General features: G+C 60.9%; 41 protein-coding genes, 1 pseudogene and 1 riboswitch (1 of these 43 running past the window's edge). Of the genes and pseudogenes, 26 read left to right on the forward strand and 16 right to left on the reverse strand.

What is annotated here, in order from left to right:
* Both EXW71_RS29500 and EXW71_RS29505 read right to left on the reverse strand, forming a co-directional pair.
* Window positions 1-780: methyl-accepting chemotaxis protein (locus tag EXW71_RS29500; RefSeq protein ID WP_372241346.1), on the reverse strand; the 780-nt coding region annotated here is incomplete at its 3' end.
* Window positions 781-810: 30 nt separating this feature from the next.
* Window positions 811-1,533, reverse strand: a pseudogene (locus EXW71_RS29505) (MCP four helix bundle domain-containing protein); the annotation flags it as partial.
* Between the two features lie 276 nt (window positions 1,534-1,809).
* Here EXW71_RS29505 and EXW71_RS26140 point away from each other — a divergent pair.
* Window positions 1,810-2,040 (forward strand): hypothetical protein, encoded by a 231-nt coding sequence (locus EXW71_RS26140; RefSeq protein ID WP_123716174.1) that lies wholly within the window; start codon window positions 1,810-1,812, stop codon window positions 2,038-2,040.
* Window positions 2,037-2,327 (forward strand): cell division protein ZapA, encoded by a 291-nt coding sequence (locus tag EXW71_RS26145; RefSeq protein ID WP_134661050.1) that lies wholly within the window; start codon window positions 2,037-2,039, stop codon window positions 2,325-2,327. The genes EXW71_RS26140 and EXW71_RS26145 overlap by 4 nt, the downstream gene beginning before the upstream one ends.
* Here the strand turns inward: EXW71_RS26145 and EXW71_RS26150 are convergent.
* Together EXW71_RS26150 and putA are read right to left on the reverse strand one after the other, a co-directional pair.
* Window positions 2,324-4,126, reverse strand: coding sequence for an acyl-CoA dehydrogenase (locus EXW71_RS26150; RefSeq protein WP_134661049.1), 1,803 nt, complete (start codon window positions 4,124-4,126; stop codon window positions 2,324-2,326). The two genes, EXW71_RS26145 and EXW71_RS26150, sit on opposite strands and share 4 nt — an antisense overlap.
* Window positions 4,127-4,290: 164 nt before the next feature.
* Window positions 4,291-8,244: a trifunctional transcriptional regulator/proline dehydrogenase/L-glutamate gamma-semialdehyde dehydrogenase gene (gene putA / locus EXW71_RS26155; protein ID WP_134661048.1), complete on the reverse strand. Its 3,954-nt coding sequence runs from the start codon at window positions 8,242-8,244 to the stop codon at window positions 4,291-4,293.
* A gap of 29 nt (window positions 8,245-8,273) precedes the next feature.
* On the opposite strand from putA, the gene EXW71_RS26160 reads away from it, so the two are divergent.
* The 4 genes from EXW71_RS26160 to EXW71_RS26175 all read left to right on the forward strand — a co-directional run bounded on the left by EXW71_RS26160 (window position 8,274) and on the right by EXW71_RS26175 (window position 13,160).
* Entirely contained in the window at window positions 8,274-8,612 is a 339-nt protein-coding gene (locus EXW71_RS26160) for a hypothetical protein (RefSeq protein WP_167659667.1), read from the forward strand.
* 93 nt (window positions 8,613-8,705) lie between these two features.
* A complete protein-coding gene (gene putP, locus EXW71_RS26165) occupies window positions 8,706-10,190 on the forward strand; it encodes a sodium/proline symporter PutP (protein WP_134661046.1) in 1,485 nt (494 codons plus the stop codon).
* 205 nt (window positions 10,191-10,395) lie between these two features.
* Window positions 10,396-12,408, forward strand: a complete 2,013-nt coding sequence (locus tag EXW71_RS26170; RefSeq protein WP_134661045.1) for a type VI secretion system tip protein VgrG — start codon at window positions 10,396-10,398, stop codon at window positions 12,406-12,408.
* A 26-nt stretch (window positions 12,409-12,434) separates the two neighbouring features.
* A complete protein-coding gene (locus EXW71_RS26175) occupies window positions 12,435-13,160 on the forward strand; it encodes a DUF4123 domain-containing protein (protein WP_134661044.1) in 726 nt (241 codons plus the stop codon).
* On the opposite strand, the gene EXW71_RS26180 is transcribed toward EXW71_RS26175, so the two are convergent.
* On the reverse strand, window positions 13,146-14,423 hold the full coding sequence (locus EXW71_RS26180) for an O-acetylhomoserine aminocarboxypropyltransferase/cysteine synthase family protein (RefSeq protein WP_134661043.1): 1,278 nt from the start codon (window positions 14,421-14,423) through the stop codon (window positions 13,146-13,148). The two genes, EXW71_RS26175 and EXW71_RS26180, sit on opposite strands and share 15 nt — an antisense overlap.
* Window positions 14,424-14,596: 173 nt before the next feature.
* On the opposite strand from EXW71_RS26180, the gene EXW71_RS26185 reads away from it, so the two are divergent.
* Entirely contained in the window at window positions 14,597-15,433 is an 837-nt protein-coding gene (locus tag EXW71_RS26185; protein ID WP_123716165.1) for a 23S rRNA (adenine(2030)-N(6))-methyltransferase RlmJ, read from the forward strand.
* Window positions 15,434-15,614: 181 nt separating this feature from the next.
* Here EXW71_RS26185 and msrA read toward each other — a convergent pair whose 3' ends face one another.
* From msrA to aceE, 4 genes are all read right to left on the reverse strand, one after another.
* The gene (gene msrA, locus EXW71_RS26190) at window positions 15,615-16,262 is read right to left on the reverse strand and encodes a peptide-methionine (S)-S-oxide reductase MsrA (RefSeq protein WP_123716164.1); all 648 of its coding nucleotides are present in this window, start codon (window positions 16,260-16,262) and stop codon (window positions 15,615-15,617) included.
* Window positions 16,263-16,334: 72 nt separating this feature from the next.
* Window positions 16,335-19,028, reverse strand: coding sequence for a bifunctional diguanylate cyclase/phosphodiesterase (locus tag EXW71_RS26195; RefSeq protein ID WP_134661042.1), 2,694 nt, complete (start codon window positions 19,026-19,028; stop codon window positions 16,335-16,337).
* 305 nt (window positions 19,029-19,333) lie between these two features.
* Window positions 19,334-20,980 (reverse strand): dihydrolipoyllysine-residue acetyltransferase, encoded by a 1,647-nt coding sequence (gene aceF / locus EXW71_RS26200; RefSeq protein WP_134661041.1) that lies wholly within the window; start codon window positions 20,978-20,980, stop codon window positions 19,334-19,336.
* Window positions 20,981-20,991: 11 nt separating this feature from the next.
* Complete coding sequence (aceE, locus tag EXW71_RS26205) at window positions 20,992-23,637, reverse strand: pyruvate dehydrogenase (acetyl-transferring), homodimeric type (RefSeq protein WP_134661040.1); 2,646 nt, start codon at window positions 23,635-23,637, stop codon at window positions 20,992-20,994.
* Between the two features lie 382 nt (window positions 23,638-24,019).
* Between aceE and glnE the strand changes: the two genes are divergently transcribed.
* From glnE to EXW71_RS26245, 8 genes are all read left to right on the forward strand, one after another.
* A complete protein-coding gene (gene glnE, locus EXW71_RS26210; protein WP_134661039.1) occupies window positions 24,020-26,959 on the forward strand; it encodes a bifunctional [glutamate--ammonia ligase]-adenylyl-L-tyrosine phosphorylase/[glutamate--ammonia-ligase] adenylyltransferase in 2,940 nt (979 codons plus the stop codon).
* Window positions 26,960-27,147: 188 nt separating this feature from the next.
* Window positions 27,148-28,182, forward strand: a complete 1,035-nt coding sequence (gene waaF, locus EXW71_RS26215) for a lipopolysaccharide heptosyltransferase II (RefSeq protein WP_123716160.1) — start codon at window positions 27,148-27,150, stop codon at window positions 28,180-28,182.
* A gap of 1 nt (window position 28,183) precedes the next feature.
* Window positions 28,184-29,245 (forward strand): lipopolysaccharide heptosyltransferase I, encoded by a 1,062-nt coding sequence (waaC, locus tag EXW71_RS26220; RefSeq protein ID WP_134661038.1) that lies wholly within the window; start codon window positions 28,184-28,186, stop codon window positions 29,243-29,245.
* On the forward strand, window positions 29,245-30,369 hold the full coding sequence (locus EXW71_RS26225) for a glycosyltransferase family 4 protein (protein ID WP_134661037.1): 1,125 nt from the start codon (window positions 29,245-29,247) through the stop codon (window positions 30,367-30,369). The genes waaC and EXW71_RS26225 overlap by 1 nt, the downstream gene beginning before the upstream one ends.
* On the forward strand, window positions 30,366-31,172 hold the full coding sequence (rfaP, locus tag EXW71_RS26230) for a lipopolysaccharide core heptose(I) kinase RfaP (protein ID WP_134661036.1): 807 nt from the start codon (window positions 30,366-30,368) through the stop codon (window positions 31,170-31,172). Before EXW71_RS26225 ends, rfaP begins: the two co-directional genes overlap by 4 nt.
* Window positions 31,172-31,906: a lipopolysaccharide kinase InaA family protein gene (locus EXW71_RS26235; RefSeq protein ID WP_123716156.1), complete on the forward strand. Its 735-nt coding sequence runs from the start codon at window positions 31,172-31,174 to the stop codon at window positions 31,904-31,906. Before rfaP ends, EXW71_RS26235 begins: the two co-directional genes overlap by 1 nt.
* Complete coding sequence (locus tag EXW71_RS26240) at window positions 31,903-32,655, forward strand: lipopolysaccharide kinase InaA family protein (protein ID WP_134661035.1); 753 nt, start codon at window positions 31,903-31,905, stop codon at window positions 32,653-32,655. Before EXW71_RS26235 ends, EXW71_RS26240 begins: the two co-directional genes overlap by 4 nt.
* Window positions 32,655-34,094, forward strand: coding sequence for a lipopolysaccharide kinase InaA family protein (locus EXW71_RS26245; RefSeq protein WP_134661034.1), 1,440 nt, complete (start codon window positions 32,655-32,657; stop codon window positions 34,092-34,094). Before EXW71_RS26240 ends, EXW71_RS26245 begins: the two co-directional genes overlap by 1 nt.
* Window positions 34,095-34,340: 246 nt before the next feature.
* Here EXW71_RS26245 and EXW71_RS26255 read toward each other — a convergent pair whose 3' ends face one another.
* A complete protein-coding gene (locus tag EXW71_RS26255; RefSeq protein WP_134661032.1) occupies window positions 34,341-36,422 on the reverse strand; it encodes a TonB-dependent receptor in 2,082 nt (693 codons plus the stop codon).
* A 173-nt stretch (window positions 36,423-36,595) separates the two neighbouring features.
* Between EXW71_RS26255 and EXW71_RS26260 the strand changes: the two genes are divergently transcribed.
* The 6 genes from EXW71_RS26260 to EXW71_RS26285 all read left to right on the forward strand — a co-directional run bounded on the left by EXW71_RS26260 (window position 36,596) and on the right by EXW71_RS26285 (window position 43,230).
* Window positions 36,596-36,916 (forward strand): YceK/YidQ family lipoprotein, encoded by a 321-nt coding sequence (locus tag EXW71_RS26260; protein WP_134661031.1) that lies wholly within the window; start codon window positions 36,596-36,598, stop codon window positions 36,914-36,916.
* Window positions 36,917-37,060: 144 nt separating this feature from the next.
* Window positions 37,061-38,818 carry a carbamoyltransferase gene (locus tag EXW71_RS26265; RefSeq protein ID WP_134661030.1) on the forward strand — a complete coding sequence of 586 codons (1,758 nt, stop codon included), beginning with the start codon at window positions 37,061-37,063 and terminating at the stop codon, window positions 38,816-38,818.
* Complete coding sequence (locus EXW71_RS26270) at window positions 38,819-39,715, forward strand: GNAT family N-acetyltransferase (RefSeq protein WP_134661029.1); 897 nt, start codon at window positions 38,819-38,821, stop codon at window positions 39,713-39,715.
* Complete coding sequence (locus tag EXW71_RS26275) at window positions 39,712-41,118, forward strand: PIG-L deacetylase family protein (protein ID WP_134661028.1); 1,407 nt, start codon at window positions 39,712-39,714, stop codon at window positions 41,116-41,118. The genes EXW71_RS26270 and EXW71_RS26275 overlap by 4 nt, the downstream gene beginning before the upstream one ends.
* 85 nt (window positions 41,119-41,203) lie before the next feature.
* On the forward strand, window positions 41,204-42,352 hold the full coding sequence (locus EXW71_RS26280) for a glycosyltransferase (RefSeq protein ID WP_134661027.1): 1,149 nt from the start codon (window positions 41,204-41,206) through the stop codon (window positions 42,350-42,352).
* Entirely contained in the window at window positions 42,349-43,230 is an 882-nt protein-coding gene (locus tag EXW71_RS26285; RefSeq protein WP_134661026.1) for a glycosyltransferase, read from the forward strand. The genes EXW71_RS26280 and EXW71_RS26285 overlap by 4 nt, the downstream gene beginning before the upstream one ends.
* A gap of 54 nt (window positions 43,231-43,284) precedes the next feature.
* On the opposite strand, the gene EXW71_RS26290 is transcribed toward EXW71_RS26285, so the two are convergent.
* Window positions 43,285-45,141 (reverse strand): bifunctional O-antigen ligase/aminoglycoside phosphotransferase family protein, encoded by a 1,857-nt coding sequence (locus EXW71_RS26290; RefSeq protein ID WP_134661025.1) that lies wholly within the window; start codon window positions 45,139-45,141, stop codon window positions 43,285-43,287.
* 158 nt (window positions 45,142-45,299) lie between these two features.
* Here EXW71_RS26290 and msbA point away from each other — a divergent pair, with 158 nt between their 5' ends.
* Both msbA and hldE read left to right on the forward strand, forming a co-directional pair.
* Entirely contained in the window at window positions 45,300-47,105 is a 1,806-nt protein-coding gene (msbA, locus tag EXW71_RS26295; protein WP_134661024.1) for a lipid A export permease/ATP-binding protein MsbA, read from the forward strand.
* Window positions 47,106-47,233: 128 nt separating this feature from the next.
* Window positions 47,234-48,658, forward strand: coding sequence for a bifunctional D-glycero-beta-D-manno-heptose-7-phosphate kinase/D-glycero-beta-D-manno-heptose 1-phosphate adenylyltransferase HldE (hldE, locus tag EXW71_RS26300; RefSeq protein WP_134661023.1), 1,425 nt, complete (start codon window positions 47,234-47,236; stop codon window positions 48,656-48,658).
* 34 nt (window positions 48,659-48,692) lie between these two features.
* Here the strand turns inward: hldE and EXW71_RS26305 are convergent, their stop codons facing one another.
* The 4 genes from EXW71_RS26305 to EXW71_RS26320 all read right to left on the reverse strand — a co-directional run bounded on the left by EXW71_RS26305 (window position 48,693) and on the right by EXW71_RS26320 (window position 52,139).
* Window positions 48,693-49,658: a metal ABC transporter ATPase gene (locus EXW71_RS26305; RefSeq protein ID WP_123716146.1), complete on the reverse strand. Its 966-nt coding sequence runs from the start codon at window positions 49,656-49,658 to the stop codon at window positions 48,693-48,695.
* A 41-nt stretch (window positions 49,659-49,699) separates the two neighbouring features.
* Window positions 49,700-50,512 (reverse strand): aldo/keto reductase, encoded by an 813-nt coding sequence (locus tag EXW71_RS26310; RefSeq protein ID WP_123716145.1) that lies wholly within the window; start codon window positions 50,510-50,512, stop codon window positions 49,700-49,702.
* Window positions 50,509-51,678, reverse strand: coding sequence for an FAD-binding oxidoreductase (locus EXW71_RS26315; protein WP_134661022.1), 1,170 nt, complete (start codon window positions 51,676-51,678; stop codon window positions 50,509-50,511). Before EXW71_RS26315 ends, EXW71_RS26310 begins: the two co-directional genes overlap by 4 nt.
* 125 nt (window positions 51,679-51,803) lie before the next feature.
* Window positions 51,804-52,139, reverse strand: a complete 336-nt coding sequence (locus tag EXW71_RS26320; RefSeq protein ID WP_123716143.1) for a multidrug efflux SMR transporter — start codon at window positions 52,137-52,139, stop codon at window positions 51,804-51,806.
* Between the two features lie 103 nt (window positions 52,140-52,242).
* On the opposite strand from EXW71_RS26320, the gene EXW71_RS26325 reads away from it, so the two are divergent.
* Together EXW71_RS26325 and waaA are read left to right on the forward strand one after the other, a co-directional pair.
* Complete coding sequence (locus EXW71_RS26325; protein ID WP_134661021.1) at window positions 52,243-53,133, forward strand: LysR family transcriptional regulator; 891 nt, start codon at window positions 52,243-52,245, stop codon at window positions 53,131-53,133.
* A 23-nt stretch (window positions 53,134-53,156) separates the two neighbouring features.
* Entirely contained in the window at window positions 53,157-54,437 is a 1,281-nt protein-coding gene (waaA, locus tag EXW71_RS26330; protein WP_134661020.1) for a lipid IV(A) 3-deoxy-D-manno-octulosonic acid transferase, read from the forward strand.
* Between the two features lie 111 nt (window positions 54,438-54,548).
* On the opposite strand, the gene EXW71_RS26335 is transcribed toward waaA, so the two are convergent.
* Window positions 54,549-55,988, reverse strand: coding sequence for a TolC family outer membrane protein (locus EXW71_RS26335; protein ID WP_134661019.1), 1,440 nt, complete (start codon window positions 55,986-55,988; stop codon window positions 54,549-54,551).
* Window positions 55,989-56,184: 196 nt separating this feature from the next.
* Window positions 56,185-56,290, forward strand: a riboswitch (TPP riboswitch).
* A 146-nt stretch (window positions 56,291-56,436) separates the two neighbouring features.
* Here EXW71_RS26335 and thiC point away from each other — a divergent pair.
* A protein-coding gene (gene thiC / locus EXW71_RS26340; protein ID WP_123716140.1) for a phosphomethylpyrimidine synthase ThiC crosses the window boundary here: on the forward strand, window positions 56,437-57,671 show its 5' portion. 670 nt of this gene lie beyond the right edge of the window; only the first 1,235 of its 1,905 coding nucleotides appear in the window; it begins with the start codon at window positions 56,437-56,439; its stop codon lies off the right edge, out of view.

The following is a 57,671-nucleotide window of genomic DNA, read 5'->3' on the forward strand; positions in this document are numbered from 1 at the left end:
CGACTGCACCGACAGATCACGAATATTCACCAGGTTACGGTCCACTTCACGTGCCACCTGGGCCTGTTCTTCCGCTGCGCTGGCGATCACCAGGTTGCGCTCGTTGATCTCGATGATCGCCGTGTTGATGGTGTCCAGGGACATTCCTGCACCCTTGGCGATATTCAATGTGGATTCGGCGCGTTCGGTACTGTTGCGCATCGAGTCCACGGCATGTTCGGTACCGGTCTGAATGCTGCCGATCATGCGTTCGATCTCACTGGTCGATTGCTGGGTGCGATGGGCCAGCGCCCGCACTTCGTCGGCGACTACGGCGAAGCCACGACCGGCTTCACCGGCACGCGCCGCTTCAATCGCCGCGTTCAAGGCCAGCAGGTTGGTCTGGTCGGCCAGGCCGCGGATCACGTCCAGCACCTTGCCGATGTCACGCGATTCGTTGGCCAACTCACCAATCAGTGTGGCGGTGGCTTGCACGTCGCCGCTCATGCGTTCGATGGCACTGACGGTTTCCTGCACCAGATCACGGCCGTCGCCGGCCGACGTGGTGGCGGCGCGCGAGGCTTCGGAGGTGCTGACCGCGTTGCGTGCGACTTCTTCGACGGCGCTGGTCATCTCGTTGACGGCGGTGGCGGCTTGTTCGATTTCGTTGTTCTGCTGGGTCAGGCCGCGAGCGCTCTCGTCGGTGACGGCGTTCAGCTCTTCGGCAGCGGACGCCAGTTGGGTGGCGGAACCGGCAATGCGTTGCAGGGTGTCGCGCAACTTGTCCTGCATCTTGGCCATGGCGGCCAGCAGGCGGCCGGCTTCGTCGTGGCCGTCGACCTTGATAGGGCGCGTCAGGTTACCTTCAGCCACTTCTTCAGCCGCTTCCAGAGCCTGGGAAATCGGCACGGTGATGCTGCGGGTCAGCAACCAGGCGAAGAGCAATGTCAGCCCGGTGGCGATGACCAGCAGGCCCACTACCAGGTCAAAGGCCATGTCGTATTGGTCCTTGGCTTGCTGGTTGGCGGCATTGGCGTCGTTGTTATTGATGTCCAGCAGGCGGGTCAACACGGCATTGACCTGCTCGGAGTTGTTCAGCAATTCCGTGTTCAGCAGGTCGCGCAACGCTTCGATTTGATTGGCGCGAGACAGGCTCTTCATGCGCTCTTCAATCTGGTGGTACTGGCCCAGCAGGCGAACGTACTCGTCGTAGGCATTACGTTCTTCAGTGCTGCTGATCAGTTTTTCGTAGATGGCCTGGGCTGCGCGGATCTGCTGGTTGCGCACTTCGAAGGCATCCAGGGTCTTTTGTTGCACGTCCGGCTCGCGGTTGGTCAGCAGGCGGTACGACAGCACTCGCAGGCGCAGGGTCAGCTGGGTGAACTCGTCCAGTGCGCGGATGCTGGGCACGCTGCTCAGGGTAATGGCTTCGGTGGCTGCACGGATCTTGCTCATCTGATTCAAGGCGAACACACCGAGAAGCAACATCAGCGCGCCAATAAACGCGAAGCCGAGAAAAGCCCTCGGAGCGATATTCATATTACGAAGAGACATGCGGGAATCCTGGGGGAAGCGCGATCCATGCGGCCGTGAGACGGGGTATGTATTCGCTATCGGCCATGCGACTAAAGTCTTAAGGGCGTGCGCGCTTTTGTCGCATCGGACGAGGGGTTGAACGGATTCAGGAACCAGATGGGGGAATTGCAGTCACTAAGGCTCGAAAGTGCGGCCCGCCCCCTAAAAAACGGGCTGTGCGCCAGGGATAAGCCTGGCATCCGAGGTGAATTTTCTTTATCGTCACCGCCCTTTGAAAAAGCCCGAGAAATCAAAATGTTAGAAGCATCTCTCAGCCAATTGGAACAACTGGTCAGCGACCTGGTACAGCAGAACCAGGATCTGCTGGGCAGCAACGAATCCCTCAAGGCGGAACTGGCCCGCGCCAAGGACGAAAACGACAGCCTGCAACTGAGCCTGATGGAGCAGGAAGAAAAGCACGGTGCCACCGCGGCTCGCATCCAGGCGTTGGTTGAGCGTGTGAGCGCAGGGCCTGTCGGCGCATGAGTGAAGGGATAAAGGTCGTTTCGATTCTCGGAGAGGATTACTCGATCAAGGCTCCGGCCGGGGAAGATCAAACCCTGATGCACGCCTTGACCCTGCTCAAGGCATCCTTGGCCACCACCAAGAAAAAGTACCCGACCCTGATCGGTGACAAATTACTGGTGCTGGCTGCGCTGAACCTGTGCGCCGATCAGATCGAAATGCAACAGCGTCACCAGCAGGAGCTCGACCGTTACCAAGAGCAAGTCAGCGCCACGGTCGAAGTGATTTCCAAGGCAATCCAGCCTTAGAACCAATCATCCTGCATCCCCAGGCACGTATCGTCGCGTGCCTCCAGAATCGCCAGTTCATGATGGCAGCTCGGCACTTCCCAGGTCAGGAAGTACCGGGCGGCCTGGAGCTTGCCTTTATAGAAGGCGACATCGGCCGCATTCCCCTTGGCCAGTCCTTCCTGCGCACGTATTGCCTGCTCCAGCCAGCGCCAGCCGATCACCGTATGCCCGAACACTTTCAAGTACAGCGCCGAGTTCGCCAGGCTGCTGTTGACCTTGCCTTGGGCCAGATCCGTCAGCAGGCCGATCGTCACGCTTTGCAAGCGGTTGACCAGTTGTTCCAGTGGCTCACGCAATGCGGTCAGGGAGGGGTATTCCTGCGCCCGTGCGCCCGTCTCGGCGATCAGCCGGATCAACTGCTTGAGACCTGCACCGCCGTTCTGCGCCAATTTGCGCCCGAGCAAGTCCAGGGACTGAATGCCGTGAGTCCCTTCGTGGATCGGGTTCAGACGGTTGTCGCGGTAATACTGCTCAACCGGGTATTCACGGGTGTAGCCGTGGCCACCCAGAATCTGGATCGCCAGTTCATTGGCCTTCAGGCAAAACTCCGACGGCCAGGATTTGACGATGGGCGTGAGCAAGTCCAGCAGTTCGTGGGCTTGTTTGCGCTCGGTTTCGGTCTCCAGTGTGGTGGTGTCGTCGAACACGCGTGCGGCGTAGAGGCCGAGGTCGAAGGCGCCTTCCACGTAGGACTTCTGGGTCAGCAGCATGCGCTTGATGTCGGCGTGCTGGATGATCGATACGGGGGCAGTCGTGGGGTCTTTGCTGTCGGGCAAGCGACCTTGCGGACGCTCGCGCGCATAGTCCAGTGAATAAAGGTAACCGGCATACCCGAGCATCACGGCGCCCATGCCGACGCCGATGCGTGCCTCATTCATCATCTGAAACATGCAGCTCAGGCCCTGGTGCGGTTTGCCCACCAGATAGCCAACACAATTGCCGTTATCGCCGAAGTTAAGCGCAGTGGAGGTGGTGCCGCGCCAGCCCATCTTGTGAAACAACCCGGCCAGCAGCACATCGTTGCGCGCGCCCAGGCTGCCATCGTCGTTGACCAGGAACTTGGGCACGATGAACAGCGAAATGCCCTTCACCCCCGGCGGCGCATCCGGCAGCTTGGCCAGCACCATGTGCACGATGTTTTCCGACAGCGGGTGGTCGCCGCCGGAGATGAAGATCTTATTGCCCTTGAGTCGATAAGTACCGTCGGCTGCCGGTTCTGCACGTGTACGAATATCCGACAGTGACGAGCCTGCGTGGGGCTCGGTGAGGGCCATAGTGCCGAAGAACCGGCCGTCGATCATCGGTTGCAGAAAGCGCTGTTTCTGTTCCTCGGTGCCGAAGCTTTCGATCAGGTTGGCGGCGCCCATGGTCAGGAACGGGTAGGACGTCGATGCCGCGTTGGCCGCCTGGAAGTGCGCGAAACACGCCTGGGACAGCAGGGTGGGCAATTGCATGCCTCCGGCGTCGAAACTGCGGGCGGCGTTGAGAAAGCCGGCTTCGAGGAAGGCATCCACGGCGGGCTTCACTTCCGGAATCAGAATCGCCGCGCCGTCTTCATAACGCGGCTCGTTTTCGTCGTTCTTGCGGTTGTGGGGGGCAAAGTACTTTTCAGCGATGTTCCGCGCGGTGCTGATCGCAGCGTCGAACGTCTCGCGGTTATGTTCGGCAAATCGCTCGCGCTGGGTCAGGCCCTCGGCATCGAGGACTTCATACAGCTCGAAAGCCAGGTTGCGGGAACTGAGCAGCGACTCGGACATGGCGGCTTACCTTTGAAAAGTATGCCGCAGTCTAGGGTCGCTAATAAAAATGGGGAAGGAAGATAGATAGGGGTGATGGGGCGACACAAGTTGCAAGCTGCAAGCTGCAAGTGAAAGCACACCGCTCTTACTTGCAGCTTGAGGCTCGCAGCTTGCGCCTGCTGTTACCCGATAGTCATCAGGCTGGCGTTACCGCCCGCCGCAGCGGTGTTAACGCTCAACGCGCGTTCGATCACCAGACGCTCCAGGGCTATCGCGGTTTCGCCCTGGGACAAGCCCTGAACCCCGACAATCGCCCCGCCACGCTGGGCCACTTGCTGGCACACCGCGCGCAGTTGATCGGAATCGCCGTGGTGCAGAACCGCGTCGAATACCACCTCGTCCTTGGTCCAGTCCGCTACGCGCTTGATCTTGGCCTGGATCTCCCTTGGCAGGCGTGGGAACAAGGCCTTGGTCAGGTCAGTTTCCGGCCATACCGCCGAACCGCCTACCGCCAGTACAGCCGCCAGTTGAGTGAGCAGGTCGCCTTCTACTTCCGCCAGCGACAACACATGCTCGCGAGGCAGGATGGCGTAGCTGTTGCGCTCGCCGGTCGGACCGGCCAGTTGGCGGGTGATACCGCTTTGGGACTGCGCGGCGAATTGCGTGCACAGGGCGCTCAGTTCGCTGAACTTATTGCTGTCGGCCCAGGTTTTCAGGGCGGTCAGCGGTTGGCTCAAGGCATCGCGCAGGCGCACGTCCGGCGCAGCCAATGCATCGCCACGCACGAAGGATTGCTCGATGGCATCGGTAGGGCGAGTCGACAGCAGGCGGTACAGGTACAGCGGGCCACCGGCTTTCGGGCCGGTGCCTGACAGGCCTTCGCCGCCGAACGGTTGCACGCCGACCACGGCGCCGACGATGTTGCGGTTTACGTAGACGTTACCGGCATTGACGTTGTCGATCACCTTGGCGATGGTCTCGTCGATACGGGTGTGCACGCCCAGGGTCAGGCCGTAGCCCGAAGCGTTGATCTGGCCGATGAGCTGGTCGATTTCCTTGCGCTTGTAGCGCACCACATGCAGCACCGGGCCGAAGATCTCGCGTTGCAGTTCGTCGAAGCTTTCCAGCTCGATCAGGGTCGGCATCACGAAGGTGCCGCGCTTGATCTCTTCGCCGTCGGCGATGGCCACTTGGTATACGTTGCGGCCTTTGTCACGCATGGACTGGATGTGTTTCTCGATGCCGGCCTTGGCTTCGGCGTCGATCACCGGGCCAATGTCCACCGACAGGCGCTCCGGGTTGCCCAGGCGACATTCCGCCATGGCACCTTTGAGCATTTCGATGACGCGGTCTGCCGAATCTTCCTGCAGGCACAGTACGCGCAGGGCCGAGCAGCGTTGACCGGCGCTGTCGAAGGCCGAGGACACCACGTCGATGACCACTTGTTCGGTCAGTGCCGAGGAGTCGACGATCATCGCGTTCTGGCCACCGGTTTCGGCGATCAGCGGAATCGGGCGGCCCTGGGCGTCCAGGCGGCCGGCGACATTGCGCTGCAGCAGGCGCGCCACTTCGGTGGAGCCGGTGAACATCACGCCTTTGACGCGATCATCACCCACCAGGCGGGCACCCACGGTTTCGCCCTGGCCCGGCAGCAGTTGCAGCACACCTTCCGGAATGCCGGCTTCCAGCAGAATGCGTACGGCTTGTGCCGCCACCAGCGGGGTTTGCTCGGCAGGCTTGGCCAGTACCGGGTTACCGGCCGCCAGCGCAGCAGCAACCTGGCCACTGAAGATGGCCAATGGGAAGTTCCACGGGCTGATACACACCACCGGGCCCAGAGGGCGGTGGGCGTCGTTGGTGAAATCGTTGCGTGCCTGCACTGCGTAGTAGCGCAGGAAATCCACGGCTTCACGTACTTCGGCGATGGCGTTGGCGAACGTTTTGCCGGCTTCGCGGGCCAGCAGGCCCATCAGTGGCTGGATCTCGCCTTCCATCAGGTCGGCGGCACGCTCCAGGATAGCGGCACGTTCGGCGGGCGGGGTGGCCTGCCAGATCGGACCGGCGCTGATGGCGCACTGGATGGCGTTGTCCACGTCTGCGACGGTGGCGTCCTGTACCTGGCCGACCACGTCGCGCAGGTCGGACGGGTTCAGCACTGGCGTCGTCGCTTGCTCGCTGGGCGCGCAGCCGAGCATCGGCGCCGCTTTCCAGTCGTTGTGGGCCGTGGCCAGCAGGGCGCAGGACAGCGACGCCAGGCGATGTTCGTTGGCCAAGTCAATACCGGCGGAGTTGGCGCGGTCGCGGCCATACAGGTCACGTGGCAATGGAATGCGCGGGTGCGGCAGGCCGAAACCACCTTCCAGCGTGGCCATTTGTTCGATACTGGCCACCGGATCAGCCACCAGTTCCTGAATCGAGATGGACTGGTCGGCAATGCGGTTGACGAAGGAGGTGTTGGCGCCGTTTTCCAGCAGGCGACGTACCAGGTAAGCCAGCAGTGTTTCGTGGGTGCCGACCGGTGCGTACACGCGGCACGGACGGTTCAGTTTGCCATCGGCAACCTTGCCTACAACCTGCTCGTACAGCGGCTCACCCATGCCGTGCAGGCATTGGAACTCGTACTGACCGGGGTAATAGTTCTGACCGGCTATATGGTAAATGGCCGACAGCGTATGAGCATTGTGCGTGGCGAACTGCGGGTAGATGGCTTCCGGCACCGACAGCAGTTTGCGTGCACAGGCAATGTAGGACACGTCGGTGTAAACCTTGCGGGTGTACACCGGGTAGCCTTCCAGGCCTTCGACTTGGGCGCGCTTGATCTCGCTGTCCCAGTACGCGCCTTTCACCAGGCGGATCATCAGGCGATGGCGGCTGCGGCGCGCCAGGTCGATGACGTAGTCGATCACATACGGGCAACGCTTCTGGTAGGCCTGGATCACGAACCCGATGCCGTTCCAGCCGGTCAATTGTGGCTCGAAGCACAGGCGTTCCAGCAGGTCCAGCGACAGCTCCAGGCGGTCGGCTTCTTCGGCGTCGATATTCAGGCCGATGTCGTATTGCTTGGCCAGCAGGGTCAGGGACAGCAGGCGCGGGTACAGCTCGTCCATCACGCGTTCGTACTGGGCACGGCTGTAACGTGGGTGCAAGGCCGAAAGCTTGATGGAGATGCCTGGACCTTCATAAATCCCACGGCCGTGAGACGCCTTGCCGATGGAGTGAATGGCTTGTTCGTACGAGGCCAGGTACTTCTGGGCGTCGTGTTCGGTAAGTGCGGCTTCACCAAGCATGTCGTAGGAATAGCGGAAGCCCTTGGCTTCGAACTTGCTCGCATTGGCCAGCGCTTCAGCGATGGTCTCGCCGGTGACGAACTGCTCGCCCATCAGGCGCATGGCCATGTCGACGCCCTTGCGGATCATCGGTTCGCCGCTTTTGCCGATGATGCGGCTCAGGGACGAAGTCAGGCCGGCTTCGTTGTGGGTGGCGACCAGTTTACCGGTCAGCAGCAGGCCCCAGGTGGCGGCGTTGACGAACAGCGATGGGCTGTTGCCCAGGTGCGGCTGCCAGTTGCCGGTGCTGATCTTGTCGCGGATCAGGGCATCGCGAGTGCCCTTGTCCGGAATGCGCAACAGGGCTTCGGCCAGGCACATCAGCGCCACGCCTTCCTGGGACGAAAGGGAGAATTCTTGCAGCAGGCCTTGAACAATGCCGGCACGGCCGCCGGCGCTCTTCTGATTGCGCAGCTTCTCGGCAATCGAGGCGGCCAGCTTGTTGGTGGCTTCGGCCATCGGGGCCGGCAGGCGGGCCTGCTCGATCAGCATCGGCACCACTTCCGGCTCCGGGCGACGGTAAGCGGCGGTGATGGAGGCGCGCAATACCGACTGCGGCAAGATGCTTTCGGCGAACTCCAGGAAGCACTGGTGGGCATGGTCAGCCTGGACCTCGCCCGCGTCTTCAGCGTCCTTGCCGGCCAAGCCATTAAGCTCGGTCAGGGTTGCACCACCCTCCAGTTTCTCCAGGTAATTGAAAATCGCCTGCTTGATCAGCCAGTGCGGCGTGCGATCAATGGAGGTTGCGGCAGCCTTCAGGCGTTCGCGTGTCGGGTCGTCGAGTTTGACCCCAAGGGTGGTCGTTGCCATCTTTTTATCCTCATGGGTGCCACTACCGAGTGGCATCTGCAGGCGGCAAGATTAGCTTTGCCCATGAAGAGGTGCAACCGGGTGCAACCCTTTTGTTCAGGAATTTTTCGACGGTGTTCGCGAAAAAAATCGGCCCTCAGCGGAATCTGCTTTTTCTTGGTGCATTTACTTCTGGCTTCGGCTGTTCTTGCTCCGAAAAGGAGCAAAAACGCGGTGTTTTCTGTAAAACACTTCCGGGTGCAACTTATTCTCAGGAAACTGGTTGCACCTTATTTGCTTTGTTGAATAGCATTCGCGGCCAAGGTGCAACCACCTCATCGGGGTCGGTTCATCGGCTGGCGGCTTTCCTGGGGAAACGCCAGTCATAAATGCGCGGCACACCGTTTCGTCTACCCGTTCAGCAATGGGTGGCCGTCTGACAGGCCGTCGCTACATAAAAACAAAGCCAGGGCGTCACTCTTATGAGCGTTAGCAATCCAACCCTGATCACATTCGTGATCTACATCGCAGCAATGGTGCTGATCGGCTTCATGGCCTATCGCTCCACCAACAACCTTTCCGATTACATCCTTGGCGGTCGCAGCCTCGGCAGCGTGGTGACGGCTCTGTCGGCCGGTGCTTCCGATATGAGCGGCTGGTTGTTGATGGGCTTGCCGGGCGCGATCTACATGTCGGGCCTGTCGGAAAGCTGGATCGCCATCGGCCTGATCGTCGGCGCTTACCTCAACTGGCTGTTCGTGGCCGGTCGCCTGCGCGTACAAACCGAGCACAACGGCGACGCCCTGACTCTGCCGGATTATTTTTCCAGCCGTTTCGAAGATAAAAGCGGCTTGCTGCGGATCATCTCCGCCGTGGTGATCCTGGTGTTCTTCACCATCTACTGTGCGTCCGGCATTGTGGCCGGTGCCCGCCTGTTCGAAAGCACCTTTGGCATGTCCTACGAGACCGCGCTGTGGGCCGGTGCCGCGGCGACCATTGCCTACACTTTTGTCGGTGGGTTTCTGGCAGTCAGCTGGACCGACACCGTACAAGCCACACTGATGATTTTCGCGCTGATCCTGACGCCGATCATCGTGCTGCTGGCCACCGGCGGCGTCGACACCACTTTCCTGGCCATCGAGGCCAAGAATCCCGACAACTTCAATATGCTGAAAAACACCACCTTCATTGGCATCATTTCGCTGATGGGTTGGGGGCTGGGCTACTTCGGCCAACCGCATATCCTCGCGCGTTTCATGGCGGCTGATTCGGTGAAGTCGATCGCCAAGGCGCGCCGCATCTCCATGACCTGGATGATCCTGTGCCTGGGTGGCACCGTAGCAGTGGGCTTCTTCGGTATCGCGTACTTCTCGGCGCATCCGGAGGTTGCAGGTCCCGTTACCGAAAACCACGAGCGTGTGTTTATCGAACTGGCCAAGCTGCTGTTCAACCCATGGATTGCCGGTGTATTGCTGTCGGCTATCCTGGCGGCGGTGATGAGCACCCTGAGCTGCCAATTGCTGGTGTGCTCCAGCGCCCTGACCGAAGACTTCTACAAAACCTTCCTGCGTAAAAATGCTTCCCAGCTGGAGTTGGTATGGGTCGGCCGTGCCATGGTGCTGCTGGTGGCCCTGATCGCCATCGCCATGGCGGCCAACCCGGACAACCGTGTGCTGGGCCTGGTGAGCTACGCCTGGGCCGGTTTCGGCGCGGCATTCGGCCCTGTGGTACTGATCTCGGTGATCTGGAAAGGCATGACCCGTAACGGCGCGCTGGCCGGTATCCTGGTGGGTGCGATCACCGTCATCGTGTGGAAACACTTCAGCCTGCTGGGCCTGTACGAAATCATTCCGGGCTTCATCTTCGCCAGCCTTGCGATCTACTTCGTGAGCAAGCTGGGCGCACCGACGGCGGGTATGGTCGAGCGTTTTGATGCGGCGGAAAAAGATTACAACCTCAACAAGTAATTCTTCGGGTGTTGAACGTCCGCTGAGTTGAAAAAACAGGCCCGCTTCCTACGGATTGCGGGCCTTTTTTTGTGTGTGATTTTCGCCGGGCCGAAGAAGATTCTTGCTCACGCATGTAGGGCTTTACTGAATTATCCGGGGCGTGCTCAGCGGAAGGGAACAGTGGTGCAGAATCGGCCGCCTATTCCTCGCAGAGAAACACCGGATGTTCGCTCCTGCCAATCAAAGTGCTTTTACCCTCGCCATCGACGGGGAGCCCAGTGGGCTCAAGGTGTTGGAGTTCAAGGGAACTGAAACCATCAGCCAGCCCTACCGTTTCAACCTTGAACTGGTCAGCGAGCAGCCCGATCTCGACCTGGAAAGCCTACTGCATCGCCAGGCCTATCTCGGTTTTGATGATCAGGGGCATGGTATCCACGGTCTGGTTTACCGGGTGGCACAGGGCGACTCCGGGAGGCGCCTTACGCGTTATCAGATCAGTGTCGTTCCTCACCTGGCTTATTTGAAACACAGCAGCCACCAGCGCATTTTCCAGCACATGACGGTGCCGCAGATCGTTGCGCAAGTGCTGGCCGTGCAAGGAATCCAGAGCGATCGATTCAAGTTCCAGCTCAACAGTACCTACCTTGAACGCGAGTACTGCGTGCAGTTTGGTGAGACCGACCTGGCGTTCATTCAGCGGCTGTGTGCCGAGCAGGGCATTCATTATCACTTCCAGCATTCGGCCGAAGGGCACCTGCTTGTGTTCGGTGATGACCAGACGGTGTTTGCCCAGGCCGAGCGTTCCACGCCTTACACGCCAGGTTCCGGGATGGTGGCGGATACGCCGGTGATCCGGCGCTTCACCGTACGATTGGAAGCCCGCGCCACGGCGGTGAATCTGCGCGATTACGACTTCCGTAAGCCGCGTCTGACGTTGGAAAGTGAGGTTGCTGGCGAACAGCTTCCGCGCCTGGAAGAACACGATTATCCCGGCCATTTTTCCGACCGTGCCCATGGCAAGTATCTGGCACAGCATAGGTTGGAGCGCCATCGCAGCGATTATCAGGTTGCCCATGGCGAAGGTGACGAGCCGGCGTTGGTCAGCGGCCGTTTTCTCAAACTGAGCGGGCACTTGCGTGATGACTGGAACGACCTTTGGCTGGTGACGCGCATCACTCACGAAGGCAAGCAACCCCAGGTGCTTGAAGAAGCTGTGGTTGAGGTTGCAGGTGGGGATTTTCGCCAGGGTTATCGCAACGAATTCATGGCGGCACCGTGGGAGGTGATTTTCCGGCCGTCGCTGCCGGAGCCGCCGCGCCCGCGTATTTCCGGTTATCAACATGCCGTGGTCACCGGGCCCGAGGACAGTGAAGTCCATTGCGACGAATACGGCCGGGTAAAAGTGCAAATGGCCTGGGATCGCACGGGAGAACACAACGATCATTCCAGTTGCTGGCTGAGGGTGGTCAGTGCCTGGGCGCATGATCGGTATGGCTCGGTGCTGATCCCGCGTGTGGGCATGGAAGTGCTGGTGGGCTTCGTCAATGGCGACCTGGATATGCCGGTGGTCATGGGGTGCCTGCCCAACGCGGCGACACCGGTACCCCTCGAACTGCCCGCGGACAAGACCCGCAGTATCTTGCGCAGCCAAAGCAGTCCGGGTGGGGGTGGCTACAACGAACTGCGTATCGAAGACCGAAAGGGTGCCGAGGAGATCTACCTGCGTGCCCAACGCGACTGGACCCAACACGTATTGCACGATCAGCAACTGCAAGTGGACAACAGCCGGCGGGTTCGGGTGGGCGGCGGGTCGCACCATGAGTTGCAGGGCGAGGAACAGCGCATTACCCATGGCAACCGCCTGACTGAACTCAAGCAGGATGACCATCTGGTGGTCGGTGGTTCGCAGCATATGCGGGCCGGGCGGACCATTCAGATCGGCGCTGGGCAGAGTGTCGTGATCGATGCGGGTGCAAGCGTGACGATCCAGGCCGGTGGCCAGTCGATCACGGTTTCAGCAGGCGGCATATTCAGCAGTGTGCCGATCCAGCTTGGCGGTGCGCCGGTTCCCGCCGTTGCTCCGCTGGTACCAGGCATCAAGGAAAAGTTGCTGGCGGTAATTCCCGCTCCGTTGAGTCGCGCTCAGGTGACCAGCCTGAAACGCAGCGCGCCGTTTTGCGAAGAGTGCGAGCGCTGCAAGCACGGCCAGTGTGATCTTCCTCCACACAGTGGCTGAGTCCAACCTGCTAGGAATTGACCTTGATGAAGCAACAGCTGGCTCCCAATGCCTGGATCACCCAATACCCGCTACAGCCTGATGAACAGGTCTTCGCCGTCTTGAGCGGTGCCAGCGATGCCAGGCCCCTTGGCGCATGGCAAGCCAGGGCCGCCGGGATGCTGCCCCAGTCGATCTGGGCAGGCACGCCCTATGCCGAGTGGGAGGAGGTCATGCCCTATGCAAGTATCGTTGAACCGAGCAGTGCCTTTTTCGATTGGGTCGCAACCACTGACGCCACGGATTGGGGGTGGCTGGCGGTGTCCTCCCGCTCGCTGGAGGTTGTGATTGCACATCTGCAAAGCCTGACCAGGGTCTACCTGCCCGACGGTCAAGTGTCTTTTTTGCGTTTTTGGGATGGCGCTCAATTTCTGTCGATTGTGCAGGGCCTGGGGGATGACATGGCGAAGGTGTTGCCGGTGTTCCAGCGGTATCTGATCAATGGCCAGCCGCTGACGGTTGCGACTGGCCCGGTCACTGTCGCCAAGGTTGGCCCCTGGTGGCGAGTGCCTGCATCTCTATTGGAACATTTGGCAGAGCAATCCCCGCAAACCCTGATCGACAACCTGCTGCAATGGCTCGAAGAACAGCGTCCTGACCTGTACACCGCGTTTACGCCGGCGACCTTGCGGCACAAGGTCGCCTGCTTTGCGCGCCGGCCGGCTATCAGTCATGGAGCACTGGCCGACTACCTTGCCTCAGAGTTGAGTTGAGCCCAATGCCTGCTGCAGATCGTCGATCAGGTCTTCAATCGCCTCGATACCCACTGACAGACGGATCATCTCGGGCTTTACCCCCGCCTTGGCTTGCTCGTGTTCGTTCATCTGCCGATGGGTAGTGGATGCCGGATGACAGGCCAGGGACTTGGCATCGCCGATATTCACCAGGCGCTTGAAGATCTGCAGCGCGTCGTAGAAGCGCACACCGGCATCAAAGCCGCCCTTCAAGCCGAATGAGAGGATCGCCGAGGGTTTGCCCTGCAGGTACTTCTGCGCCAGCGCGTAATGTGGGTGGTCCGGCAGCCCGGCATAGCTGACCCATTCCACAGCGGCATGGCTCTGCAGGAACTGCGCGATCTTCAAAGCGTTCTCAGTGTGGCGCTCCATGCGCAGGGCCAGGGTTTCCAGGCCTTGCAGCAGCAGGAACGCGTTCATCGGCGCCAGCGCTGCGCCGGTGTTGCGCAGAGGTACGGTGCGAGCACGGGCGATGAAGGCGGCCGGCCCGAATTTTTCGGTGTAGACCACGCCGTGATAGGCCGGCTCAGGGTTGTTGAGCCCGGGGAATTTTTCGGGGTATTGGGTCCAGGGGAAGGTACCGCTGTCGACGATCACGCCGCCCAGGGAGTTGCCATGGCCGCCGATATATTTGGTCACCGAATGCACCACGATGTCGGCACCGAACCGGATCGGCTTGCACAGGATCGGTGTGGCTACAGTGTTATCCACCATCAGTGGAACGCCACGGGCGTGGGCGACCTCTGCAAGGGCTTCGAGGTCGACGATGTTGCCCGCCGGGTTGCCGATGCTTTCGCAGTAGACCAGCTTGGTGTTGGCGTCGATCAACTCGGCGATGGCTTCGGCGCTGTCGTCGTGGGCAAAGCGTACCTCGACACCAAAGCTCGGCAGCAAGTGGGCGAACAGGGTGTAGGTGCCGCCATAGAGCTGCGGAGTGGTGACGATATTGTCACCGGCGCGGGTCAGGGTCTGGATTGCATAGTGGATCGCTGCGCTGCCGGCGGACACCGCCAACGCCGCGATACCGCCTTCGAGGGCGGCGATCCGTTGCTCCAGTACATCGTTGGTGGGGTTCATGATGCGCGTGTAGATATTGCCGGGCACGTCGAGGTTGAAGAGGTCGGCACCGTGCTGGGCGTTGTCGAATTCGAAAGCGACATTCTGATAGATCGGCACGGCGACAGCCTTGGTGGTCGGGTCTGACTTGAAGCCGTGGTGCAGCGCGATGGTGGCGTCTTTCATGATTGTTATTGACCTCCCTGGAGAATGGATCGCCACAATAAATCCGCCCCGGCAATGGCATTTAGATTTTTTCCGCCCGCCGCCTGTATTTCCGGCATAAGCACCGCCCGACACGCAGCCCTGCACCTTTATTCGCGTAGAAGGTAAACTTCGCCCCCTGCGCAGGAGCAACCATGAATTATCGTCACGCCTTTCACGCCGGCAATCATGCCGATGTCTTCAAACACCTGACCTTGACCCGCCTCATCGCCCTGATGTCGCGCAAGGAGCAGCCGTTCGCCTACCTCGATACCCACGCCGGTATCGGGCTGTATGACCTGCAGGGCGACCAGGCCAACCGCACCGGTGAATACCTCGAAGGCATCGCCCGCCTGTGGGGCGAAAGCGACCTGCCGGCACTGACCGCCGATTACATGCGCGTGCTGCACGAGATGAACCCGGATGGCCAGTTGCGTTACTACCCGGGTTCGCCGGAGTTGGCACGCCGCCTGACGCGGCCCCAGGACCGCGTGCTGCTCAATGAGAAACACCCGGAAGACGGCGTGTTGCTCAAGGACAACATGAAGGGTGATCGCCGGGTCAAAGTGCACCTGGGCGAAGGCTGGCATGTGCCGCGAGCCTTGCTGCCGGTACCGGAAAAGCGCGCTTTGATGCTGATCGATCCGCCGTTTGAAAAGCTCGATGAGATGCAACGTTGTGCCGCATCCCTCAAGGAGGCGGTGGGCCGTATGCGCCAGACCGTCGCCGCTATCTGGTACCCGGTGAAAGACCAGCGCATGCTGCGCCGCTTCTACCAAGACCTGGCCGGCACCGGCGCGCCGAAGTTACTGCGCGTGGAGTTGCTGGTGCATCCGCTGGACACGCCCAACACCCTAACCGGCTCGGGCCTGGCGATCGCGAACCCGCCATGGGGCCTGGAAGAGGAATTGCGTGAATTGCTGCCGTGGTTGTCCAAGAAGCTCGGGCAGACACAGGGAGGGTGGCAGATGGATTGGTTGATTGGTGAGTAGCTTTCAGTTTTAAGCTGCAAGCTGCAAGTAAAAGCGGAACGTGGCACTTGCAGCTTGCAGCTTTGAAGTTGCGCCTTCGATCTTCAGTTGCTGAGTAGGTTTCAGTTTTAAGCTACAAGCTACAAGTAAAGACGGAACTCGGCACTTGCAGCTTGTAGCTTAAAACTTGCAGCTTCGATCCTCAGATCGGACACACCACGCCCGTGCCGCCGATCCCGCAATAGCCCTGCGGATTCTTCGCCAGGTACTGCTGGTGATAGGCCTCGGCGAAATACACCGTCGGTGCTTCCTCGATTTCGGTGGTAATCGTACCCAGGCCAGCCTTAGTCAGTTCACCTTGATAAGCCTCGGCACTGGCCTTTGCCGCCGCCAGTTGCTCCGGCGTGGTCGCATAGATAACCGAGCGGTACTGGCTGCCGATGTCGTTGCCCTGGCGCATACCCTGGGTTGGGTTGTGCAATTCCCAGAACATCTTCAGCAAGTCTTCATATTTCACCTTGGCCTGGTCATACACCACCAATACCACTTCGCTGTGGCCGGTCAGGCCGGAGCAGACTTCTTCATAGGTCGGGTTCGGCGTGTAGCCGCCGGCGTAGCCGACCACGGTGCTGACCACGCCATCGCGCTGCCAGAACTTGCGCTCGGCGCCCCAGAAACAACCCAGGCCGAAAATCGCGAACCCGACGTCGTCGAGGAATGGGCCCAGCAGCGGGTTGCCGTTGACGAAGTGGGTCTCCGGCAGCGCCATTGGGGTTTCACGGCCAGGCAAAGCTTGTTCTTGAGTGGGCAACACGTTTTTGTTCACCAGAATTTCCGAGCGCAAGACCATGATCAGTCCTCTCAGTCAGATTGAGTTAGGTAAGAATTCAGACAGCCAGTGTGCCCGAGTGTTACATCGCTGTCAGGCGATTGGCCCGCGCGGGTAGCGTTTAAGCATCTTCATCAGCTCTGATCCGGGGATTGGCCGGTCGAACAGGTAGCCCTGGCCCACATCGCAGCGATGCCGGCGCAGGAACGCCAGTTGTTCGGCAGTCTCGATGCCTTCGGCCACCACCTTGAGCTTGAGGTTGTGGGCCATGGCGATTACCGCCGAGGTGATTTCCATGTCGTCCTGGTTGTCCGGGATTTCATGGATAAAGCTGCGATCAATCTTAATGATGTCGATGGGGAATTTTTTCAAGTAGCTCAGCGACGAGTAACCGGTGCCGAAGTCGTCCATGGCCAGGGTCAGGCCGAAGCTCTTCAGTTGGTCCAGTTGCAGGCGCGTATCTTCGGTGGCCTCCAGCAGGAGGCCCTCGGTCAGTTCCAGCTCCAGCAGGTTCGGCGGCAGCTGTTCTTCCTTGAGGATCGTGGCAATGGACGCCACCAGGTCCGGGTCGGAAAACTGTTTGGGCGACAGGTTGATCGCCACCTGCAGGTTGCCCATGCCGGCGGCGCTCAACTGCTTGCTCATCCGGCAGGCCTGGCGGGCGATCCATTTGCCGATGGGGATGATCAGCCCGGTCTCTTCGGCCACGCTGATGAATTGGTCGGGGCGGATCATGCCCTTTTCCGGGTGGTTCCACCGCAACAGCGCTTCCATACCCAGCAGGCGGCCGCTGCGCAGGCACAGTTTGGGCTGGTAGAACACGTCCAACTCGTTCTGAGTCAGGGCGCGGCGCAGGTTGTTTTCCACGAACAGCTTGTAGCTGGCTTCGGCGTTTAGCGCTTCGGTAAACACCTGTACCTGGTGTTTGCCGTTGGCCTTGGCTTTGTGCAGGGCCAGGCCGGCGTTGCGCATCAGGGTCTGTGGGTCGCGGCCATGCAGCGGCGCACAGGCCAGCCCCACAGAACCGGTGATGCTGATCAACTGGTTGTCGACGAACATCGGCTTGTCGAGGGTCGTCAGCAACTGGCTGGCGACCTGTTGACCCGTCTCGAGGTCGGCATCGTCCAGCAGCACCGCAAACTCATTACTGGCAAAGCGCGCCAGAATGCCGCTCGTGCTCAGGCTGTTGCGCAGGCGACGGGCCAGGCTGATCAGCAGCTTGTCACCGGTCTGGTGGCCGAGGCTGTCGTTGATCCGCTTGAAGTTGTCGATGTCCACCAGCAGCAGGCTGATAGGGCTATCACTGTCCCGGGCGAAGCGCTCATCCAGGTTACGGATAAACGCGGGTCGGTTGCCCAGGTTCGTCAGGTTATCGGTGTAGGCCAGGCGCTCGATACGTTGTTGGGCCAGCTTGGTCTGGGTGATGTCTTCGTAGATGCCGATGTAGTGGGTCAGTTCGCGGTTGTCGCCATACACCTTGGAAATCGACAGCTGGCCCCAATAGGGCTCGAGGTTCTTGCGGCGGCTCTTGAATTCACCTTGCCAACTGTTGCTCTTGGCCAGGCTCGACGGTGCGTCGAACAGCAACTCACTGAGGTTCTCCAGGGCCGGCAGTTGCGCCAGGCGATGGCCGTGGACTTCTTCGGCGCTGTACTGGGTAATCGCGGTAAAGCTGGGGTTGACGTACTCCACAACACCATCGCAATTGACCAGCAGAAAGGCGTTGGCACTTTGCTCCACCGCCCGCTGGAATAAATGCAGCGCGCTGGTGGCGGCACGACGGTTGTGGTTGTTGATCACCTGGGCGAACTGGTCCGCCAGCTCTCCAGCGAAGGCGATCTCATCGGATTGCCAGGCGCGCGAGCTGCCCCTTTGTTCCAGGCACAGTACGCCGACAACCTGGCCATCAACCCGAATGCTTGCATCGAGCATTGCGTGGATATTCTTGGCGCGCAGGTTTTCGGCCATTTCCCGGGTGCGTGGATCGCGCATCGCATGGGTCGCGTCGATGGCACGGCTGCTGTGCAGGGCTTCCAGGTAGTCCGGGAAGCTGCTGGCGTCGATCGCTTCGGGCAGGTGGTATTGTTGGTCGGCGCGGTGGTACGCCGAAATTGGCACCAGGCGCATGCCTTCGAGGTGCCAGATACTGGCGCAATCGATCTGGTAGATATCGCACGCGCTGCGCGTGATCAGCTCGGCGGCTTCTTGCAGCGAGTTAGGCGTGCTATAGCGCTGGCGCGCCAGCAACAGGATCAACTCCTGCTGGGCGCGTACCCGTTCCAGGTGCTGCAACTGTTCCTGTTGCGCACGCTGGTTGAGCTCCAGGGCGATCTGCAGGCGGCTGTTCTGGTTTTCCAGGTCGGCAGTCGGGGCAGGGGCGGGGATTTCACTGAACAGGCCGTCGACTACCATGAGGTAGCCGCGCAACAAGTGGCGATTGTGTTGTCTGTAGGCCTCGCCCATTTCCAACAGGCTCAGCGGCCCGTCCTGGGTGTGCAAGGTATAGCGCACCAGATAATGCGGGCTCTGGCTCAGTTGCTGCTGGATCGCATCGTGCAACTGGTAACGCGCCTGAGGTTCCATCAGGCTGGCGTAGGGTGTGCCGACCAGGGCGCATAACTCAACCGCCGACAGGCCGAATTGGCGTTCGCAATTGGGGTCGAGGTAAAGCAAGGCCCAGCTTGCCTCATTAAGCCGCTCGAAACGCAGCATACCGAGGCGCGAAGGCACCGGTAATTGCGTCACTACCTCGGCCGCCATACGGGCGACATCGGGTTGGCTTTTCATGGGGGAAACTCGCTCGGGAAAATGCGCACTGCGCCGGGGCTCACGCCCTCTTTACTGTCGCCTGCGGCAAGGTTGCATCATGCAGCACGGACTGACAAGAGAGGATGAAGGCTAAGTGCTATATGGCTGTTATCGGCCGCACGGGGGATTTCTGCAATCGGGCTGATAGAAGGCGTGCACGCCGATTCTGACTGCGCGGCGAGCGCCAAAAAAAGCCCCGCCAATTGGCGGGGTTGAGGTACGAGCGTGGCGCTCGGAAATCGGTGCAGCCAGGCCTCCCCGGTGAAAGGGAGGCCCGTTGAGGCTTACAGCAGGATAGTGCGGATGTCGTTCAGCAACTGGCTCAGGCGCTGAGTGAAGCGTGCAGCCGCGGCGCCGTTTATCACACGGTGATCGTAGGACAACGACAGTGGCAGCATCAGCTTCGGTTGGAACGCTTTACCGTCCCATACAGGCTGGATAGTGGCCTTGGACACACCCAGGATCGCCACTTCTGGCGCGTTGACGATTGGCGTGAAGCCGGTGCCGCCAATGTGACCGAGGCTGGAGATGGTGAAGCACGCACCTTGCATGTCGTCTGGAGTGAGCTTCTTGTCGCGGGCCTTGGCGGCCAGCGCGGCGGCTTCGGCAGCAAGCTGCAGCAGGCTCTTCTGGTCGACGTTCTTGATGACCGGTACCAGCAGGCCATCCGGGGTGTCGACGGCAAAGCCGATGTGCACGTATTTCTTGCGGATGATCGCTTTGCCGCTCGGGGCCAGCGAACTGTTGAAGTCCGGCAGTTCCTTGAGCAGGTGCGCACAGGCCTTGAGCAGCAGCGGCAGCACGGTCAGTTTCACGCCGGCTTTTTCGGCCACGGCTTTCTGCGCAACGCGGAAAGCTTCCAGGTCGGTGATGTCGGCCTGGTCGAACTGAGTCACGTGTGGGATGTTCAGCCAGCTGGCGTGCAGACCTGCCGCGCCGATTTGCATCAGGCGGGTCATCGGCACTTCTTCGACTTCGCCGAAGCGGCTGAAGTCCACGGTGCGGATCGGCGGAATGCCCGAGCCACCGGTAGCGTTGCCTGCAGCCGGCGCTTCCTTGGCTTTCTGCATCATGGCTTTGACGTAAGCCTGCACGTCTTCCTTCAGCACGCGACCGTGAGGACCGCTGGCAGCCACTGCGCTCAGCTCGACGCCGAACTCGCGGGCCAGTTGACGCACCGCAGGACCTGCGTGAACCTTGGCACCGCTTGGCGCGGGGGCGGCAGCAGCAGGGGCCGGTGCGGCCTCGGCTTTTGCGGCCGGTGCAGCAGCAGGAGCAGCCGGAGCGGCTTCAGCCTTGGCCGCCGGAGCGGCAGCCGGTGCCGACGCGGCGGCAGGCGCAGCGCCTTGTACTTTCAGCTTGAGGATGAAGTCACCGGTGCCGACTTCGTCTTCCAGCTTGACCGCGATGCTTTCCACCACGCCGGCAGCCGGCGATGGGATTTCCATGGAGGCCTTGTCGGACTCCAGGGTGATCAGCGACTGGTCGGCTTCGACGGTGTCGCCTACCTTGACCAGCAGCTCGATGATCTTGGCCTTGCCCGACGAACCGATGTCCGGGACGTGAATGTCCTGGACAGTAGCGGCGGCAGGTGCAGCGGCCGGGGCTGGAGCAGCCTCGGCAGCGGCAGGCTTTTCAGCGGCAGGTGCGGGTGCAGCGGCGGCAGCAGGAGCTGCCGCAGGGGCCGCATCAGCGGCACCTTCGATTTCCAGCTCCAGCAGTTCGTCGCCTTCTTTCAGGCGGTCGCCCAGCTTCACTTTCAGGCTCTTGACCACGCCGGCCTTGGGAGCAGGGATTTCCATGCTCGCCTTGTCCGATTCCAGGGTCAGGATGCTCTGGTCGGCTTCAACTTTGTCGCCGACCTTCACAAACAGCTCGATTACTTCACCTTCACCGCTGCCGATGTCAGGTACGCGAATGAGTTCGCTCACAAAAAATCTCCTCAGCAGTCCAGTGGGTTGCGTTTTTCCGGGTTGATCCCGAACTTGACGATAGCGTCCGCTACCACCTTGGGTTCGATCTCACCACGGTCAGCCAAGGCTTCCAGGGCTGCCAACACCACGAAGTGACGGTCGACTTCGAAGAAGTGACGCAGCTTCTTGCGGCTGTCACTGCGGCCGAAACCGTCGGTGCCCAGGACTTTGAATTCCTTGGACGGGACCCACTGGCGAATTTGTTCAGCAAACAGTTTCATGTAGTCGGTCGAAGCGATTACCGGGCCTTTACGGCCGGTCAGGCACTCTTCAACGAAGGTGCGCTGTGGCTTCTGGCCAGGGTGCAGGCGGTTGTGACGCTCTACGGCCAGGCCGTCGCGACGCAGTTCGTTGAAGCTGGTGACGCTCCACACGTCGGCACCGACGTTGAACTCTTCACGCAGGATCTTCGCCGCTTCACGCACTTCACGCAGGATGGTGCCGGAGCCCATCAGTTGTACGTGGTGCGCTGCTTCCTTGGTGTCTTCTTCGAGCAGGTACATGCCCTTGATGATGCCTTCTTCCACGCCGGCCGGCATGGCTGGCTGCTGGTAGGACTCGTTCATCACGGTGATGTAGTAGAAAACGTCCTGCTGCTCTTCGGTCATTTTCTTCATGCCGTCCTGGATGATCACCGCCAGCTCATAGCCGTAGGTTGGATCGAAGGTGCGGCAGTTCGGGATGGTGGCAGCCAGGATATGGCTGTGACCGTCTTCGTGTTGCAGGCCTTCGCCGTTCAGCGTGGTCCGACCGGCGGTACCGCCGATCAGGAAGCCACGGGTACGGCTGTCGCCGGCTGCCCAAGCCAGGTCGCCAATGCGCTGGAAGCCGAACATCGAGTAGAAGATGTAGAACGGCAGCATCGGCTGGTTGTGGCTGGAGTACGAAGTACCGGCAGCGATGAAGGAGCTCATGGCGCCCGCTTCGTTGATGCCTTCTTCGAGGATCTGGCCCTTCTTGTCTTCCTTGTAGAACATCACCTGGTCTTTATCGACTGGCTCGTAGAGCTGGCCGACGGAGGAGTAGATGCCCAACTGACGGAACATGCCTTCCATACCGAAGGTACGGGCTTCGTCCGGGATGATCGGGACGATGCGCGGGCCGATGTCCTTGTCCTTGACCAGTTGCGCGAGGATACGCACGAAAGCCATGGTGGTGGAGATTTCACGGTCGCCCGAGCCGTCGAGGATGGCCTTGAGGGTGCTCAGGTCCGGCGTCGGTACGCTGAAGCTGTTGGCGCGGCGCTGTGGCACGAAGCCACCCAGTGCGGCGCGGCGTTCGCTCAGGTAACGGGCTTCGGCGCTGTTCGGCTCCGGCTTGAAGAACGGCAGGTTTTCCAGCTCTTCGTCCTTGACCGGGATGTCGAAGCGGTCGCGGAACAGCTTCAGGCTGTCGACATCGACTTTCTTGGTGTTGTGCGCGGTGTTCTTCGCTTCGCCGGCACCGGTGCCATAACCCTTGATGGTCTTGGCCAGGATGACGGTCGGTTGTTCCTTGTGGTTGACCGCTTCGTGGTACGCCGCGTAGACCTTGTACGGGTCATGGCCGCCACGGTTGAGTTTCCAGATCTCGTCGTCGGACAGGTCGGCAACCATCGCCTTGAGTTCAGGCGTGTTGAAGAAGTGTTCACGCACGAACGCGCCGTCTTTGGCTTTGTAGTTCTGGTACTCGCCGTCGATGACTTCGTCCATGCGGCGTTGCAGGATACCGTCGACGTCCTTGGCCAGCAGTGGGTCCCAGAAACGGCCCCAGATGACTTTGGTCACATTCCACTGAGCACCGCGGAACACGCCTTCGAGTTCCTGGATGATCTTGCCGTTGCCGCGAACCGGGCCGTCGAGGCGCTGCAGGTTGCAGTTGATGACGAAGATCAGGTTGTCCAGCTTCTCGCGGCCGGCCAGTGAGATGGCACCCAGGGATTCCGGCTCGTCACACTCGCCGTCGCCCAGGAAGCACCAGACTTTCTGCTTGCCTTCAGGAATGAAGCCACGGGCTTCCAGGTACTTCATGAAACGTGCCTGGTAGATCGCCTGGATCGGGCCCAGGCCCATGGACACAGTCGGGAACTGCCAGAAATCAGGCATCAGCCAAGGGTGCGGGTACGACGACAGGCCGTTACCGTCCACTTCCTGGCGGAAATTGTTCATGTGTTCTTCGGTGATGCGACCTTCCATGAACGCACGGGCGTAGACGCCTGGGGAGGTGTGGCCCTGGAAGTAGATCAGGTCGCCGCCGTGTTCGTCGGTCGGGGCCTGGAAGAAGTAGTTGAAGCCGATGTCATACAGGGTTGCGCTGGAAGCGAAGCTGGAGATGTGACCGCCCAGGTCCGAATCTTTCAAGTTCGTGCGCATTACCATCGCCATGGCGTTCCAACGTACCAGCGAGCGAATGCGGCGTTCCATGAACAGGTCGCCAGGCATGCGTGCTTCGTGGGTAACGGGGATGGTGTTGCGGTATGGCGTGGTGATGGCGTAGGGCAGTTGCGAGCCGCTGCGGGTCGCGAGTTCGCCCATACGGGTCATCAGGTAGTGAGCACGGTCTTCGCCTTCTTTGTCGAGAACCGATTCCAGGGCGTCCAGCCATTCCTGGGTTTCGACGGGATCGAGGTCTTGCATGGCTTGCTCCAGGGCGGAAAGGCTACCAGAATCGGTTGCCTGAGTTTGCGACTGGCCTTGTGGGCAGACGACATAAATTCTTGGATGGCCGAAGGTTGCTTCGGCGTCCTGTAGTTTTACTACAAATCGTCGGCCATTTCAGCCTTTCGAATGTATATACGAGTAGTAAAACTACACAAGACTGAGCGTATGACTCGGTCTGGCTGGTGAGCATAATCGTTATTGTTGATCTTTTGCGAACAAGAAAAGGTGAATGTTTGATGTTGGCTGCCAAAATGAAATTAATTTCAGCTATTTCTAACCTTTGTTCGACAGTCCTTCACCGAGCGTGGTTCTTGCGTTCACAACTACACGCCATTCACGCGCCGATCAAGGATAGACCATGAGCCTTCCAACGCTCGCCGAATTGCCGGCCATTCTCTTGCCTTTTGCCCAGCGGGCCGAGCAGTCATTTCGTGACGCAGTGGCTGCGCTGGGCGACGATCATGGCCTTTCTGCGTGGACGCCGCAACGGTGGGCCGACTTCGCCCGCGTATGCGCCGCCAGTGATTTCGTCATTGAACAGAGTCTGCGTGACCCTTTGATGTTGCTGGAGCTGGTGGCCTGGGGCGAGCTGGATCGCGGCTTTGCGCCCGGCGAGCTGTGCGGGCAGGTGGCTGGCGCGGTGCAGCAGGCTGAAACAGAAGATGAGCTGGGGCGTGTACTGCGCCGTCAGCGCACTCGGCAGCAGGTGCGGATTATCTGGCGCGACCTGACCCGACAGGCGGACCTGGTGCAAACCTGTCGCGACCTCTCCGATATGGCTGACGCCTGTATCGACCAAGCCTACCAGTGGCTGTATCAGCGCTATTGCGCGCAATTCGGCACCCCGACCGGCCGCCGCAGCGGCGAAGCGCAGCACATGGTCATCCTCGGCATGGGCAAGCTCGGTGCGGTGGAGCTGAACCTGTCGTCCGATATCGACCTGATCTTCGCTTATCCCGAAGGTGGTGAGACGGTGGGCGTGAAGCGCGCCTTGGATAACCAGGAGTTTTTCATTCGTCTTGGTCAAAAATTGATCAAGGCCCTTGATCCCATGACCGTCGATGGTTTTGTGTTTCGCGTCGATATGCGCCTGCGCCCCTACGGTTCGGCCGGTGCCCTGGTGCTCAGCTTCAGTGCGCTGGAGCAGTACTACCAGGATCAGGGGCGCGACTGGGAACGCTACGCCATGATCAAGGCGCGCGTCGTGGCCGGCGACCAGGCGGCTGGTGCGCAGTTGCTCGATATGCTGCGACCATTTGTCTATCGCCGCTATCTGGACTTCTCCGCCATCGAAGCGCTGCGCACCATGAAGCAGTTGATCCAGCAGGAAGTGCGGCGCAAAGGCATGGCCGACAATATCAAGCTGGGCTCGGGCGGTATCCGCGAGGTCGAGTTTATCGCCCAGGCATTCCAGCTGATTCACGGCGGCCGCGACCTCAGCCTGCAACAGCGCCCGCTGCTCAAGGTGCTGGGCACTCTGGAAGGCCAGGGTTATCTGCCCCAGGCGGTGATTGCCGAGCTGCGCGAAGGCTATGAATTCCTGCGTTACACCGAGCATGCCATCCAGGCCATCGCTGACCGGCAGACCCAGATGCTTCCGGACAATCCGAGCGATCAGGCGCGCATTGCCTTTATGTTGGGCTTTGCCGATTGGGCGGCTTTTCATGAGCGCTTGATGTATTGGCGCGGTCGGGTGGACTGGCATTTTCGCCAAGTGATCGCTGACCCGGATGAAGAGGAAGGCGAAGAAAGCGAGCTGATGGTAGGCGGTGAGTGGTTGCCATTGTGGGAAGAGTCTCAGGATGAAGAAGCTGCGTGCCGCCAGTTGGCCGAAGGCGGCTTCCTCGACGCCCACAAGGCCCTCAAGGCGCTGGCCGGCCTGCGCGGCAGCGCGCAGTTGCGCGCCATGCAGCGTCTGGGGCGTGAGCGGTTGGATGCGTTTATCCCGCGCCTGCTGGCCCAGGCGGTCGAGCATGCCAATCCGGACCTGGTGTTGGAGCGCGTCCTGCCGCTGGTGGAAGCTGTCGCTCGTCGCTCCGCGTACCTGGTGCTGCTGACCGAAAACCCCGACGCCCTGCGTCGCTTGCTGACGTTGTGCGCCGCCAGCCCCTGGATCGCCGAACAGATCACCCGTTTTCCGTTGCTGCTCGACGAATTGCTCAACGAAGGTCGCCTGTTCAAGCCGCCGTTGGCACCGGAACTGGCCGCCGAGTTGCGCGAGCGCCTGACGCGCATCCCCGAGGACGACCTCGAGCAGCAGATGGAAGCGCTACGCCATTTCAAACTGGCTCACCGCCTGCGCGTGGCCGCTTCGGAGATTGCCGGCAGCTTGCCGTTGATGAAGGTCAGCGACTACCTCACCTGGCTTGCCGAAGCCATCCTTGAACAAGTATTGGCCCTGGCCTGGCGCCAGACCGTGGCCCGGCATGGTTCGCCGCAGCGTGTGGATGGCACCTTGTGCGATCCTGGGTTCATCATTGTCGGTTATGGGAAAGTCGGCGGGATCGAACTGGGGCATGGTTCGGACCTGGACCTGGTATTTATCCATGATGGCGACCCACAGGCGGAAACCGATGGGGCCAAGCCGATTGATGGGGCGCAGTTCTTCACGCGCCTGGGCCAGCGGATCATTCACCTGCTGACCACCCAGACCAACTCGGGCCAGCTGTATGAAGTGGACATGCGCCTGCGACCTTCCGGCGCCTCCGGGCTATTGGTCAGTTCGCTGGGGGCGTTTGATCGCTATCAACAAAATGAAGCCTGGACCTGGGAGCATCAGGCCCTGATCCGCGCTCGGGTGTTGGTGGGCAGTCAGGATGTCGGGCATGCCTTCGAGCAAGTCAGGGCCAGTGTATTGGGCCGTGAGCGGGACCCGGTCAAGCTGCGCCAGGAGGTCAGCGAGATGCGCGCCAAGATGCGCGATAACCTGGGGACCAAGACCACAGCGGCCGGCACCGGCGCCAATGCGTTCGAGGCGACGGCGCTGTTCGATCTCAAGCAGGATGCCGGAGGTATCGTCGATATTGAATTTATGGTGCAATACGCGGCTTTGGCGTGGTCTGCGCAACATCCATCGTTGCTGCGCTACACCGACAATATCCGCATTCTGGAAGGCCTGGAGCAGGTAGGGCTGATGCCCGCCGCCGATGCCCACCTGCTGCGCGAGGTGTATAAGGCCTACCGTTCCGCTGCGCATCGCCAGGCTCTGCAGAATGAGTCCGGCACGGTCGCCGGGGATCAGTTCGCCGACGAACGGCGCCAGGTGATGCGAATCTGGAAAGAACTGGGGTTAAGCTGAAAATTGATTAAATGTGAGTGCGGGCGTGCTCGCGAAAACAGTGGGTCGGCCACTCGATGGGCCGGCTGACAGACCGCTTTCGCGAGCAAGCCCGCTCCCGCACAACGCAGTGACCGGGCCAACCGTGACCTACAGTAATTTTCGAGGCGGGGAGGCATAAGCCTCCCCGCATCGTTTGTGGAAACTACATGAATATTCTGATCGTTGGGCCCAGTTGGGTCGGTGACATGGTGATGGCGCAGACACTGTTCCAGTGCCTGAAACAGCGTCACCCCGACTGCCAAATCGACGTGCTCGCCCCTGAGTGGAGCCGGCCGATCCTTGAGCGCATGCCCGAGGTGCGCAAGGCCTTGAGCTTCCCGCTGGGCCATGGTGCGCTTGAACTGGCGACCCGTCGTCGCATCGGCAGATCCCTGGCCGGCCAGTACGACCAGGCCATCCTGCTGCCCAACTCGCTCAAGTCGGCGCTGGTGCCGTATTTTGCCGGCATCCCCAAACGCACCGGCTGGCGCGGTGAGTTCCGTTATGTATTGCTCAACGATGTGCGCACCCTCGACAAGGCGCGCTATCCGCTGATGATCGAACGGTTCATGGCCCTGGCCTACGAACCGGGTGCCGCGTTGCCCACGCCTTACCCGCGCCCCAGTTTGCAGATCGACCCCGTGACCCGCGACGCGGCACTGGCCAAGTTCGGCCTGACCCTGGACCGCCCGGTGTTGGCGCTGTGCCCGGGCGCCGAGTTTGGCGAGTCCAAGCGCTGGCCGTCGGAGCATTACGCCAAAGTCGCCGAGATGAAGATCCGCGAGGGTTGGCAGGTGTGGCTCTTCGGCTCGAAAAACGATCACTCGGTGGGCGAAGACATCCGTCAGCGCCTGATTCCCGGCCTGCGCGAAGAAGCGGTGAACCTCAGTGGCGACACCTCGCTGGCCGAGGCGATCGACCTGCTGTCCTGCGCCGACTCGGTGGTGTCCAATGACTCTGGCCTGATGCACGTGGCCGCCGCGCTGAACCGTCCGTTGGTGGCCGTGTATGGGTCCACTTCACCCGGTTTCACTCCGCCATTGGCCGACAAGGTCGAAGTGGTACGCCTGGGCCTGGAGTGCAGCCCGTGCTTTGAACGCACCTGTCGGTTCGGCCACTACAACTGCCTGCGCCAATTGCTGCCGCAACCGGTGAGTGAGGCTTTGCAGCGGTTGCAGGGCTCAGTGGTCGAGGTCCGTTAGTTTGCGAGTATTGGTAGTCAAGACCTCATCCCTGGGTGATGTGATCCACGCGTTGCCGGCGCTGACCGACGCCGCGCGGGCGATCCCCGGTATTCGTTTCGACTGGGTGGTGGAAGAAGGCTTTGCCGAGATTCCAGCCTGGCACCCGGCGGTGGACAAGGTGTTTCCGGTGGCGATCCGTCGCTGGCGCAAGAATCTCTGGCAGACCTTCAAGAGCGGTGAGTGGCGGCGTTTCAAGCAGCGCATCCAGTCGACCAAGTACGACCTGGTGATCGACGCCCAGGGCCTGCTCAAAAGCGCCTGGTTGACCCGTTACGTGCGTGCGCCGGTGGCCGGCTTCGATAAGAACTCCGCCCGCGAGCCCATTGCGGCACGCTTTTATTCCCGCCGCCTGGCCGTGGCCCGTGGGCAACATGCCGTGGAGCGCTTGCGCCAGTTGTTCGCTGTGGCGTTGGGTTATGACCTGCCCAAAGCCCTGGGCGACTACGGCTTGAACGTCGACAAGTTGCTCGGCCTGCCGCCGCAAAAGCCCTATGTGCTGTTGCTGCACGGCACCACCTGGGACACCAAACACTGGCCCGAGGCCTATTGGCGCGAGCTGGCTGAGCGGATGGGACGCCTGGGTGTGGACGTAAAGCTGCCTTGGGGGAACGCTGCCGAAAAGGCCCGGGCCGAACGCCTGGCCCAGGGCTTGCCCAACGCTGAAGTGCTACCCAAGCTGAACCTCGCCGGCGTCGCCCGCGTTTTGGCCGGCGCCCGTGCCTGTGTGGCAGTAGACACCGGCCTGGGCCACCTGGCCGCGGCGTTGGATGTGCCGACCATTTCACTGTTCGGCCCCACCAACCCCGGCCTCACGGGCGCCTATGGCAAAGGCCAGATTCACTTGGCCAGTGATTTCCCCTGTGCACCGTGCCTGCAAAAGCAATGCACCTATCAGCCTACGGCCGACGACCAGCGTCGGTTCGACATCCCGCGCGAATCGCCGCTGTGCTTTACACGCCTGAACCCTGAACGTGTGGCAAGCCGACTGACCACGTTGTTACTGGCCGAGGAGCTGCACTGATGCAACTGGCTTTCGTGCTCTACAAATACTTCCCCTTCGGCGGCCTGCAGCGCGACTTCATGCGCATCGCTCTGGAGTGCCAGCAGCGTGGTCATCAGATTCGCGTGTACACGTTGATCTGGGAAGGTGATATCCCACCGGGTTTTGAAGTGCTGGTGGCGCCGGTCAAGGCGCTGGTCAACCACCGTCGCAACGAAAAGCTGTATGCCTGGATCCAGGCCGACCTGGCCAAGCGCCCGGTGGACCGCGTGGTGGGCTTCAACAAGATGCCGGGGCTCGATGTGTATTTCGCCGCCGACGGTGTGTTTGAAGACAAGGCCCAAACCCTGCGCAACCCGATGTACCGCTGGTTCGGGCGTTACAAGCACTTCGCGGAGTATGAGCGTGCGGTGTTTGATAAAAGTGCCAGGACGCAAATCATGGTGCTTTCCGAGCATCAGCAAGCCCTGTTCACCCAGTACTACGGAACACAGGCCGAGCGTTTTCACCTGTTGCCGCCGGGTATTGCCCGTGACCGTCGCGCACCGCCGAATGCGGGTGAGATCCGTGCCGAGTTTCGTCATGAGTTCGGCCTGGCGGACGACGACTTGTTGCTGGTCCAGATCGGTTCGGGCTTCAAGACCAAAGGCGTGGACCGCAGCCTCAAGGCGTTAGCCGCGCTGCCGTCGGCATTGAAGAAACGCACCCGGCTGTTTGTAATTGGCCAGGACGACCCCAAAGTATTCCAATTGCAGAGTGCTGCGTTGGGCTTGGGTGATCAGGTGCAGTTCTTCAAGGGGCGCAGCGATATTCCGCGCTTCCTGTTGGGCGCCGACTTGCTGATCCACCCTGCGTATAACGAGGCGGCGGGCATGGTGCTGGTCGAAGCCGTGGTCGCGGGCCTGCCGGTGCTGGTGAGCAAGGTCTGTGGTTATGCCTTCTATATCGAGCAAGCCCAAAGTGGCCGGGTGTTGGATGAGCCCTTCGAGCAGGCACAGCTCAATCAGTACCTGGTCGAGATGCTCGAAGACCCGCTCGCGCGTGCGGCCTGGAGCCGCAATGGTCTGGCCTTCGCCGAGACGGCCGACCTCTATAGCATGCCGCAGCACGCTGCGGACCTGATTCTGGCGGAGCCAAACCGATGAAGTTGTTTCTTGCCGAACCATTCAAGACCTTGTGGGCCGGGCGTGATGCCTTCGCCGAGGTCGAAAGACTGGAAGGCCAGGTGTTCCGCGAATTGGCCGCTCGCCGTACGTTGCGTACGGTGGTGGATGGCCACCCGTATTTCGTGAAGATCCACCGGGGAATCGGCTGGGCCGAAATCCTCAAGAACCTGGTCACCGCCAAGCTGCCGGTGTTGGGCGCAGGCCAGGAGTGGGTGGCGATCCAGCGCCTGCAGGCGCTTGGCGTACCGACCATGACGGCGGTGGCCTTTGGTGAAAAAGGCAGCAACCCGGCTGATCAGCATTCGTTCATCATCACTGAAGAGCTGACGCCGATTATCAGTCTTGAAGACTTGACCCTCAATTGGGCCAAACAGCCGCCGGTTCCGGCGATCAAGCATGCCTTGACCTTCGAACTGGCACGTACCGTTGGCGCAATGCACCGGGGGGGCGTCAACCACCGCGATTGCTACCTGTGCCACTTCCTGCTGCACACTGACCAGCCCATCACAGCGGGTAACCTCAAGTTGTCGGTGATCGACCTGCACCGTGCCCAGGTGCGCTCGACGATCCCTCGGCGCTGGCGTAACAAGGATCTTGCCGGGCTGTATTACTCCGCGCTGGAGATCGGCTTGACCCAGCGGGACAAGCTGCGTTTCCTCAAACATTACTTCCAGCAGCCGTTGCGCCAGATCCTGGCTGAGCAAACGGCGCTGTTGAACGAGTTGGAGCGCATGGCCGCCAAGCTTTACGCACGCAAACAGCGATACGGGGACGCACTCTGATGGCGGGTTGGAACCTCGAACCCGCTTATGCCTCCCTGGCAGATGATTTCGGCAGCCTTGAAGCAGTGTTCGCTCTGCAGGGTGAGCGGTTGACTCGCGATCCATTGTCCGAAGTGATCCGGGTGACACGCGACGGCATCAACTACTACGTCAAGCGCTATGTGGGGGCAGGCAAGGGCTTGCGCCGTTACCTGGGCAAGCCGCGGGTCAAATCCGAGTGGCAGAACCTCAAGCGCTTCGCCAAATGGGGCATCCCGACCGCGGATGTAGTCGCTTGGGGCCTGGATCGCAAGGGGCTGGCATACAATCGTGGGGCGATGATTACCCGCGAGTTGCCGAAAACCGAGGATCTGTCGGTGTTGGCCGAGCGCAAAGACGCGCGTCTGAAGGACGCCGGCTGGGTCGACGCGGTCAGCCGCCAACTCGCCGAATACACCCGCACCATGCACGATCACCGCTTTACCCATAACGATTTGAAGTGGCGCAACCTTTTGGTGGACGACCAGCGAACCCTGTATCTGATCGACTGCCCTAACGGTGATTTCTGGCGGGGCTTCTGGCTCAAATACCGCATCACCAAAGACCTGGCTTGCCTGGACAAGGTCGCCAAGTATCACTTGTCGGCCACGCAGCGCCTGCGTTTCTACATGCAATATCGCCAGCGCACGCACCTGACGGCGTCGGATAAACAGCGAATTCGCCACGTGGTGAAGTTTTTCGAGGGGCGCGAATGAGCGACTTTTTAGCGGCCGAAGACCGTGCGCTGTTGGAGCGTAACGGTCTGGCGACCTTTGACGCCCTGTGGGCCAAGCAACTGGATGCGGTAGACGAACCCAATACCAGCCGTGGTGGTTGGAGCAGCGTGTATCGCCTGGAGCTGGAGGGGCAGGGTTATTACCTCAAGCGCCAGAGCAACTACCTGACTCGTACCTTGTACAGGCCGTTGGGCGAACCAAGTTTTTCCCGTGAGTTTCGCAACATCAGCCTTTACCGCCAGCGGCGCATCCCGGCGTTGCAAGCCGCTTTTTTCGGTGAGCGCAAGGTCAAGGGCGAGCACCGAGCGATGTTGCTGACCCGCGCACTGGATGGTTGGAATGACCTGGATTCGTTGCTGGAGCAGTGGCCGCAATTGAGCGATGACCAGCAGCGCGCAATCCTGCGAGCCTGTGGTCAGCTTGCCCACACGCTGCACGCTGTGGGTCAAGTACATGGTTGTTTTTACCCCAAACATATCTTCCTGCAGGCCACCGCCGACGGTTATGCCGCGCAGTTGATCGACCTGGAGAAAACCCGCCCGCTGTTGTTCGGCTGGCGTGACCGGGTGAAGGATCTGGAGCCGTTGCTGCGCCGTGCCCCGCAGTGGTCTGAAGCCCAGGTGCGCTATTTGCTGGCCGCCTACCTGGAGCAGCCGGAGGACAGCGCGCTGGTCGATACCTGGCATCAGCGTCTGACGGCCCGTCGCAGCCACAAGGAGAACCGTTGATGCGCTTGTCCGAGCTGAAAAATGCCGGCCGTGCGCCCAGCCTGCCGCTGAGCATCGAATTGGCGGATGCGGCCGGCCCCGGGCAATTGCAATTGTTGAGCCTGTTACGGGTGTTGCCGGGGCAGCGCTATGTGGGCGCGGCGGTTTGGCGTGGGCGTCCGGTGCTGGCCAAGTTGTTGGTGGGCAGCAAGGCCGCGCGGCATTTTCAGCGTGAACTCGACGGTGTGCGTCTATTGGCGGAGCAGGGGCTGGTCACGCCGTTGTTGTTGGCCGACGGCTTGCAGGAAGGCGAGGGTGGCTGGCTGCTGTTCGAGTTTCTTGAGGGGGCCGAAAGCCTGGCGCAAGCCTGGCGTGCTGTCGAAAATCTGCCGCCGCTGGCGGACGCGCAAACCGCCGTGCTCGCCGAGGCGCTGGGGGTGATTGCCCAGATGCACGCCCGTGGGGTTTGGCAGGAAGACCTGCACCTGGACAACCTGCTGCGCCATGACGGCAAGCTGTACCTGATTGATGGTGCCGGGATCTGCGTTGAGCAGGCCGGCAAGCCGTTGTCGCGTGAGCGCGTGCTGGAAAACCTCGGGGTGTTCTTTGCCCAGTTGCCGAAGAATCTCGAACCGTTTACCGAAGAGTTGCTGGTGTACTACCTGCTGGGTAATGGCGAGCACGCACTGCCGTTGGAAGCCCTCGAAAAACAGGTGCGTAAAGTCAGCGCCTGGCGCATGAAGGACTTCATGAGCAAGGTCGGTCGTGAATGCACACTGTTCAGCGTGGTGCGCGGGGCTTTCGCCTTGCGTGCGGCTCGTCGCGAAGAAGAGGCCGCGATGGTGCCGGTGCTGGGGCAGGCGGATGCATTGCTTGAGCAGGGCCATTTGTACAAGACGGGTGGCGCGGCGAGCGTTGCCAAGGTCGAGGTGGCCGGTCGCCCATTGGTGATCAAGCGCTACAACATCAAGGGGTTTACCCATTGGCTCAAGCGTTTCTGGCGCCCGAGCCGGGCTTGGCATTCCTGGCGTGAAGGCAACCGCCTGGCGTTCCTGGGCTTTGCCACGCCCAAGCCGCTGGCCGTTCTGGAGAAGCGCTGTTTCTGGTTGCGCAGCCGGGCTTATCTCGTCACCGAATTCTTGCCCGGGCCGGACATCATCGAGCGCTTCGCGCCCTACGTCGAACACGGCGATGCGCCTGAAAACGAACTGTTGGCCTTGGAACAGTTATTCGCCGAACTGATCCGCGAGCGCATCAGCCATGGTGACTTCAAGGGGCACAATCTGTTCTGGAACGACGGCCGCTGGGCGATGATCGATCTGGATGCGATGTGTCAGCACCGTTCCGTTGCCAGCTTTGCCCCGGCCTTTGCCAAGGACCGTGCGCGCTTCATGCGCAACTGGCCGCAGGAGAGTGCGCTGTATCGGCTGATCGACCGGCGCCTGCCCACACAGGTTTGACGCTCGGTCGATAGGGGGGGGCAGGTGGCTAATGCCAGCCAGTTAAGAGAAAGGCTAAAAAGTAACCTGTGGCGAGGGAGCTTGCTCCCGTTGGACTGCGCAGCAGTCCCATGCTTTGTAAACAAAGAGCGGGGCCGCTTCGCGGCCCAACGGGAGCAAGCTCCCTCGCCACACATACAGCGTTCACCCTTAACTGACTGGCATTAGGGCAGGTGACCTGCTCCCACATTTTGCCTTGTGGTGATCCTAGAACTGGTACTCAGCCCCAGCCCCTGCATACCACGACCGCCCAGGGGCCGCTTCGTAATAGCGGCCGTTGCCATCCCCCACGATGACCGAGCCGACGTACTGGCGGTCCAGCAAGTTATCCAGGCGCAGTGTCTGGTGAAAGGTCCAGTGCTCCACCTTCTGCTCGAACCGTGCGCGCCAGTTGAACACGCTATAGCCCGGCGCTGCGTGTTGCTGGTTGGTGTCTTCGACATAGACCTTGCTGCGGTACATACCTTCCAGGGCGGTGCTGACCCAGTCGCGGGGCTTCCAGTTCAGCTCGGCGAACAGGGTGGTTTGTGGGACGCCGGGCAGGTAGTTGCCTTTTTCCACGGGGTTGCCGCCGCCAATAAAGTCGCTGTCGTAGGTGGCTTGCAGGCGGGTGTAGGCAAGGTTGGTGCTCCACTGTTCCGTCAGTTGGCTTTCGATGCCCAATTCGAAGCCTCGGCGCAGGGTGCGCCCGGCGTTCTGGTAGGTGGTGCGACCACCGCTGGACTGTTGCACCACCAACTCGTCTTCGGTGGTGATCTGGAACACCGCTGCGTTGAGGCGGGTGTCCTGTCCGATGCGTGCTTTGAGCCCCATTTCGTACTGGGTGCTGACCGACGGCTTGAGCGCAAAGTTAAAGCCGTTCGAGGTGCTGGAGTAAGCCGATTCGGCCTGGGTAGGCGTTTCGAAGCCTTTGCCCGCACTTACATAGCCGTGCAGGTCGGGCGTAAAGGCGTACATAACGCTCACCGAAGGTGTGTTCTTCTGGTAGGTCTTGTTGCCGCTGTCGTTACCGTCGCTGAGGAAATGGTCGCTTACGTCCATCTTCATGGTGCTGTGGCGCAGGCCGGCTTGCAGGGTCCAGTCGCCCAGCAGCCAGTTGGCCTGTACGAATGGGTCGAGGCTGGTGGCGGTGTCGACTTCATCGCGACCCAGGGCACCCTTGACGCCATGTACACCGTTGAGCGTATTGGAATAACCCTGGCGATCATCCTGGCTGCGGTCGTAGTCGAGGCCGGTGATCAGGGTGAGGTCGCCGGGCGCGCTGGTGATGGGTTGCAGCCAGTGGATGGAGCCACCGTAGAATTTGCGGTCGAAGTCCACGACGCCGCCGCGTCTGTCGGGTGGAGTGCCACCTGGAATCGACAAATATTGAATCACGCTCCGGCGGCCCGTGTAGGCATTCACCTGCAGTGTCGCATCGCCGAAATAGCGTTCGTAATTCAGGCCCAGTTGCTGATGATCGATACTTTTGCGCGTGTTGTACTGCAGCGCGGCGGGCGCGACCGAGCGTGGATCGGCCTTGTACGCCGCCCAGGTCTGCCCCAGCGGGTCCTGTGTGCCGTTTTGCTCCAGGCTGCTGTAGATCAGCGCCAGTTTGCTGTCGTCATCCGGCTGGACGTTGAGCTTGGCGAAGGTCTGGTCGCGGCGCGCGCTGCTGTGGTCGCGGTAGCCATCGGTGTCCATGCGTGAGGCATCGAGCACGAAGCCGGCACCGTTTGCCGCGCCTTCGGCCGTCAGGTGGTTTTTGTTCAGGCCGTCGCTGCCTACCAAGGTTTCCGCGCCGATGCGCGGTGGGCCTTCGCCGTCGCGGGAGAACATCTGGATCACCCCGCCAGCGTTACTGCCGTACAGCGTGGCTGCGGGGCCGCGCAGCACTTCAATACGTTCGGCGGTGTCGAGGTTGAAGGTGGCCGCCTGGCCTTGGCCGTCCGGGGTGCTGGCGGGTATGCCGTCGGCAATCAGTTTGATGCCGCGTACGCCAAACGCCGAGCGCGCACCGAAGCCGCGAGAGGAAACCTGCAGGTCCTGAGCGTAGTTCTGGCGGTTCTGCACCACCAGGCCGGGTACACGGGACAGGGCTTCGGAGGCGTTGATGCCGAGTTGGCCGTCGCTGATCTGCTCGTGGCTGATGCTGTCTACCGAGTACGGCAGGTCGAAGGTCGGGCTGGCGCTGCGCGAGCCGGTGACCACGCTGGGGTCCAGGATGATGGCCGTGTCGTCGGCCTTGGCGGTATCGCACAGGGCGAACAGGCCAGGTAGTAGGAAGGTGATGCGAGCGAGGGTTTTCATGAGTCAGCCGGAATGCGGGGCGCCTGGTGTGTAAACGCGCAAAAGGGCGCGAGTTTAGAGGTTTGGCAGATTTTTCGCATTTCGGAAGCCTCCTACGCGTTGTAGCGGTGGGGCTGGGCTGAACCCTGAACAGCTCGGGTGCTAGCGTGGCGGACCCTCACTGGAGTCTCGCCATGAAAATAAAAACTGCTGTGGCACTGGGTCTGGTTTCGCTGACGATAAGTGGCTGCGGCACACTTAACACGGTACTGCGTGAAGATGTCGCAGCGACCCGGGAGTTGCGCAAGCAAAAAACCTACTGTGCATCCATTCCTCGTGTCTACAGCGGCGTGGCGTTTGATTTCTGCCTGCTGCACGCTGCGCCGGACCCCACCGGTGTGCTCATACCTGTTGTGCTGGCGGATATCGCCGTGTCGGGGGCGTTGGATACGGTCGTTCTGCCTTACACCCTGTACCGGCAGGTCGAGTACGGCAATATCGATGTGTACCGTTAAGCCTCGCCGATCCTCTTGGCGCTAACAGTCTTGCACTGCTTTTAAGCTATAATCCCGCCCTTTAGCTGTTTCCCGCCGAGGTGGGAGGCACACTTTTTTCAGGCGCAACCCGCCTGCATGCAGACTAAAAGAGGCTAGACCCCTGTGGCATTGACGATTCTTGGCCTGTCCGGCGCCCTTAGCCATGATCCTTCCGCAGCCTTGTATATCGACGGCAAGCTGATCGCGGCCGCCGAAGAAGAGCGCTTCGTACGCGACAAACATGCAAAGAACCGCATGCCTTACGAGTCGGCGAAGTTCTGCCTGGAGCAGGCCGGCATCAAGCCTTCCGACGTTGACGTGGTAGCCATCCCGTTTGCCCCGATCAGCCTGTTCGGTGAGGCACGCTGGCACTACGCCAAGCGTTACTGGTACGCCCCGGACCGCGCGCTTGACGCGATCCTGATGGGCAACCGTCGCTACAAGCGCTATCGCAACAAGATTGTCTGGTGCCTGGAGCAACTGGGTTTCGATCCGAAGAAGATCAAGATCGAGCCGGTTGAACACCACCTGGCCCACGCTTCCAGCGCCTATCACTGCTCGGGCTTCCAGGAGAAAACTGCAATCCTGGGCATCGACGGCAAAGGTGAGTACGCCACCACGTTCTTCGGCTACGGCGAAAACGGCAAGATCCACAAGATCAAGGAGTTCTACGATCCGGACTCCCTGGGCGGCCTGTACGGCGCAATCACCGAGTTCCTCGGTTTCGAGATGCTCGACGGCGAGTTCAAGGTCATGGGCATGGCGCCGTACGGCGACGCCAGCAAATACGACTTCTCGCGCTTGGCGTCTTTCGAAAACGGCGAATTGGTGATCAACACCGACTACGCCAACGTCATTGGCCTGCGTCGCTACAAAGAGAAAGGCAAGGGCTTCTATTTCTCGCCAAAACTGATCGAGTGGCTGGGGCCAAAGCGCGAAGGCGATATTGCCGACGAGCCGTACATCCACTACGCCGCCAGCATGCAAGCGCTGTTCGAGAAACTGGCCCTGCAGATGATCGACCATTACCTGGGCGACATCCTCAAGGAAACCGGCAAGCTGGCCTTCGCCGGCGGCTGCGCGCTGAACGTCAAGCTGAACCAGAAGATCATCGCTCGTGACGACGTGAAAGAGCTGTTCGTGCAACCGGCGTCCGGCGATGCCGGCACTGCGGTCGGCGCGGCGGCCTATGTCTCCCACGCCCGTGGTGTACCGGTCGAGAAGATGGAACACGTCTACCTCGGCCCGTCCTACAGCAACGAAGATGTGATCGCCGCGTGTGCCAGGCACGAGAGCAAGCCGAACTGGCGCAAGATCGAGAACATGCCTGAGCGTATCGCCAGGATCATGGTCGATGGCAACCCGGTGGCCTGGTTCCAGGGCCGCATGGAGTTCGGTCCGCGTGCGTTGGGCGGCCGTTCGATCATCGGCTGTCCAAGCGCCACCGGCGTGGCTGACCGCATCAACCACCAGATCAAGTTCCGCGAACGCTGGAGGCCTTTCTGCCCGTCGATGCTCGACACCGTGGCCCCGCAGATGATCAAGGTCGATCATCCGGCACCCTTCATGACCTTCACCTTTGAAGTGGCGGAAGAGTGGAAGACCCGTGTGCCGGAAGTGGTCCATGAAGATGGTACCTCCCGTGCCCAGGTGCTCAAGCGCGAATACAACCCGCGCTACTACGACATGATGAAAGAGCTGGAAGTGCTGACCGGCAACGGCGTGTCCCTGAACACGTCGCTCAACCGTCGTGGCGAAGCGATGATCTGCTCGCCGACCGATGCCTTGAACATGTTCTTCGGCTCCGACCTGCAGTACCTGATCATGGAAGACATCCTGGTCGTTAAAGACGGCGTGGACCCTTATGACGCTGTGGTCTGAATGCTGAACCGCTTCCGGGGTTGGCGTGAACGTGGCTGGGCGCCTGTCGAGGCCGAGGTTTACGCCCAAGCCTGGCAGCGTTACGGCGGCAGTGTGGCGACTCATCCACAGGTGATCGAGCGCCTGGCCGGCCTGGCGCAGATTCCGGTGCGTTACCTGGGCTGGGAGCAGGACGGTGAACTCAAGGGGGCGATAGCCACTTGGGGGCGCGACCTGGCCCTGTCCAAGGACGTACTCAAGCGCCGTGGCAAGAAAGGCCTGTTTGACCTGGGCAATGCCGAGATCATTCTGCCGATCGCCGCCCAGGCGCAGGTGCCGCTGCGCCATCGTGCGCGCTACCTGTCGTCGCTGAATGAAGGCCGTATCAGCACGCTCAAGCCCCAGGCCGAGCAATTGGCCATGGCGCGCACCCCCGAAGACCTGTCGAAGAAGTTTCGCTACAACCAGCGTCGTGAGTTGCGTCTGCTTGAAGAGGCGGGCGGCGTGGTGCGGGCGGTGATTGAGTTTTCCAGTGAGGAACTGGCGGCGATTTATTGCGACCTGTTCCAGCGCCGCTGGGGGTTCCCGGCCGCGGGTGCGGCGCGTCTGGCCGAGGTGCTTGAGTTGCTCAAGGAGTTTCTGTTCGGCTCGGTGCTGTTCCTCAATGGCGCGCCGATTGCGGTGCAACTGGTGTATCAAGTGCAGTCCACCGAGTGGTTCAGCGCCGAATATGTCAATGGTGGTGTCGACCCTGAGACCCGCGCATTCAGCCCCGGCAGTGTGCTCAGCTTCCTCAATACCCAAAGTGCCTGGGAGCAGGCGCGGGCGGCCGGCAAGGCGCTGCGTTTCTCTTTCGGGCGTTCCGACCGTGAATACAAGGAGCGCTGGTGCAACCCGGTGCCGGTGTTCAGCGTATGAGTCGCAAGCAGCAATTGCTCAAGCGCCATCGGCGCAACAAACGCATTGCCCTGTTGATCGGCCTGTTGGGGTTGATCGCGGCTGGCGTGCTGGTGGCCTGGTGGTTGCCGTTGGTGCTGGCGGTCGTGCTGTGGGCAGCCCACGAAGCGTGGTTTGCCGATCATTTGTTCTACTCGCCCAAAGACGACTATGCGTACGCTTTTCCCGCGGGCAGCGAGCAGCCGGGTTTACGTCTGGAGGCGGGGCGGCTGATGCTGGATACGCCGCTGGAGGCTGATGAAACCCTGATCGTCGGTGTCGAGCTGAAGAGTTCGTGGCTCGGTCGTTTCGTGGATCCGGCGGTGGAGTTGCTGGGCCTGGAAGCGCCTGACCGGCAGGTTTTCGAACGTGGGGTGGCAGGGCGGCGCTACCTCAACCTTACAGGCGCCGGCGAAGCGTTGTCGGCGGGCAAGCTCGAACTGCGCGGGCGCTGGTGTCGGATTAAGGGCCAGCCGACCCTGTGGCGTTTCCGACAGCCGGACTATCGCCAGCAACGCGTCATGGTGATTGCGCCCCACGCCGACGATGCCGAGCTGGCTGCATTCAGCCTTTACAGCCAGGCTGCCGAAAGCTGGATCGTCACCCTGACGGCGGGTGAAATCGAGGCCGAACATTACCGGCAGATGGGTATGCCTGTGGCCCAGGCCGCGCGGATCAAAGGGCGCTTGCGCGCCTGGGACAGCGTCGCGGTGCCTCGCTGGGCCGGGGTACCCGAGGCGCAGTGCGTGCAATTGGGTTACTTCTGCATGCAATTGCAGGCCATGCAGGCGGCGCCGGATGAACCCCAGGCTTCCCGTGAAGCCGACTTGAACGATACGCGGCTGTTTCGTCAGTTCAACGGGTTCACCCTGCCGGGGGATGTGGACGGCGCGCCGACCTGGAGTAACCTGATCGCCGACCTGCGAGCGCTGCTGCTCAAGGCGCGTCCGCAGGTGATCGTGTTGCCGACGCCGCTGCTGGACCCTCACGCGGATCATATCTGCGCCCACGCGGCGATACTCGAGGCCCTGCAAGGGCTGGAGTGGCAGCCCGATACGTTGCTCGGCTACGCCAACCATCTGCATGATAACGACCGCTGGCCCATGGGCGATTCGGGGGCCGGTGTAGCACTGCCGCCGCGCTTCGACTCAGGCGTCGAGCTGGTGCCTTGCAGCTTCACGCTCGCCTTGAGCCAGCAGCAGGACAAGGCCATGGCCTTGGGCATGATGCATGACCTGCAGCCGCGAGCGCCGTTCAAGCGTCGCCTGCGCCGGTGGCTGCAGCAGCTGTTGGCGGGCCGTGCTCCGTCGCCTTATGGCGAGAACGAGTTCTTTCGCAAGGCCGTGCGTCGTCACGAGCTGCTATGGGTCCTGAAGCAGGACTGAGACCCTATTGAAGGCCGGCGTGAATTCGCCTGTCGCTTTTTTTACCGGGCCGCGTGCCCGTAGCCAGATCGCTGCATGGAGAGATATGAAGCCTCGTTTCAAGGTTTTGCAGTTACAGCCGGACTACAACGTCAAGACCAATGACTTCGCCGACCTTGGCGAGCAGATCGTCAAGTCTTTGCCGACCGAGCGTTTCGAGGTGACATCGGGGTTCCTCAGCGGCCGTCCGCTGCCTGGGCAGCCCTTGAGCGTGGCCGAGCATTCTCACTATTTCGAGCTGCCGGAGAAGTCCCTCAAAGGTATTCGCTTCGGCGCCATGTGGCAGATCTACAAGTATTGCCGCGAGCAGAAATTCGACGTAGTCATCTGTAACCGCTTCAAGTCGGTGAACATGATGCTGTCGCTCAACCGTTGGCTGAAGATCCCGCTGTGCATTGGCATCTCCCACGGGTTTGGCGAATATGCGCGTGGCTACCGTCGTCGCCAGACCCGGCGCTGGGTCAGCCCTGCCTGGCGTTTTGTCGGGGTATCGGAGGCGGTGAAGGATTACCTGGTGGACCTCAACTGCGGGTTCACCCGTGAGAACACCACTTACGTCACCAATGCCATCGATATTCCCCAGGCGGAAGCTCTTCAGCTGAGCCGCGAGGACGCACGCAAGGCCCTGGGCCTGTCCATGGATGTGCGGATGATCGGAGCGCTGGGGCGGCTGGTGCCGATCAAGGGCCACACCCATCTGCTGCAGGCTTTTGCCAACCTCAAGGACAAATACCCCGAAGCTCAGGTGGGCATCATCGGCTCGGGTCGCGCGGAAGCCGACCTGCGTGCCGACATTGAACGCCTGGGCCTGAACGGCCGCGCGCACCTGCTGGGCTTCCGTGAGGACGGCATGAAGTACGTGCGAGGCTTTGATATCTGGACCATGCCTTCGCTGTTCGAGGGGCTGGGCCTGGCGCTGCTGGAAGGTATGAGTGGGCACCTGCCGGTGATTGCGTCCAACGGCCCGGCCATGCTGCCGCTGGTGCAGGGCGCCGGTGGCCTTTCCCATGACCCGGGCAACGTCGAGCAATTGACCGCCGCACTGGATACTTACCTGGCCTTGAGCGATGAGCAGTTGCGTGCCAAGGGTGAAGAGGTGTTTCGTTATCTGGTGGCCAACCACACGCTCGACGAATTCAAACAGAAGTACCTGACCCTGATTGAAACCGGTTTGCGTGAAGTAGGTCGAGCATGAGTGAACAACTACCCCTGGTCTCGGTGATCATTGCATCCTACAACCACGGCCCGTACATCGAGCAGAGCATACGGAGCGTGCTTGAGCAGACCTACCCGCACATCGAGTTGCTGGTGGTGGATGACGGTTCCAAGGATGACAGCGTCGAACGCATCCGACGCTTGCAGGCCGAGCACGGCTTTGATTTCCAAGTGCAGCAGAACCAAGGCCTGACCAACACCCTCAACGGTGCCATCGCCCGCGCCAAGGGCAGCCTGATCGTCCCGTTCGGCTCCGATGACATCATGCTGCCCGAGCGTATTGCGACCCAGGTGGCCTACATGGAAGGCAAGCCGAAGGTCGGTATCTGCGCCGGCAACATCGAGCTGATCGATGGGGACGGTAAGCCGTACCCGGAGAAAAAGCAGCACCGCGACCTGCCGTTTCGCAGCCTGGATTTTGATGATCTGTTCATGGATCGCAAACCCTTTCCCCCGGCGCCAACCCTGATGATCCGCCAGCAGGCGCTGATGGAGGTCGGTGGTTTTGATCCGTTGATTCCTCTGGAAGACCTGCTGATCGAGCTGAAGATCGCCCACGCGGGCTACACCATCGACGTGTTGGGCGTGGTGATGGCGCGCTATCGCCAGCACGCTACCAATACGTACAAGAACCATCGCTACATGATCCAGAACATTCTCAAGACCTATGGCTTGTTCAGCGATCACCCGGCTTATGATCAGGTTCGTTACAACTTCCTGAACTCGATGTTCCTCAAGACCGCCGACCGTGATCGGCCGCTGGCGCGGGAGATTCTCAAGCAGATCCCGTTGAAGTTCTGGGGGCGTAAGACGCTGCGCGGGTTGGTGCGGCTCTATCTGACACCGCTCAGAAGCTGAGGCCGCAAGGGACATGAAAAAGGCGACTATCAGCAGTGATAGTCGCCTTTTTTATCAGCTGGCGGGACGGGCCTGGCTGAGCACTTGCTCGCTGATTTTCGCTGTGGCGGCGTGACTGGCAACCGACGCGTACCCTTTGAGCAGTTGTTCGAAATGGGTTTCGAACAGCCAGTTGCGGTCCTGCGGGTAGCGTTGCATATGGCGCAGATTGCGTTGGCGCAGTGCGTGACGCAGTGGCGATGGATAGACGTGCAGGTCTGCCACGTCGATCAGGCCGAACTCACCATCGTCCATCAACAACACATTGCCCAAGTGCAACGAACGGAAGTACACGCCGCGCTCATGCAACTGGGCAATGAACCGTCCGAAGCGCTCGATCAGCGATTCGCGCAGGCTGCTGTCCAGACTTTGCAGCGCCTGGCGCAGGGTCAGCCCGGGCAGGGGCGTGTACGCCACGGCGCTGCTGGCGTCGGGCAAACGGTAGAGCCCGAGGATTTGCGGCGTGGGAACGCCCAGGGTGCGCAACTGCTCGCTATTGCTGGCAAACCGCTCGGAGTACGGGTTGAAGCTACCGGAGGTGTACCAGCGGCGTGCGCGGAATAACTTGAGGAAGCTGCCATCTCCCAGGCGCAGGACTTTCGGCCCCAGGCCGTCCGCCTCAATGACATGGGCATCACTGCATAGCCGATCAAACGTCTCTGTACGGATCGATTGCACCGGCATGCGCAGTACGCTGCGGCGGCGTTGTGCGATGCTCAAGCCAGCAATGATTGCCAGCGGAATCCACAGCAGGAACCAGTGCTCCTTGGGACGCGACAGAATGCCACCACCTTCGGTCAGGCCGGCGCCGATACCGTAGGCGAGCAGGGACGAGGCCAGAATGAACAATGGCTGTGCGCGCTCCTTGAGGCTCTTGTACAGGCCCCAACCCAGCATGAATATCCATGGGATAAAACCGATGATGCCGACGTAATACAGCACGCCGAGGGCAAAACTGTGGGGTTCGCGCAGTTGGTAGCCGTCGGCCATTGTCAGGTACAGCTCGGAGTCGTAGCTATGGCCGATCCAGGGGTGCTCGGCGATACGTTGCAGCGACATGCCCCAGAGCTCAAGGCGAAACGAGCTGCCGCGTCCAGTAATCATCTCGGGGTAATACAGCAAGAGCCCGATAGCGCCCAAGATCATGCCGGTAATAAACAGCGCCGAGCGGCGGTTGCGGCTGATAAAGGTCATCCACAGGATGGCCAGCGTCAATGCAACCAAGGGGGTCCGCGAGCCGGTCGCCAGGACGGCCATGGTCATGATCGCCAGCGCCGGTACGCTGAACCACAAGACCTTCAGGCGCGGCGTCGTCATGCAGACATACAGCCAGTAGACACAGAAAAAACCGAAGACATGGGAGCTGAGTAGCGGATTGTCGAGGGCTCCTCGACCTCCGATCATGCGTGTGCCGGGTTGATAGCCTTTGGCGAATACCACCAGATTGCACAGGCAGACCATCAGCGCGATCACTGCCGCACTGAAGAAGATCGGCTTGAACAACTCGTTGCGGTAATGCAGCAAAAGTCCAAGACCGCCAAACAGCATGAATGTGTTCAGCGGCCGTTTGAACAGGTCGGTGTCGTTGGTAGATTCGGGGCTCCAGAGCATGCTGGTCAGCGCCCAGGCGGAGAACGCCAGAAACGCGATCGCCAGGGGCTCACGCAGTAGCTCCTTGAGCTCCCTGGGGCGCATGCACAGCAGGAACAGGGTTGGCACGCTGAACGTAATGTAGAAGAACCGGTGCAACACATTGCGGTTGGTGACGAAGAACAGCGAGCTCAGGAGCAGCAACAAGCCAATGGGCAAAATCCATAGGACCAGGAAGTCGAAAACGCGATTTGAGCCATAAGTAAGGCGCTTGGAGTGCATACAGTAAAGCCATTCCAGAAAGAGAAAGCCGACCATCTTAAAATAGTGGCAATGTAATGTCTTCGGCCGGGTCCAGCCCGGCGCAGCGGTAAGCCGGGTGCAAGTACAACAGAGAAGCTGTGCTAAAGTCAGCCTCCTTTTTAAAAACGCCGCGTGATATGACCGACTCCAGTCCGAGCGCAAGCCCTTCGAGCTTGAAAATATACTTCCGCCTGCTCAGTTACGTTAAGCCCTACATGGGCTTGTTCGCGTTGAGTATCGTCGGATTTCTGATTTTCGCGTCAACCCAGCCGATGCTGGGTTACATCCTCAAGTACTTCGTGGATGGCCTTTCCAATCCGCAAGCCGTGTTGTTCCCCTCTGTGCCGTTCCTGCGGGACCTGCAATTACTGCAGGCCGTGCCGTTGCTGATCATCTTGATCGCCGCCTGGCAGGGCCTGGGCTCATTCCTGGGTAACTACTTGTTGGCCAAGGTTTCCCTGGGGCTGGTCCATGATCTGCGGGTGCAGTTGTTCAACAACCTGCTGACGCTGCCCAACCGGTACTTCGACAACCACAACTCGGGGCACCTGATTTCCCGCATCACCTTCAACGTGACCATGGTCACGGGAGCGGCCACCGATGCCATCAAGGTGGTCATCCGCGAAGGCATGACGGTGATATTCCTGTTCGCCTCCCTGCTGTTCATGAACTGGCGCCTGACGCTGGTCATGATCGCCATCCTGCCGTTGATTGCCGTAATGGTCAGCACGGCCAGCAAGAAGTTTCGCAAGCAGAGCAAAAAAATTCAGGTGGCGATGGGGGACGTGACCCACGTGGCCTCGGAAACCATTCAGGGCTATCGCGTGGTGCGCAGCTTCGGCGGTGAAGTCTACGAGGAGAAGCGTTTCCTCAAGGCCAGCCAGAGCAACACCAACAAGCAACTGCGCATGACCCGTACAGGTGCGATCTACACGCCGGCGCTGCAATTGGTGATCTACACCGCCATGGCGGTATTGATGTTCCTGGTTCTGTATCTTCGTGGCGATGCGTCCGCCGGTGACATGGTGGCCTACATCACGCTGGCCGGTTTGCTGCCCAAGCCGATCCGCCAACTGTCGGAAGTCAGCTCGACCATCCAGAAAGGTGTAGCCGGCGCCGAAAGCATTTTCGAGCAGTTGGACGAAGCGGTTGAAGTCGACCACGGCACTATCGAGCGCGACAAGGTCAATGGTCGCCTGGAAGTGCGCCATCTGAACTTCACCTACCCTGGCACCGAGCGCCATGTGCTCAAGGACATCAGCTTCACCGCCGAGCCCGGGCAGATGATTGCATTGGTTGGGCGTTCGGGCAGCGGCAAATCGACCCTGGCCAGCCTCATCCCGCGTTTTTACCACCACGAAAGTGGTGAGATTCTGCTCGATGGCGTCGAAATCGAAGACTACAAGCTGCTCAACCTGCGCAAGCATATCGCCCAGGTGACCCAGCATGTGACTCTGTTCAGCGACACCGTGACCAACAACATCGCGTATGGCGACCTGGCCGGTGCACCGAGGGAAGCGGTTGAAGCGGCGGCGGCGGACGCCAACGCCAAGGATTTCATCGACCAATTGCCCAAGGGCTTCGATACCCAGGTCGGCGAAAACGGTGTGTTGTTGTCCGGAGGCCAACGCCAGCGCCTGGCGATTGCCCGTGCACTGCTCAAGAACGCGCCGCTGCTGATTCTCGATGAGGCCACCTCGGCCCTGGACACCGAATCCGAACGCCACATTCAGGCGGCATTGGACAAGGTCATGCAAGGTCGTACGACCCTGGTGATCGCGCACCGCTTGTCGACCATCGAGAAGGCCGACCTGATCCTGGTGATGGACGACGGTCGTATCGTGGAGCGCGGTACCCACGGCGAGCTGCTCGCGCAAAATGGCTACTACGCCCGTCTGCACTCCATGGGCCTGGATACGCCGGTATCGGCCGATATCACCTGATGTCCGCGGTGAGGCGGGCAATCCGCCTCACCTGCTGCTCTTGCAACATCTTCTGTCACACCCCCACAAGCCTCCTGTAACCCTGTGCTAATATCGCGCCCCTGTTCATTTTGTATGTGGGTTGCTCCATGAAGTTGTCCATGCCGCGATTCGATCAAGCCCCTGTCTTGGTGGTCGGCGATGTCATGCTCGACCGTTACTGGCATGGTGGTACCTCACGGATTTCCCCTGAGGCACCGGTACCGGTAGTCAAGGTCGAGCAAATCGAAGACCGTCCAGGTGGCGCTGCCAACGTTGCCCTCAATATTGCCGCACTCGGCGCGCCAGCCTCCCTGGTGGGAGTGACCGGTGACGACGAAGCCGCCGACAGCCTGGCCAACAGCCTGCGTGGTGCTGGCGTTCGCGCGGTGTTCCAGCGCATCGCCCATCAGCCGACCATCGTCAAGCTGCGGGTCATGAGCCGGCATCAACAGTTGCTGCGTATCGATTTCGAAGAACCCTTCGCCACCGACGCCTTGGCGCTCGGCAGCCAGGTAGACGAGTTGCTCGAAGGCATCAAGGTACTGGTGTTGTCCGACTACGGAAAAGGTGCCTTGAGGAATCATCAGGTGCTGATTCAGGCCGCCAAGGCCAAGGGCATTCCGGTGCTGGCCGATCCCAAGGGCAAGGACTTCTCGATTTATCGGGGCGCCAGCCTGATCACGCCAAACCTCAGCGAGTTCGAAGCCATCGTCGGTGGTTGCGCCGATGAGCATGACCTGGTGCACAAGGGCGCCCGCTTGATGGCGGACCTTGATCTGGGCGCGTTGCTGGTGACCCGTGGCGAACACGGCATGACCCTGCTGCGCCCGGACCATCCGGCGATGCACCTGCCGGCGCGTGCCCGTGAGGTATTCGATGTCACCGGTGCCGGTGACACCGTCATTTCTACCTTGGCTGCGTCTATCGCGGCAGGTGAAGAGCTGCCTCACGCCGTGGCCCTGGCCAATCTGGCAGCAGGTATTGTGGTAGGCAAGCTGGGTACGGCGGCCATCAGTGCGCCTGAGTTGCGCCGGGCGATCCAGCGTTCCGAAGGTTCCGAGCGTGGCGTACTGAGTATCGAGCAATTGCTGCTGGCGATTGACGATGCCCGTGCCCACAACGAGAGCATTGTGTTCACCAATGGCTGCTTCGACATCCTGCACGCCGGCCATGTGACTTACCTGGAACAGGCGCGTGCCCAAGGTGATCGTCTGATCGTTGCGGTCAACGACGATGCTTCGGTCAGTCGCTTGAAAGGCCCGGGCCGTCCGATCAACAGCGTTGATCGCCGCATGGCGGTGCTGGCAGGGTTAGGCGCGGTGGATTGGGTGATCAGCTTCCCTGAAGGCACCCCAGAAAACCTGCTGGCCCAGGTCAAGCCGGACGTGCTGGTCAAGGGCGGTGATTACTCCGTCGACCAGGTGGTCGGTGCCGACATCGTCAGCGCCTATGGTGGCAAGGTCAAAGTGTTGGGCCTGGTTGAAAACAGCTCGACCACCGCAATCGTCGAAAAAATCCGCAATAACGAGTAAGGCTCGGTACGGCTGGGAGCGAGCGTGCTCGCTCCTAGCGGCTGGCCTTTTTCGGCACCATTTTGCGCAGCATCTGCCGGGCCTTGCCGGTCAGGCGCTTGAGCTTCGACTCTTTCTCCGGTTCTGCCAGGCCTTGCTGCCTGAGCCAGTCTTTCCAGCGAATTCGCTCATCGCGCACCAACCAGCCTTCTTGTTGGGCGAAGCTTTCCGCCAGGTACAAACCGCGTGTGCTCGCCGGATACAACTGGTCTTTCTTGACGGTGTACAGCTCGGCCAGCGGTTGGCCGTCTTTCAGAGGCATCAGGTACAGGTCGGGGCGCTGGCGGTCCAGGCGGGCAACCAATTGGTCGCCTTCCAGGCGCTCGTCGACATGGAACAGGCTCAGGGACTTGGCTTCCTTCGGTACTTCCAGCCTCAAGTCATAAATCAATTGCAGCGATGCCGTGGGCAGATGCACGTAGGCCCGTGGGCGCTCGATCAACTGAGTGGTCGCGCAACGTACCGGTCGCGCTGCGCCGGACAGCGGGCTGAGGCGAAAGGGCAAGGCCTCGCGGTAGTGCAGGGCGGCGGAGTAGGGCGCCGGTAGCCATGTGTCGTTGAAACGCCCGCCGAGCCAGCCTTCCGGAGTTTCGAGCAGGCACTCTTCGGCAATTTCCTGGATCGCGGTGTGCAGCGGCAGGTTCAATTCATGGGCGGGAACGTAACCGGAGATCAGCTTGAGCACCACATCACCGCGGTCCTGGCGACGTTGGCGCACGAGTACCCAGTAGTCCTTGTTTTGCCAATGCAACGTCAGTCGCACCGAGACACCAAGGTTGGCCAGTTCCAGGGCAAAGCGTTCGGCGTTCGGCACGTCTACCGGTTTGCGCCGTTGCAGGGTCTGGGCGAAGTTGAGCGGCATGCCGACGCTCTGGTAGCTCAGGCCCTCGGGGGTGGCTTCGACGTGCAGTGGCAGTGTCTTGAAGTTGCTGGGGTTTTTTCTAATGAGCGTGCGCGGCATGTCGGCTCCTTCTTGCGACGGGGTCGGCCGCGTCGGCGGCATCAGAGTTGACGAATGACCTGGGCAGCGGTCGCCACGTTATGGGCCAGGTGCAGCGGGTTAATGGTCCCGACAATAGCACTGGCGACGCCCGTTTGCGCAAACAACAGCATGAAACTGGCATGAATTGGATCCATTCCGGGCTCAAGGCAAACATGGCCGCTGGCCAAGGCTTTTTTCACCAGGATGCCTTTGCCATGGGCTGCGGCATAATCAATCACGGCCTTCTCGGCCTGCTCGTTCAGATTGTAGGTGACCATCGCGCAATCGCCCTGTTCCAGAGCCTTTATGCCGCCTTCAACGGTTTTGCCGGAAAAGCCGAAGCCGCGGATCTTGCCCTCTTTTTTCAGCGTAGCCAGGGTGTGGTAAACCTCACAGTCATTGAGGATGTGCAGGTCATTGCCGTCGGAGTGCACCAGCACCAGGTCGATAAAATCCGTTTCAAGTCTTTTCAAGCTGCGCTCGATCGACAGGCGCGTATGGGCGGCACTGAAGTCATGGTGGGATATGCCATCGGCAAACTCTTCGCCGACCTTGCTGACAATTACCCAATCCTTGCGCTGGCCGCGTAACAACGGCCCCAGGCGTTCCTCGCTGCGCCCGTAGGCGGGGGCGGTATCGATCAGGTTGATGCCCAACTGCCGGGCTTGGCGCAGCAACATCCGCGCTTCGTCATCGTCAGGGATCTGAAAGCCGCTGGGGTACTTCACGCCCTGGTCGCGGCCCAGTTTGACGGTGCCCAGGCCCAGCGGCGAGACCATCAGGCCAGTGCTGCCCAGGGGGCGATGCAGGTCGTGCAAGGTGGGCAGGCTCATGGCAACAGTTGCTCCCAGGCTGGGACGCCGATAGGGGGTTTTGGCAGGTCGGGCAGGGGCTCGCTGGCACCCGGACGGATACCGTCGCGCTCCAGGCTGTTGAGCACGCGATCAGCGAAGTCCGGCGCCAGCGCGAGTTTGGTCGGCCAGCCCACCAGCAGGCGGCCCTGTTCGGCGAGGAACGCATTGTCGGGACGGGTCAGGCCCGATTGCAGTGGCTCGGCGCGGTCGACACGCAGGGTGGCCCACTCGGTCTTGCTCATGTCGATCCACGGCAGCAGGTGCGCCAGTTCCTTTTGTGCGGTGGCGATCTGTGCTTCAGGGGTGCGCGCCACGCCGTCGGCTTCGGCGATATCACCGCCCATGTACCACACCCAATTGCCATCCGCTGCCGGATGGGTGGTGACGGTGATGCGCGGCTTGGTGCCGCCACCCAGGCAGTGCGCATACAACGGCTTCAGGCCAGGACCTTTGGCGATGATCATATGCAGCGGGCGTTTCTGCATGGCCGGTTGGCTGAGGCCCAGGGCGCTGAGCAAGTCAGCGGTGCCGGCGCCGGCACTCAGCACGATGCGTTGCGCGCGGATCTCGCGGCCGTCGACCTTCAAGCCCACCAGGTTGTCGCCTTCCAGCAGCGGTTCGATCTGTTTTCCGGCGAGCAAGCTGTCACCGCCCAGTTGGGCGAGGCGTTGGATCACACTCGGCACATCCACCACCAGTTCGGCCAGGCGATAGACCTTGCCCTTGAAGCGGCGATCCTGCAGGGCAAGGGGCAACTCGTCTCCTTTGACCTGGTCCACGCGCCCACGCACGGCCTTGCTGGCAAAGAAGCTGGTGAGGTTGCCGGCGAGCGTGCCGGGGGACCATAGATAGTGGGCTTCGGACAGCAGGCGTACGCCGGACAAATCCAGCTCGCCCGTGCCTGCCAGGGCTTCACGCCAGCGGCGCGGCATATCGGCAATGGCTTCGGAGGCGCCGGTGAGTGCGCCGTGCAGGGCATATTTTGCCCCGCCGTGAATGATCCCCTGCGACTTCACGCTTTGCCCGCCGCCCAAGGTGGCGCTTTCCACCAGCACCGTGGAAAACCCCTGGCGGCGCAGGCGCGCATTGAGCCAGAGGCCGGCAACCCCGGCGCCGACAATCAGAACGTCGGTGGAAATAGGCATGCGCGTGGGACCTCCAGCGTAGAAAAGGGGCAGCAGTATAGCTTGCAGCGGCAAGTTATCAGCTGCAAGCGGCAAGTTAGCGCCGCTCTTTCTTGCAGCTTGAAGCTTGCCGCTTGCCGCTGCTCCTAATGCCCCCCCGTTTTCGAGAACAACTGAATCACCACCACGCCCAATACGATCAGGCCCATCCCCAGCATTGCCGGGACATCCAGTTTCTGGCCGTAGATAAACAACGCCGCGACACTGACCATCACGATCCCCAGTCCCGCCCACACCGCATAGGCCACGCCGACCGGTACGGTGCGCACCACCAGGGTGAGCATCCAGAACGCCACGCCATAACCCACAATCATCAGCATCAGCGGGATAGGTGTGCTCAAGCCCTTGACCGCTTTCATGGAGACGGTTGCGATCACTTCCGAACAAATGGCAATGGCCAGGTAGAGGTAGGCGACATTCATGGAGTAATCCTCGGTGTGTTGCGTGCTAAGTCAGGTCGGCATTCTAGCGACTGGCGAAATGGGGTAAAGTCATTACCTATCTGAATAAGAGATGGGTTGTGCCATGAGCGTGCAGTGGAACCTTGAACAAATGCGTCTGTTTGTGAGTGTTGCCGAACAGCATTCGTTTTCGGCGGTAGCCCGTGACCAGCGCAAGGCACAATCGGCGGTGAGCAATGGGATTGCCCTGCTGGAGGCGGATTTGGGGCTGAGCCTGTTTGATCGCAGCAGCGGCCGCCAGCCGCGCCTGACCGAGGCCGGCAGTGTATTGCTGGAGGAGGCGCGTGAAGTGTTGCGTCAGTGCGAGCGGCTCAATGGCCGGGCGCTGTCATTGACCCGCGGTGAAGAACCCTGCCTGCGTCTGGCCCAGGATGAAGCCATGTTGTTCAAACCTGTGCTCGACAGCCTTGAAGCGTTGGCCGTGCAATACCCGTTGCTGGAAGTGCAGTTGTCCAGCGCCGCCCAGGGCGATGTGGCGCGTAAGTTGGTGGAGCGTAAAGCCGACCTGGGCCTGCTGTTCTATCACGACCAAATCCCCGAGGCCCTTGAACGGCGGGTGGTGGGCCGTGTGGAGATGGTCACGGTGTGCGGCGTGAACCATCCGCTCGCCAAGGAACCGTATGTGGATTGCCAGCGCCTGGCACAGTTTCGCCAACTGTTGATGTCGACCCAGACCAGTGTCTACCCCGGCAGTGAGGCCGCCAGCCCCTTGGTGTGGCGCGCCGACAGTTTCTATGTGCTGGCCGAATGGTTGATGAGTGGCCTGGGCTGGGCGTGGCTGCCTCGGCATATCGTGCAGTACCCGACCTATCAGCAACAAATGGTCGAGTTGGACAGCGAATGGACGCCGCCGGCCTTGGTGGTGGAGCTCGTCTGGCGTCGTGACGAGCCCTTCGGGCCTGCTGCACGCTTCCTGGCTAAACGATTTGCCGAGTGCTTGCAGGCGATCGACTGAAAAAGCCGATAAACTCCGCCGCCATGAATAGAACTCTCTACAGCTGTCTGTTTTACCTGGCGCTGCCGTTGGTGGCTTTACGTCTGTGGCTGCGCGCGCGTAAGGCGCCGGCTTATGCCAGGCGCGTAGGCGAGCGGTTTTCCTACGGCCTGCCGACGATGCAGCCGGGCGGAATCTGGGTGCATGCCGTGTCGGTGGGCGAAAGCATCGCTGCCGCGCCGATGATACGCGGGCTGATGGCGCGCTACCCGACGCTGCCGATCACCGTAACCTGCATGACGCCCACCGGCTCCGAGCGTATCCAGGCGTTGTTCGTCAATGAACCGCGCATTCAGCACTGTTACTTGCCATATGACTTGCCGTGCGCCGCCAAGCGTTTTCTTGATCGCGTGCAGCCGAAACTGGCGGTGATCATGGAGACGGAGCTGTGGCCCAACCACATCCACGCCTGCTCCCAGCGTGGCATTCCGGTGGCGTTGGCCAATGCGCGACTGTCGGCCCGTTCGGCCAGGGGTTATGGGCGTTTTGCCAAACTGAGCGCACCCATGCTGGCTGAAATGAGCTTGTTCGCCGTGCAGACACGCACCGAGGCTGAACGTTTCCTGAGCCTTGGTGCGCGCCCGGAAACCGTTGAAGTCACGGGTTCGATCAAGTTCGACCTGACGATCGACCCCGAGCTACCGCTGCGCGCCGCCGCCCTGCGTGAGCAATGGGGCGCCCGTGAACGCCCAGTGTGGATAGCCGCCAGTACCCATGAAGGCGAAGACGAAGTGGTGCTGGCCGCCCACCGTCAGTTGCTCGAAAGCTATCCCAACGCGTTGCTGATTCTGGTGCCGCGCCATCAGGAGCGCTTCGGTCCGATGTTTGAGCTGTGCCAGCAGCGGGGATTCACCACGGTGCGGCGTTCCAGCGGCGACCCCGTGACCGCGCAAACCTCAGTGTTGCTGGGCGACACCATGGGCGAGCTGCTGTTTCTTTACGCCCTGGCCGACAGTGCTTTTGTCGGCGGTAGCCTGGTGCCGACCGGTGGCCACAACCCGCTGGAGCCGGCAGCGCTGGCCCTGCCTGTGATCATGGGGCCGCACCTGTTCAACTTCCTCGAAATCAGCGCGATGATGCGCGAGGCAGGGGCGTTGCGCGAAGTAGATGACGCCGAAGGCCTGGCCGAAGCCGTGCGACAGTTGTTCGAATTGCCACAGGATGCGCGCAAGATGGCGCAGGCGGGGCTCAAGGTGATGCAGGCCAACCAGGGCGCGCTCGAGCGCTTGCTGGATGGCCTGGGCAGGCTCCTGAATCAACACTGAACCCAATAGAGAAGGGGCTTGCGCTCGATGGCAGTGGTCTCGTCACCTATGCAGTGATTGACACCCCGCTATCGGGCGCAAGCCCCTTACCATGTTGATTATGTGATGTGCTTAATAACCCGGACGGGCCTTCAGCTGCTCGGCGGCGGCCTTGGCCAGGTCCGGCGGCAGGAAGTCCTTGTCCGGGTTGTAGTCCGCCTTGAGGTAGCGCGCCAGGTCCTGCAAGTCCCCTGGGTTCAACGTGCCGGCCGCCTGCTTCAGACGCAGGTTGTCGAGGATGTAGTCGTAGCGGCTGTTGTTGTAGTTGCGCACCGAGGCGTAAAGCTGGCGCTGTGAGTCCAGCACGTCGACGATGTTGCGCGTACCCACCTGATAACCGATTTCCGTAGCTTCCACCGCGCTCTGGTTGGAAATGATCGACTGGCGGCGTGCCTGTACCTGTTCCACATCGGTGTTAACCGCGCGGTGCAGGTTGCGAGTGTTTTCCACCACTTGGCGTCGCAAGCCTTCACGTTGTTGCTCGGTCTGGTCGAGGCGTGAGTAGGATTCGCGCACTTGGGAACTGGTGAGGCCGCCGCTGTAGAGCGGGATATTCAACTGCAAGCCGATGGTTCTGCGTGACGCATCACCGTGATAGTCCTGCCCTAAAGGGCTGGGGTTACTGGCGCCCAAGGCATCGTTGTCACCCTTCTGGTACTGCGCCACGGCGTCCAGGGTCGGCGCATGCCCGGCCTTGCGTTGCTTGAGGGTTTCTTCGGCAGCGGTGACGGCGTAGTTGCTGGCCAGGAGGTTGAGGTTCTGGCGTCCGGCTGTTTCGACCCAGGCCTTGGCGTCGTTTGGCGTCGGTGGCAGCACCGGCAGCGTATGGACGATGCCCTGGATCGAGTTGTACTGACGGTTGGTCAGGGTGATCAGCGCTTCGAAGGCATCCTCCACTTGGCGCTGGGCCACGATGCGGTTGGCGCGCGCAGTGTCGTAGCTGGCCTGGGATTGCAGCACGTCGGTCTTGTCCGACAGACCAACGTCGAAACGTTCGTTGGACTGGTCCAACTGGCGCTTGAACGCCGCCTCTTCGGCTTTGGTTGTCGCCAGGTTGTCCTGAGCCCGTAGTACGTTGAAGTAGCTTTCGGCGCTTTGCATGATCAGGTTTTGTTCGGTCGCCGAGAGTTGCAGGGCGGCCTGTTCGTTGACTGCTTCGGCCGCTTGCAACTGGAACCAGCGATCGGCCCGAAACAGTGGCTGGCTCAAGGTTGCCTGCCAGGAGTGAGCATCACGGTTGAGCGTGGCCGCCGGTTGGTCGAATTGGTTGCGCACATTGCTGGAATCGGCTCGCGCTGACAGGTTCGGCAGCAGCCCGGCGCGGGCCTGGGGTACCACTTCTTTTTGTGCACCATATTGGGCGCGTGCGGCTGCCAGGTCGGCGTTGTTGTCCACCGCTTCCTGATAAACGCTGACCAGGTCGGTTTTGGTCGTCAGGGGCGCTTCAGCTGCCCAGACCATTCCGTTGGTTGCACAAGACACGGCAAGCGCCAGTGAAAGTTTGCGCAGCATGAGGCGATCCCTAGATTAAATATTACATTTATAATTTGGCGCCCAAGGCTAAGACCAGTAATCCATACCGTCAAGCGCTCGGGTGGTAGCCGAGTGTAGTGGTGACATCACGGCACAACAATCCTGTAATTGCGCCATTCATCATGCTGAACGCACCGCTATTGGCAATTTGCCCACGCCATGGTCTAGACTGCCAGCGTTCTTGTCGGGGTGCCTTGTTGGAAGGCTGAGATCGGTAAATACCGGATCCCGTTGAACCTGATCAGGTTAGCGCCTGCGTAGGGAACAAGATTTCTCGTCACCCGGCGAGTCCTCTTGTGCTTCGTCCGGGATGTTGTTCGACAATCGAACAACCCTCGTGCATAGCACGGCACTGGTTTCAGTGCGTCCATCCGTCACAGGTTCGCTCCGACAAAAATCCACCGCCTGGATAGTTGGAGAGCCCGTGATGAGCACCGAATTAAAAAGCCAAAAATCAAAAAGTACCGTGCACCTGAGTGAATCGGCCAAGGTCGACTCCGGCTCCGTGCAACCCTTTACCCGCTCGCAAAAAATCTACGTGCAGGGCACCCGCCCGGACATTCGCGTGCCGATGCGCGAAATCAGCCTGGACGTAACGCCCACCGACTTCGGCGGTGAAATCAATGCGCCGGTCACCGTGTACGACACTTCCGGTCCTTACACCGACCCGAATGTGATCATCGACGTGCGCAAAGGCCTGGGCGATGTGCGCTCGCCGTGGATCGAATCCCGCGGTGACACCGAGCGCCTGCCAGGCCTCAGCTCGCACTTCGGCCAGCAGCGCCTCAGTGATGCCGAGCTGACCGCCCTGCGCTTCGCCCATGTGAAGAACCCGCGCCGTGCCAAGGCCGGCGCCAACGTTACCCAGATGCACTACGCGCGCAAAGGCATCATCACCGCCGAGATGGAATACGTCGCCATCCGCGAAAATATGAAACTCGAAGAGGCCCGCGCCAGTGGCCTGCTCGACCAGCAACACGCCGGTCACAGCTTCGGCGCCAGCGTGCCGAAAATCATCACTCCGGAATTTGTGCGCGAGGAGATCGCGCGCGGCCGCGCAATCATCCCGGCCAACATCAACCACACCGAACTGGAACCGATGATCATCGGGCGTAACTTCCTGGTGAAGATCAACGGCAACATCGGCAACAGCGCGCTGGGTTCTTCCATCGAGGAAGAAGTGGCGAAACTGACCTGGGGCATTCGCTGGGGCTCGGACACGGTGATGGACCTGTCCACCGGCAAGCATATCCATGAAACCCGCGAGTGGATCATCCGCAACTCGCCGGTGCCGATCGGTACTGTGCCGATCTACCAGGCTTTGGAAAAAGTCGGTGGCGTCGCCGAGGACCTGACGTGGGAGTTATTCCGCGACACCCTGATCGAACAGGCCGAGCAGGGCGTCGACTACTTCACCATCCACGCCGGCGTCCTGCTGCGCTACGTGCCGCTGACCGCCAAGCGGGTGACTGGCATCGTGTCCCGTGGCGGCTCGATCATGGCCAAGTGGTGCCTGGCGCACCACAAAGAGAACTTCACCTACACGCATTTCGACGAAATCTGCGAAATCATGAAGGCCTATGACGTCAGCTTCTCTCTCGGCGACGGCCTGCGTCCGGGCTCGATTGCCGACGCCAATGACGCTGCGCAATTCGGCGAGCT

The organism is Pseudomonas sp. BCA17 (genome assembly GCF_004519405.1).
Classification (GTDB): Bacteria; Pseudomonadota; Gammaproteobacteria; order Pseudomonadales; family Pseudomonadaceae; genus Aquipseudomonas.

Excerpts from the sequence above, each read along its gene's own strand:
- EXW71_RS26140 (WP_123716174.1), top strand. The coding sequence starts at position 1,810 with ATGTTAGAAGCATCTCTCAGCCAATTGGAACAACTGGTCAGCGACCTG.
- EXW71_RS26145 (WP_134661050.1), top strand. The coding sequence starts at position 2,037 with ATGAGTGAAGGGATAAAGGTCGTTTCGATTCTCGGAGAGGATTACTCG.
- EXW71_RS26150 (WP_134661049.1), bottom strand. The coding sequence starts at position 4,126 with ATGTCCGAGTCGCTGCTCAGTTCCCGCAACCTGGCTTTCGAGCTGTAT.
- putA (WP_134661048.1), bottom strand. The coding sequence starts at position 8,244 with ATGGCAACGACCACCCTTGGGGTCAAACTCGACGACCCGACACGCGAA.
- putP (WP_134661046.1), top strand. The coding sequence starts at position 8,706 with ATGAGCGTTAGCAATCCAACCCTGATCACATTCGTGATCTACATCGCA.
- EXW71_RS26170 (WP_134661045.1), top strand. The coding sequence starts at position 10,396 with ATGTTCGCTCCTGCCAATCAAAGTGCTTTTACCCTCGCCATCGACGGG.
- EXW71_RS26175 (WP_134661044.1), top strand. The coding sequence starts at position 12,435 with ATGAAGCAACAGCTGGCTCCCAATGCCTGGATCACCCAATACCCGCTA.
- EXW71_RS26180 (WP_134661043.1), bottom strand. The coding sequence starts at position 14,423 with ATGAAAGACGCCACCATCGCGCTGCACCACGGCTTCAAGTCAGACCCG.
- EXW71_RS26185 (WP_123716165.1), top strand. The coding sequence starts at position 14,597 with ATGAATTATCGTCACGCCTTTCACGCCGGCAATCATGCCGATGTCTTC.
- msrA (WP_123716164.1), bottom strand. The coding sequence starts at position 16,262 with ATGGTCTTGCGCTCGGAAATTCTGGTGAACAAAAACGTGTTGCCCACT.
- EXW71_RS26195 (WP_134661042.1), bottom strand. The coding sequence starts at position 19,028 with ATGAAAAGCCAACCCGATGTCGCCCGTATGGCGGCCGAGGTAGTGACG.
- aceE (WP_134661040.1), bottom strand. The coding sequence starts at position 23,637 with ATGCAAGACCTCGATCCCGTCGAAACCCAGGAATGGCTGGACGCCCTG.
- glnE (WP_134661039.1), top strand. The coding sequence starts at position 24,020 with ATGAGCCTTCCAACGCTCGCCGAATTGCCGGCCATTCTCTTGCCTTTT.
- waaF (WP_123716160.1), top strand. The coding sequence starts at position 27,148 with ATGAATATTCTGATCGTTGGGCCCAGTTGGGTCGGTGACATGGTGATG.
- EXW71_RS26225 (WP_134661037.1), top strand. The coding sequence starts at position 29,245 with ATGCAACTGGCTTTCGTGCTCTACAAATACTTCCCCTTCGGCGGCCTG.
- rfaP (WP_134661036.1), top strand. The coding sequence starts at position 30,366 with ATGAAGTTGTTTCTTGCCGAACCATTCAAGACCTTGTGGGCCGGGCGT.
- EXW71_RS26235 (WP_123716156.1), top strand. The coding sequence starts at position 31,172 with ATGGCGGGTTGGAACCTCGAACCCGCTTATGCCTCCCTGGCAGATGAT.
- EXW71_RS26240 (WP_134661035.1), top strand. The coding sequence starts at position 31,903 with ATGAGCGACTTTTTAGCGGCCGAAGACCGTGCGCTGTTGGAGCGTAAC.
- EXW71_RS26245 (WP_134661034.1), top strand. The coding sequence starts at position 32,655 with ATGCGCTTGTCCGAGCTGAAAAATGCCGGCCGTGCGCCCAGCCTGCCG.
- EXW71_RS26255 (WP_134661032.1), bottom strand. The coding sequence starts at position 36,422 with ATGAAAACCCTCGCTCGCATCACCTTCCTACTACCTGGCCTGTTCGCC.
- EXW71_RS26260 (WP_134661031.1), top strand. The coding sequence starts at position 36,596 with ATGAAAATAAAAACTGCTGTGGCACTGGGTCTGGTTTCGCTGACGATA.
- EXW71_RS26270 (WP_134661029.1), top strand. The coding sequence starts at position 38,819 with ATGCTGAACCGCTTCCGGGGTTGGCGTGAACGTGGCTGGGCGCCTGTC.
- EXW71_RS26275 (WP_134661028.1), top strand. The coding sequence starts at position 39,712 with ATGAGTCGCAAGCAGCAATTGCTCAAGCGCCATCGGCGCAACAAACGC.
- EXW71_RS26280 (WP_134661027.1), top strand. The coding sequence starts at position 41,204 with ATGAAGCCTCGTTTCAAGGTTTTGCAGTTACAGCCGGACTACAACGTC.
- EXW71_RS26285 (WP_134661026.1), top strand. The coding sequence starts at position 42,349 with ATGAGTGAACAACTACCCCTGGTCTCGGTGATCATTGCATCCTACAAC.
- EXW71_RS26290 (WP_134661025.1), bottom strand. The coding sequence starts at position 45,141 with ATGCACTCCAAGCGCCTTACTTATGGCTCAAATCGCGTTTTCGACTTC.
- msbA (WP_134661024.1), top strand. The coding sequence starts at position 45,300 with ATGACCGACTCCAGTCCGAGCGCAAGCCCTTCGAGCTTGAAAATATAC.
- hldE (WP_134661023.1), top strand. The coding sequence starts at position 47,234 with ATGAAGTTGTCCATGCCGCGATTCGATCAAGCCCCTGTCTTGGTGGTC.
- EXW71_RS26305 (WP_123716146.1), bottom strand. The coding sequence starts at position 49,658 with ATGCCGCGCACGCTCATTAGAAAAAACCCCAGCAACTTCAAGACACTG.
- EXW71_RS26310 (WP_123716145.1), bottom strand. The coding sequence starts at position 50,512 with ATGAGCCTGCCCACCTTGCACGACCTGCATCGCCCCCTGGGCAGCACT.
- EXW71_RS26315 (WP_134661022.1), bottom strand. The coding sequence starts at position 51,678 with ATGCCTATTTCCACCGACGTTCTGATTGTCGGCGCCGGGGTTGCCGGC.
- EXW71_RS26320 (WP_123716143.1), bottom strand. The coding sequence starts at position 52,139 with ATGAATGTCGCCTACCTCTACCTGGCCATTGCCATTTGTTCGGAAGTG.
- EXW71_RS26325 (WP_134661021.1), top strand. The coding sequence starts at position 52,243 with ATGAGCGTGCAGTGGAACCTTGAACAAATGCGTCTGTTTGTGAGTGTT.
- waaA (WP_134661020.1), top strand. The coding sequence starts at position 53,157 with ATGAATAGAACTCTCTACAGCTGTCTGTTTTACCTGGCGCTGCCGTTG.
- EXW71_RS26335 (WP_134661019.1), bottom strand. The coding sequence starts at position 55,988 with ATGCTGCGCAAACTTTCACTGGCGCTTGCCGTGTCTTGTGCAACCAAC.